Source organism: Qipengyuania pacifica (assembly GCF_019857205.1).
GTDB lineage: Bacteria > Pseudomonadota > Alphaproteobacteria > Sphingomonadales > Sphingomonadaceae > Qipengyuania > Qipengyuania pacifica.
The window spans coordinates 1-57,671 of sequence record NZ_JAHWXO010000007.1 but is presented as its reverse complement, the minus strand read 5'-3'; the positions used below and the strand labels follow the sequence as shown (position 1 = coordinate 57,671).

52 protein-coding genes and 1 tRNA gene (1 of these 53 running past the window's edge) are annotated in these 57,671 nt (G+C 59.5%); 18 read left to right on the top strand and 35 right to left on the bottom strand.

Going from position 1 to position 57,671, the window contains the following annotated elements:
- Positions 1-53, top strand: the 3' portion of a protein-coding gene (locus KYK83_RS12015; RefSeq protein WP_222828419.1) for a phytanoyl-CoA dioxygenase family protein. 991 nt of this gene lie to the left of the window's left edge; 53 of the gene's 1,044 nt are visible here — the last part of the coding sequence; its start codon lies beyond the left edge, outside the window; the stop codon is at positions 51-53.
- Here the strand turns inward: KYK83_RS12015 and KYK83_RS12010 are convergent.
- Positions 50-379 carry a hypothetical protein gene (locus KYK83_RS12010; RefSeq protein ID WP_248284437.1) on the bottom strand — a complete coding sequence of 110 codons (330 nt, stop codon included), beginning with the start codon at positions 377-379 and terminating at the stop codon, positions 50-52. The genes KYK83_RS12015 and KYK83_RS12010 overlap by 4 nt on opposite strands.
- Positions 380-404: 25 nt before the next feature.
- Positions 405-1,526, bottom strand: coding sequence for a polysaccharide biosynthesis/export family protein (locus KYK83_RS12005; RefSeq protein ID WP_222828418.1), 1,122 nt, complete (start codon positions 1,524-1,526; stop codon positions 405-407).
- 105 nt (positions 1,527-1,631) lie between these two features.
- On the opposite strand from KYK83_RS12005, the gene KYK83_RS12000 reads away from it, so the two are divergent.
- On the top strand, positions 1,632-3,410 hold the full coding sequence (locus KYK83_RS12000) for a glycosyltransferase family 2 protein (protein ID WP_222828417.1): 1,779 nt from the start codon (positions 1,632-1,634) through the stop codon (positions 3,408-3,410).
- Between the two features lie 12 nt (positions 3,411-3,422).
- Here KYK83_RS12000 and wecC read toward each other — a convergent pair whose 3' ends face one another.
- Both wecC and wecB read right to left on the bottom strand, forming a co-directional pair.
- A complete protein-coding gene (gene wecC, locus KYK83_RS11995) occupies positions 3,423-4,679 on the bottom strand; it encodes a UDP-N-acetyl-D-mannosamine dehydrogenase (RefSeq protein ID WP_222828416.1) in 1,257 nt (418 codons plus the stop codon).
- Between the two features lie 19 nt (positions 4,680-4,698).
- Entirely contained in the window at positions 4,699-5,802 is a 1,104-nt protein-coding gene (gene wecB, locus KYK83_RS11990) for a non-hydrolyzing UDP-N-acetylglucosamine 2-epimerase (RefSeq protein ID WP_346729468.1), read from the bottom strand.
- Between the two features lie 191 nt (positions 5,803-5,993).
- On the opposite strand from wecB, the gene KYK83_RS11985 reads away from it, so the two are divergent.
- The 4 genes from KYK83_RS11985 to KYK83_RS11970 all read left to right on the top strand — a co-directional run bounded on the left by KYK83_RS11985 (position 5,994) and on the right by KYK83_RS11970 (position 11,898).
- Positions 5,994-7,661 (top strand): glycosyltransferase family 4 protein, encoded by a 1,668-nt coding sequence (locus tag KYK83_RS11985; protein ID WP_222828414.1) that lies wholly within the window; start codon positions 5,994-5,996, stop codon positions 7,659-7,661.
- Between the two features lie 54 nt (positions 7,662-7,715).
- Positions 7,716-10,112, top strand: coding sequence for a glycosyltransferase family 4 protein (locus KYK83_RS11980; RefSeq protein ID WP_222828413.1), 2,397 nt, complete (start codon positions 7,716-7,718; stop codon positions 10,110-10,112).
- 45 nt (positions 10,113-10,157) lie between these two features.
- Complete coding sequence (locus KYK83_RS11975) at positions 10,158-10,796, top strand: hypothetical protein (protein WP_222828412.1); 639 nt, start codon at positions 10,158-10,160, stop codon at positions 10,794-10,796.
- A gap of 172 nt (positions 10,797-10,968) precedes the next feature.
- Positions 10,969-11,898, top strand: a complete 930-nt coding sequence (locus tag KYK83_RS11970; RefSeq protein WP_222828411.1) for a hypothetical protein — start codon at positions 10,969-10,971, stop codon at positions 11,896-11,898.
- Positions 11,899-11,917: 19 nt separating this feature from the next.
- On the opposite strand, the gene KYK83_RS11965 is transcribed toward KYK83_RS11970, so the two are convergent.
- The 11 genes from KYK83_RS11965 to rfbA all read right to left on the bottom strand — a co-directional run bounded on the left by KYK83_RS11965 (position 11,918) and on the right by rfbA (position 23,831).
- A complete protein-coding gene (locus KYK83_RS11965; protein WP_222828410.1) occupies positions 11,918-14,374 on the bottom strand; it encodes a glycosyltransferase in 2,457 nt (818 codons plus the stop codon).
- 284 nt (positions 14,375-14,658) lie between these two features.
- Positions 14,659-15,075 carry a hypothetical protein gene (locus KYK83_RS11960; RefSeq protein WP_222828409.1) on the bottom strand — a complete coding sequence of 139 codons (417 nt, stop codon included), beginning with the start codon at positions 15,073-15,075 and terminating at the stop codon, positions 14,659-14,661.
- A 72-nt stretch (positions 15,076-15,147) separates the two neighbouring features.
- On the bottom strand, positions 15,148-15,795 hold the full coding sequence (locus KYK83_RS11955) for an ABC transporter ATP-binding protein (protein ID WP_222828408.1): 648 nt from the start codon (positions 15,793-15,795) through the stop codon (positions 15,148-15,150).
- Positions 15,792-16,574, bottom strand: coding sequence for an ABC transporter permease (locus KYK83_RS11950; RefSeq protein ID WP_222828407.1), 783 nt, complete (start codon positions 16,572-16,574; stop codon positions 15,792-15,794). The genes KYK83_RS11955 and KYK83_RS11950 overlap by 4 nt, the downstream gene beginning before the upstream one ends.
- Before the next feature lie 3 nt (positions 16,575-16,577).
- Positions 16,578-17,741: a KpsE/RkpR family capsule polysaccharide export protein gene (locus tag KYK83_RS11945; RefSeq protein WP_222828406.1), complete on the bottom strand. Its 1,164-nt coding sequence runs from the start codon at positions 17,739-17,741 to the stop codon at positions 16,578-16,580.
- A gap of 239 nt (positions 17,742-17,980) precedes the next feature.
- Positions 17,981-18,781, bottom strand: coding sequence for a DUF5672 family protein (locus KYK83_RS11940; RefSeq protein ID WP_248284435.1), 801 nt, complete (start codon positions 18,779-18,781; stop codon positions 17,981-17,983).
- Between the two features lie 8 nt (positions 18,782-18,789).
- Positions 18,790-20,451, bottom strand: coding sequence for a glycosyltransferase family 2 protein (locus tag KYK83_RS11935; RefSeq protein WP_248284434.1), 1,662 nt, complete (start codon positions 20,449-20,451; stop codon positions 18,790-18,792).
- A gap of 51 nt (positions 20,452-20,502) precedes the next feature.
- On the bottom strand, positions 20,503-21,558 hold the full coding sequence (gene rfbB, locus KYK83_RS11930; RefSeq protein ID WP_222828405.1) for a dTDP-glucose 4,6-dehydratase: 1,056 nt from the start codon (positions 21,556-21,558) through the stop codon (positions 20,503-20,505).
- Positions 21,551-22,399 carry a dTDP-4-dehydrorhamnose reductase gene (gene rfbD / locus KYK83_RS11925; protein WP_222828404.1) on the bottom strand — a complete coding sequence of 283 codons (849 nt, stop codon included), beginning with the start codon at positions 22,397-22,399 and terminating at the stop codon, positions 21,551-21,553. The genes rfbB and rfbD overlap by 8 nt, the downstream gene beginning before the upstream one ends.
- Positions 22,396-22,941 carry a dTDP-4-dehydrorhamnose 3,5-epimerase gene (gene rfbC / locus KYK83_RS11920; RefSeq protein WP_222828403.1) on the bottom strand — a complete coding sequence of 182 codons (546 nt, stop codon included), beginning with the start codon at positions 22,939-22,941 and terminating at the stop codon, positions 22,396-22,398. Before rfbC ends, rfbD begins: the two co-directional genes overlap by 4 nt.
- Complete coding sequence (gene rfbA, locus KYK83_RS11915; RefSeq protein ID WP_248284433.1) at positions 22,941-23,831, bottom strand: glucose-1-phosphate thymidylyltransferase RfbA; 891 nt, start codon at positions 23,829-23,831, stop codon at positions 22,941-22,943. The genes rfbC and rfbA overlap by 1 nt, the downstream gene beginning before the upstream one ends.
- A 198-nt stretch (positions 23,832-24,029) precedes the next feature.
- Here rfbA and dut point away from each other — a divergent pair, with 198 nt between their 5' ends.
- Positions 24,030-24,515, top strand: a complete 486-nt coding sequence (gene dut / locus KYK83_RS11910) for a dUTP diphosphatase (protein WP_248284432.1) — start codon at positions 24,030-24,032, stop codon at positions 24,513-24,515.
- A gap of 128 nt (positions 24,516-24,643) precedes the next feature.
- Here dut and KYK83_RS11905 read toward each other — a convergent pair whose 3' ends face one another.
- From KYK83_RS11905 to secB, 4 genes are all read right to left on the bottom strand, one after another.
- Positions 24,644-25,336 (bottom strand): DUF4136 domain-containing protein, encoded by a 693-nt coding sequence (locus KYK83_RS11905; RefSeq protein ID WP_103024597.1) that lies wholly within the window; start codon positions 25,334-25,336, stop codon positions 24,644-24,646.
- Between the two features lie 166 nt (positions 25,337-25,502).
- Positions 25,503-26,516, bottom strand: a complete 1,014-nt coding sequence (gene trpS / locus KYK83_RS11900) for a tryptophan--tRNA ligase (protein ID WP_222828401.1) — start codon at positions 26,514-26,516, stop codon at positions 25,503-25,505.
- 10 nt (positions 26,517-26,526) lie between these two features.
- A complete protein-coding gene (murJ, locus tag KYK83_RS11895) occupies positions 26,527-28,137 on the bottom strand; it encodes a murein biosynthesis integral membrane protein MurJ (protein WP_222828400.1) in 1,611 nt (536 codons plus the stop codon).
- Between the two features lie 30 nt (positions 28,138-28,167).
- Positions 28,168-28,701, bottom strand: a complete 534-nt coding sequence (gene secB, locus KYK83_RS11890; protein ID WP_103024521.1) for a protein-export chaperone SecB — start codon at positions 28,699-28,701, stop codon at positions 28,168-28,170.
- A 253-nt stretch (positions 28,702-28,954) separates the two neighbouring features.
- Here secB and KYK83_RS11885 point away from each other — a divergent pair, with 253 nt between their 5' ends.
- From KYK83_RS11885 to KYK83_RS11875, 3 genes are read left to right on the top strand one after another with little or no spacing between them, the layout of a single operon-like run.
- Positions 28,955-29,608: a Tim44/TimA family putative adaptor protein gene (locus tag KYK83_RS11885; protein ID WP_103024522.1), complete on the top strand. Its 654-nt coding sequence runs from the start codon at positions 28,955-28,957 to the stop codon at positions 29,606-29,608.
- Positions 29,609-29,633: 25 nt separating this feature from the next.
- On the top strand, positions 29,634-30,827 hold the full coding sequence (gene mltA / locus KYK83_RS11880; protein ID WP_196847706.1) for a murein transglycosylase A: 1,194 nt from the start codon (positions 29,634-29,636) through the stop codon (positions 30,825-30,827).
- Positions 30,824-31,384: a Smr/MutS family protein gene (locus KYK83_RS11875; RefSeq protein WP_103024524.1), complete on the top strand. Its 561-nt coding sequence runs from the start codon at positions 30,824-30,826 to the stop codon at positions 31,382-31,384. The genes mltA and KYK83_RS11875 overlap by 4 nt, the downstream gene beginning before the upstream one ends.
- A gap of 99 nt (positions 31,385-31,483) precedes the next feature.
- Here the strand turns inward: KYK83_RS11875 and katG are convergent, their stop codons facing one another.
- The 4 genes from katG to aroC form a co-directional block, all read right to left on the bottom strand.
- Positions 31,484-33,676: a catalase/peroxidase HPI gene (katG, locus tag KYK83_RS11870; protein ID WP_222828399.1), complete on the bottom strand. Its 2,193-nt coding sequence runs from the start codon at positions 33,674-33,676 to the stop codon at positions 31,484-31,486.
- 195 nt (positions 33,677-33,871) lie between these two features.
- The gene (ahpF, locus tag KYK83_RS11865) at positions 33,872-35,461 is read right to left on the bottom strand and encodes an alkyl hydroperoxide reductase subunit F (RefSeq protein ID WP_222828398.1); all 1,590 of its coding nucleotides are present in this window, start codon (positions 35,459-35,461) and stop codon (positions 33,872-33,874) included.
- 168 nt (positions 35,462-35,629) lie between these two features.
- On the bottom strand, positions 35,630-36,196 hold the full coding sequence (gene ahpC / locus KYK83_RS11860; protein WP_103024527.1) for an alkyl hydroperoxide reductase subunit C: 567 nt from the start codon (positions 36,194-36,196) through the stop codon (positions 35,630-35,632).
- Between the two features lie 239 nt (positions 36,197-36,435).
- Positions 36,436-37,503: a chorismate synthase gene (aroC, locus tag KYK83_RS11855; RefSeq protein ID WP_222828397.1), complete on the bottom strand. Its 1,068-nt coding sequence runs from the start codon at positions 37,501-37,503 to the stop codon at positions 36,436-36,438.
- A gap of 295 nt (positions 37,504-37,798) precedes the next feature.
- Between aroC and ruvA the strand changes: the two genes are divergently transcribed.
- Genes ruvA through ruvB form a run of 3 tightly spaced genes read left to right on the top strand, consistent with a single transcriptional unit; the run spans position 37,799 to position 39,817 of the window.
- Positions 37,799-38,404 carry a Holliday junction branch migration protein RuvA gene (gene ruvA, locus KYK83_RS11850; RefSeq protein ID WP_103024529.1) on the top strand — a complete coding sequence of 202 codons (606 nt, stop codon included), beginning with the start codon at positions 37,799-37,801 and terminating at the stop codon, positions 38,402-38,404.
- Positions 38,401-38,799, top strand: a complete 399-nt coding sequence (locus KYK83_RS11845) for a GFA family protein (RefSeq protein ID WP_222828396.1) — start codon at positions 38,401-38,403, stop codon at positions 38,797-38,799. The genes ruvA and KYK83_RS11845 overlap by 4 nt, the downstream gene beginning before the upstream one ends.
- Complete coding sequence (gene ruvB / locus KYK83_RS11840) at positions 38,792-39,817, top strand: Holliday junction branch migration DNA helicase RuvB (protein WP_222828395.1); 1,026 nt, start codon at positions 38,792-38,794, stop codon at positions 39,815-39,817. The genes KYK83_RS11845 and ruvB overlap by 8 nt, the downstream gene beginning before the upstream one ends.
- A gap of 592 nt (positions 39,818-40,409) precedes the next feature.
- Here ruvB and KYK83_RS17270 read toward each other — a convergent pair.
- From KYK83_RS17270 to KYK83_RS11815, 5 genes are all read right to left on the bottom strand, one after another.
- Entirely contained in the window at positions 40,410-40,862 is a 453-nt protein-coding gene (locus KYK83_RS17270) for a hypothetical protein (RefSeq protein WP_248284453.1), read from the bottom strand.
- 112 nt (positions 40,863-40,974) lie between these two features.
- Positions 40,975-41,694, bottom strand: a complete 720-nt coding sequence (locus KYK83_RS11830) for a prolyl hydroxylase family protein (protein WP_222828393.1) — start codon at positions 41,692-41,694, stop codon at positions 40,975-40,977.
- 17 nt (positions 41,695-41,711) lie between these two features.
- Positions 41,712-42,131 (bottom strand): rhodanese-like domain-containing protein, encoded by a 420-nt coding sequence (locus tag KYK83_RS11825; protein WP_222828392.1) that lies wholly within the window; start codon positions 42,129-42,131, stop codon positions 41,712-41,714.
- A complete protein-coding gene (acnA, locus tag KYK83_RS11820; RefSeq protein ID WP_222828391.1) occupies positions 42,128-44,803 on the bottom strand; it encodes an aconitate hydratase AcnA in 2,676 nt (891 codons plus the stop codon). Before acnA ends, KYK83_RS11825 begins: the two co-directional genes overlap by 4 nt.
- Positions 44,804-45,185: 382 nt before the next feature.
- Entirely contained in the window at positions 45,186-46,079 is an 894-nt protein-coding gene (locus KYK83_RS11815; RefSeq protein WP_222828390.1) for a DMT family transporter, read from the bottom strand.
- 140 nt (positions 46,080-46,219) lie between these two features.
- Between KYK83_RS11815 and KYK83_RS11810 the strand changes: the two genes are divergently transcribed.
- Positions 46,220-47,647 (top strand): L,D-transpeptidase family protein, encoded by a 1,428-nt coding sequence (locus KYK83_RS11810; protein ID WP_222828389.1) that lies wholly within the window; start codon positions 46,220-46,222, stop codon positions 47,645-47,647.
- 6 nt (positions 47,648-47,653) lie between these two features.
- Here KYK83_RS11810 and KYK83_RS11805 read toward each other — a convergent pair whose 3' ends face one another.
- From KYK83_RS11805 to ispG, 3 genes are all read right to left on the bottom strand, one after another.
- Positions 47,654-48,361, bottom strand: coding sequence for a murein L,D-transpeptidase catalytic domain-containing protein (locus tag KYK83_RS11805; protein ID WP_196847721.1), 708 nt, complete (start codon positions 48,359-48,361; stop codon positions 47,654-47,656).
- A 61-nt stretch (positions 48,362-48,422) separates the two neighbouring features.
- A complete protein-coding gene (locus KYK83_RS11800) occupies positions 48,423-48,974 on the bottom strand; it encodes a retropepsin-like aspartic protease family protein (protein WP_222828388.1) in 552 nt (183 codons plus the stop codon).
- 44 nt (positions 48,975-49,018) lie between these two features.
- Positions 49,019-50,161, bottom strand: coding sequence for a flavodoxin-dependent (E)-4-hydroxy-3-methylbut-2-enyl-diphosphate synthase (gene ispG, locus KYK83_RS11795; RefSeq protein WP_196847723.1), 1,143 nt, complete (start codon positions 50,159-50,161; stop codon positions 49,019-49,021).
- A gap of 69 nt (positions 50,162-50,230) precedes the next feature.
- On the opposite strand from ispG, the gene KYK83_RS11790 reads away from it, so the two are divergent.
- Complete coding sequence (locus KYK83_RS11790) at positions 50,231-51,232, top strand: zinc transporter ZntB (RefSeq protein ID WP_222828387.1); 1,002 nt, start codon at positions 50,231-50,233, stop codon at positions 51,230-51,232.
- A 134-nt stretch (positions 51,233-51,366) separates the two neighbouring features.
- Here KYK83_RS11790 and KYK83_RS11785 read toward each other — a convergent pair whose 3' ends face one another.
- Positions 51,367-52,611, bottom strand: coding sequence for a mechanosensitive ion channel (locus KYK83_RS11785; RefSeq protein ID WP_103024539.1), 1,245 nt, complete (start codon positions 52,609-52,611; stop codon positions 51,367-51,369).
- Positions 52,612-52,719: 108 nt separating this feature from the next.
- Between KYK83_RS11785 and KYK83_RS11780 the strand changes: the two genes are divergently transcribed.
- Entirely contained in the window at positions 52,720-53,721 is a 1,002-nt protein-coding gene (locus KYK83_RS11780; protein WP_222828386.1) for an isoaspartyl peptidase/L-asparaginase family protein, read from the top strand.
- Between the two features lie 47 nt (positions 53,722-53,768).
- Here the strand turns inward: KYK83_RS11780 and KYK83_RS11775 are convergent, their stop codons facing one another.
- Positions 53,769-54,662 carry a prephenate dehydratase gene (locus tag KYK83_RS11775; RefSeq protein ID WP_222828501.1) on the bottom strand — a complete coding sequence of 298 codons (894 nt, stop codon included), beginning with the start codon at positions 54,660-54,662 and terminating at the stop codon, positions 53,769-53,771.
- A 136-nt stretch (positions 54,663-54,798) separates the two neighbouring features.
- Here KYK83_RS11775 and KYK83_RS11770 point away from each other — a divergent pair, with 136 nt between their 5' ends.
- Complete coding sequence (locus KYK83_RS11770) at positions 54,799-55,479, top strand: c-type cytochrome (RefSeq protein ID WP_103024541.1); 681 nt, start codon at positions 54,799-54,801, stop codon at positions 55,477-55,479.
- A gap of 59 nt (positions 55,480-55,538) precedes the next feature.
- On the opposite strand, the gene KYK83_RS11765 is transcribed toward KYK83_RS11770, so the two are convergent.
- Positions 55,539-56,198 carry an RlmE family RNA methyltransferase gene (locus tag KYK83_RS11765; protein ID WP_196847727.1) on the bottom strand — a complete coding sequence of 220 codons (660 nt, stop codon included), beginning with the start codon at positions 56,196-56,198 and terminating at the stop codon, positions 55,539-55,541.
- Complete coding sequence (locus KYK83_RS11760) at positions 56,191-57,408, bottom strand: Ppx/GppA phosphatase family protein (RefSeq protein WP_222828385.1); 1,218 nt, start codon at positions 57,406-57,408, stop codon at positions 56,191-56,193. Before KYK83_RS11760 ends, KYK83_RS11765 begins: the two co-directional genes overlap by 8 nt.
- Positions 57,409-57,597: 189 nt before the next feature.
- Between KYK83_RS11760 and KYK83_RS11755 the strand changes: the two genes are divergently transcribed.
- Positions 57,598-57,671, top strand: a tRNA-Gln gene (locus KYK83_RS11755).

The window sequence follows — 57,671 nt, the reverse complement described above, 5'->3', positions numbered from 1 at the left end:
CGTGGCAGGATGTTGGCATGCGTAGACCTGTGGACGATAGTCCAGCCGACTAAATGCATCTCGGCTGGGTGCGCGGGCGTCTTTTACGTCTTAGCATAACCCACGTCAGTGCCGACGTTGCAATGATCGGCCCTATAACATCGGCGAACTGGTCGGCTTTAGTCCAAACCTTGAGATCGAACGCTGCCCACCAAGGGGCGTTGGCTCGGAGGCCATGACCGAATTGCTCGATCCACCGATATTCTGCCTGCGCCAATTCCCGCCCAATGAAATAACCACACGCAAGCAACGCTCCCGCCCACCAGTTCCGGGTCAGGAGCCCGACGATGATTTGAATCGCGAGCGCCACCAATGCATGTTCGGCAAGTTCGATGCGCAACCCTCCTTGCGGTCCCGAATATCCCTTAATTATTCACGTTATTCGCGACCGCGGTCGCAGTGACAATCGGCGAGAACAGCTGACCGATCGTCTGGATAAGCTTGCGGGGTTGATTGCTTTCGGAATTACCGAAGTAAAGGACATCGTCATCACGCAACGCAAACCGTTGCGCTAGGAAGAAGGTCGGCGTCTGCATAAGATTGAAATGATAGACCGTCGGCTGGGTTTTATTGGGTCCGGTGTACCGAAAAAGGAAGATGGCCTTTGGATCTCCGGCGTTGCTGTTCGGCCCACCCGCAGCTGCGATCGCTTCGATGACATTCATACGCTCGCGCACAAAAGGAATTTGCTGAACCCTGCCTGTGGCACCGAGGACCGAAAAGATCAGCGGTTCGGCAAGTATGGTTACACGATCACCGGGATAAGCGCGCACACGATCATACGTGCCGGCCAAAACATCGGATAAGCGCAGACGAACCAGATCGTCGCCTCGTTCGATGAGCAGGGTTAGGTTCTTCGCTTCTCCGCGATATCCGCCCGCCAACGCAATGACATCGGAAAGCGTTTCGCGATTGGTCTGCAATACGAGACGTCCCGGTTGTGCGACTTCACCACCAATGATGATAGAATTACCGATCACTTCCTGACGAGTGACTGAAACCTGAGGGTCCTGCGAGAAAGTGCGAAGTCCTTCACGAATCTTTACCTGAACATCCGCTAGAGTATTACCAAGCACCTGAATCGTTCCGACATAGGGAATGTCTATCATCCCGTTGTCGTCGACGCGCCGTGGAGGGAGCGTGTGGGTTTTGACCGAAGGGTCAAAACCGCCCGCGGCTTCTGCTGAACTGCCGCCTCCAAACAAGGCGACACCCGCCTCGAATACGGTGACGGAGAGTACATCCCCGGGACCGATCATGTCGGATGGTGGGGGATCATAATCTGGCAACTGCCAGTCAATCGGTTCTGCGACCGGAGGGACGTCGGCGATCGAATTTACAGGCACGATATCGATGGCTGCTCCGTCGACCTGTGCCTCCAATGCTGTATCGGTTATCTGGCCTCCAGTCGGTCCGCTCGAAGGCAAGGTAGAGCAGGCACAAAGCGAACCAAGCGCAATGGTCGACAAAAGCAGTTTCAGTTTCATGATGAATTCGTATGAGATTTGCGTATGAAGGCCTCCCTAACCAATAAGACGGTTCAGGGATAGCCCGTCGCGATCCAATTCACACCGCCATCAGAAGATAATGCGTTGAAGAGTAGTTTTCTAAGGCAGTTGCGGGACATTTTGCTGTTGCTCGCTTGTCGACCCGACCGTTTGGCGCTCATCGGTTGGTGGCGATTGTCCGGAAAAAAGTTGCGAGCTCACCATCGACTCCAAAGTGCGATTGCAGCCTTACCCTTCGCCAACGAACGCTGGATGTCTGACGCTGGTTCAGAAGATATGTCAGCAATCGCCGCGGCGCGAATGTCCAAAAGCCTACATAGCTTCTCAGTCCACGTACATATGGCAAATGATGACGACTGCCGCGTCGCTCGCCGAGCAATAGAATCGGCACTTGGGCAAAGCGAAAAGCCGGTACGCATATTTGTCACCGCCCCTCGCGCCATGAATGGCCTGCCCGCAGCCTGCGACCTGGTTTGTATCCTTCAGGAGCCCTGTGATAGTCGTATTGCAGGCTTGGAGCTCGCATTGGCCGCGGCCGAAGAGATTGGCATAGATTATGTAGTTCCCCTTGCTGTTGGCGCAATGCTTCCGCGTCATTCTCTAGCTGGATACGCTGCATTCAACAGCGAGCAGCGGCGTGAGAGGCTGCCTATTTTGTTTGGGGATCAGCTTGAGGATCTCACACATTCGAACGCTGCGATCGGCTGGTTTAAACCTCTGTGGGATCAGCGGATGATGCTATCTCAGGATTACATCAGCTCGGCATGCGCATTGCCGGTCAGTGCTGCACATCGGTTTTTTGTTAAGGAGGACGTTCAAGCTCCAACCTGCATTTACGAACTGATCCTACTAATGTCCTTGCCGCCGGATACTGGCGTTTCCGTTGAAAAAGTGCAGCGGATAACTATGCGCACAGCGACGGGAGACTGGTGCGCAGACGGAGATGCAAGGTCCCAAGCCGTTCAAAATGCCGCGCCTGAGAACGCATTGGTGTCGGCGGGACCATTCGGCACGGTACAGTTGCGTTGGCCACTGCCACAACCGATCCCAAAAGTTAGCATAATAGTCGCAACTCGCGATAAATTGGAACTGCTTCAAACGTGTGTAGAGGGCGTGCTTTTTCAAACCGCCTATCCCGATATCGAATTGATCATCGCAGACAATGATAGTCGGGAAACGGAAACCCTCGAATATTTAGACGAGATATTAAAAGACCCGCGCGTTCGCGTCGTGCGTTGGCCGTATCCGTTCAACTATTCGGCTATCAACAATTTTGCCGCAGGGCACGCATTGGGCGAATATTTGTGTCTGCTCAACAATGACATCGAAGTTCTGGAACCGCAATGGCTCGAAGAAATGGTACGCGAGGCTGTGCAACCGGGTGTCGGCGCGGTCGGCGCGCGTCTGCTCTATCCTGACCGGACAATCCAGCATGCAGGCGTCGCGCTGGGGATCGGAAACGCGGCCGGCCATGCGCACCGAGGATTGCAGGAAGATGAAGCGGGTTACTTTGCACAAACGCACATCGTGCGGGGAACAAGCGCGGTCACAGCAGCCTGCATGCTGGTGGCAAAGCGACATTTCGATGCCGTTGGTGGGCTGGATGAAGATGAGCTTGCCGTGGCTTACAACGACGTGGACCTTTGTTTGAAGCTAAGGATGCGCGGACTGGTCAACATCTACACCCCGCTTGCCACACTCATTCACCACGAAAGCAAGTCGCGAGGGCTCGACTTCGCGCCAGAGCACCTTGAACGCTACATGCGCGAACTCGCGGTGTTCCAGCAGCGGTGGGGGGCCGCGGAGGTGGTAGATCCGTGGCACCATCCGCGGCTGAACAGACAAAGCGAAGTGTTCAACTGACGTGCGGCTCGTCTAGAGACCGACCACGTCGATGAAGCTGGCAGTGTCCGGCACCTTGCCAGCTAGGTCAGCAAAGTCGGAGTGGCGAACCAGCACGCAGATGACATCTGCCTGAGACAAGGCCTCATCGATAGTGGCCAAGGTTACAGGCTTGTCTGCCAGGCTCGCGGGCAGCGCATCGATATGTGGCTCAACGGCCAACACCTGACATCCAAGATGGGCAAACTTCTCAGTGATCTGCAGGGCCGGGCTTTCTCGCAAATCATCAATGTCTGGTTTGAAGGCGAGGCCCATGCAGGCGACCTTGATATCCGCCATGCTGCGCGAAGTATCCGCCGAAAGCGCGGCAAGCACTGCGTCCGTACCCTTCTGCAGCACCCAGTCGGGCTTGGCGTCGTTCACCTCGCGTGCGGTGCGGATCAGCCTGGCCTCTTCCGGTGCGGAGGAGACGATGAACCAAGGGTCCACCGCAATGCAATGTCCGCCGACCCCGGCTCCAGGTTGCAGGACGTTGACGCGTGGATGGCGATTGGCGAGCGAGATCAGCTCCCAAACGTCGATGCCAAAGCGATCGCAGATCGTGCTCAGTTCGTTCGCAAAGGCGATCTGCACGTCGCGTGAGCTGTTCTCGGTCAGCTTACACATCTCGGCCGTGCGTGCATCGGTGATCACGCAGTCGCCGCGCACCACCTTCTTGTACATCGCTACTGCCATTTCGCTGGCGCGTTCGGTCATGCCGCCGATGATGCGGTCGTTCGAGATCAATTCGCTCAGCACATGGCCTGGTAACACGCGCTCCGGGCAGTGCGCGATCTGGATATCGGCATCGTCGTCCGCTGCCTGCGGAAAGGTGAGATCAGGGCGGGCATCGGCGAGCCATATGGCTAGCTGTTCGGTGGCCCCAATGGGAGAGGTGCTCTCGAGCACGACGAGATTGCCTGGCACCAGCACCGGGGCGATCATGCGGGCTGCTGACTCGATATAGGAAAGATCGGGCTCGTAGTCTTCCCTAAACGGCGTGGGCACGGCGATGATGAAGGCATCTGCGGGTTCGGGCTCCAGCGTTGCGTGGAGGCTTCCTTCCGTGACGACCTTGTGGACGACACCATCAAGATCGGGTTCGACCAGATGGATCTTGCCGGCGTTGATCGTCTCGACCACATGCGCGGACACGTCGACCCCGATAACCTTGGTGCCATGTGCGGCAAACAGCGCTGCGGTCGGCAGGCCAATATAGCCTAGCCCGACCATCGAAATACGTTCAAACATCAGTGAGTTGCCCTTCTTTTCAGCCGGGGGTCAGGGAATCGGCGATGCGCGCCGAAGCCTTGCCATCACCGTAAGGATTGAGCGCGCGGGCCATGACGTCATAGGCCTCTTGATCGTTAAGCAGCGACAGCGCACCGGAGCGGATCTTTTCCGCATCAGTGCCGACCAGTCGCACGGTTCCTGCGCCGACCGCTTCGGGCCGTTCGGTAGTGTCGCGCATCACCAGTACCGGCTTGCCGAGCGAAGGTGCCTCTTCCTGAACGCCGCCGGAGTCCGTGATGATGAAGTGCGAGCGACGCATCAGCCAGACGAACGGCAGGTATTCCTGCGGTTCAATCAGGTGGACATCCTGTGTATCACCGAGAATGCGGTTTACCGGCGCCTGAACGTTGGGATTGAGATGCACCGGATAGACGATCTGCGCATTGCCCAGTTCGCTGATATCGCGCAGCGCGCGGCAGATGTTTTCGAACCCTTCGCCAAAGTTCTCTCGGCGATGGCCGGTAACCAGGATCATGCGACGATCAGAATCCAGGAAGGGAAAACGCGACTCTATCTGGCCGTCGAGCGCCGGGTCGTCATCCAGCCGTGCCACCACTTGGTGCAGTGCGTCGATCACGGTGTTGCCAGTGACAACGATATTTGCGTCGGCAACGTTTTCCTTCAGCAGGCTTTGCCGTGCAGTTTCTGTCGGGGCGAAATGCAGGTCGGCCAGACGACCCACGATCATGCGGTTGGCTTCCTCTGGCCAGGGTGCGTAGAGGTTGCCCGTCCTGAGACCCGCTTCGACATGGCCGACGGGAACCTGCGCATAGAAGGCCGCCAATGCACCGGCCATCGTCGTGGTAGTGTCGCCATGGACGAGCAAGCGGTCGTATGCTCCTTCTTTCAGGACATTGCGCAAGGCGAGAATTATGTTGGCGGTGATATCGGTCAGATCCTGACCCGGCTTCATGATGTCGAGATCGATATCCGGCACAATTTCGAACAGTGACAGAACCTGATCCAGCATTTCGCGGTGCTGTGCCGTCACGCAGACATGCACGTCCAGCCCCGATCTCTCCTTCAGCCGATGGACTACTGGAGCCATTTTAATTGCTTCGGGCCGGGTGCCGAATACCACCAGGATTTTCAAAGCAGTTCCTCTCGTGCGCAATGATCCGTGGGCGAGGCGCTTTGCGCAATTTAAAGTGAGATACAACCCTTGCAGGGTTTCGGAGGGCTAAAAACGAGAAGCTAGGCGCATGCTGTCCCCAATAAAAAGCTATTGTCGCAGCGCTGTGATTGGCGCAACTTTCGCACTATGGTCGCTGGATGATTACGGATCAGCTTAAACCGGCACCAAGCTTCACCCACAAAGACAATGCAATGGAAGACCAAGCGCGAACAAGTAATATCGCACGGGGGCTTGCAAAGGCTGCGAACCACCTTGCAGCCACCAATGAAACATCCGCTTTTGCGCTTATAGGAGAAGCCTTAGCTTTAGGCCCTGACAGTCTTGTATTGGCGACGAACTGCTTGCTGTCGCTACGATGTTTGGACGCCACTCGGCTGGAGAAGGCTGCGGATCTCGCACGAGCTCATATCTACGATTATCCAGAGTTGACTATAGTCCTTCGCGAGCTTGAAAAGGGTCCTCTTCGCTCGATTGCCCTTTCGCGCCGACTTGACAGCACACAGCATCTGCATAGTCCAGCCATTCCGGGGCGCATAGCATATGTCCTTCACAGCTCACTTCCTCATGCGAGTAATGGCTATGCCATGCGCAGCCATGGCATAGCCAAATCGCTCACTGAGCGGGGTGCCGATCTCTTCTGTCTGACTAAGCCTGGCTTTCCGTTCGATCTTAATCGGTATCAGGATGAATACGATAGGCTTGCGCGTATGGATATCGTGGAGGGTGTCGATTACCATCGTGTCGCGCAGCCCCGGCAGCGCGATTTTCCTCGTCACCCCTGCGACATTACTGCTCACGCGTCGATCCAGTATCTCGAGCGTGCCGTTGATGCCTTCGTGGACAAATTTACAGAGGTGCGTCCTTCCTGCGTGGTCGCTGCTTCTAATTTCGTCGTTGCATTGCCCGCGGCGATTGCAGCCCGCAATTTGGGTCTGCCGTTCGTATACGAAGTGCGCGGCTTTTGGGAGATTACGCGCGATTCCCGTGCGCCGGGCTATCTGCAGAGTTCTGCCGGGCAATTGGAGGTTTTTTTGGAAACTGCCGTGGCCAGGGCTGCGGATAAGGTCATAACCCTCACCAGGCCGATGCGCGATGAGCTAGTGGCACGAGGCGTTCGCGCCGAGCGCATTACCCTCGCGCCAAACGCCTGCAACGTTGAAGATTTCGTACCGGGTCCGCGAAACGAAGCCTTGCAGACGCGTCTCGGCCTCGATCCAACAGTGACGGTGATTGGCTACGCCGGATCGTTCACACCGTATGAGGGCTTGGATGACCTCGTGCTGGCGTGCGGGCGGATCAAATCTCGGGGGACGAAGTTTCGATTGTTGCTGGTGGGCAGCGAGCCGGCTGATGAACACGGAGGATTCCCCGTGACCGACCGCATCCGTGAGTTGGCGCGTCGCAACAATATCGAAGACTGGCTCATAATGCCTGGGCGGGTTCCATATAACGAGGTGGCGGAATGGTATTCACTGATCGATATCGCGCCTTTTCCACGCAAGTCCTTGGCGGTTACCGAACTGGTCTCCCCGCTCAAGCCGCTAGAGGCGCTGGCCATGGAGAAGGCCATCGTGGTTTCGTCGGTTGGCGGCATGCGTGAAATGGTGCGGGATGAAGAGACCGGGTTGGTCTTCGCGAAGGATGACGTTGGAGCGCTGAGCGACGCGCTGTCCCGACTGATAAAGGATGCGGCGTTGCGCAGAAAGCTGGGCGAGGCGGGCCGCGCGTGGGTCGCTCGGGAGCGCTCATGGGCGGGTACTGCAGACACTTTGGCCGCTGTGGCCTGTAGCCCGATTTCGAGATAGGCTGCTATTCAGATCTATTGCTACTACCCCTTCGGGCAACTAGGCATCGCTGAAATGATCGAGAAATTTGATAAATACACCCTGCAGGGTCTGCGCCGAGCTGCCCTTGTTCTTGGCAAGACAAAGCGCAGCAACTCTTCCCTACAACTGCTAGATGAAATTCTCCGGCACAAGAGAGATTTGAGCACGCTCAAGGCCTATTACTGGGCTGCGATGTCTGATTTTAATTTACTGGCTGCCGCAAAAACTTTGCAGGAAATTCGCGAAGTATCCGGGGGAGACAAAAAAAGTAAGCTTTGGCTCGCTAAGGCGTCCTCTGCACCATTGGAGGGTTTGACTTTAACAGAACGACTAGCGCCGACGGCAAAGCCAGAGCAGATAGCCCCTATACTAGGGCGCGTGCTTTATTTGTTACACAACTCCCTACCGTATTCATCGGGTGGCTATGCGACGCGGGCCCATGGCATGGCGAAAGCTTTGCGCAATGCTGGGGTTGACATCATCTGTTGCACTCGGCCGGGATATCCGCATGATATTCCGGGTGACCATGATGGGCATCAGCTCGACGACATAGATACAATAGATGGCATTCCCTATTACAGAATATGGTCTCCACTACGTGCCGGGATAATTGCAACAGATTATATGTCTCAAGCAGCTGATGCACTGAAGGATATGATCAGGCAGGTGCGGCCGGCTGTGGTCATTTCGGCCTCGAACCACGCCACGGCGCTGCCTGCGTGCATCGCGGCGCGCCACTTTGGCTTGCCATTCGTCTATGAAGTTCGCGGCTTCTGGGAGATCACCCGCATATCGCGTGAGCCGGAATTTCTGCGAAGCACTGGCTACAAGATGCAGGTTTTCTTTGAGAGTTCGGTGGCCAAGGCGGCGGATCATGTGCTGACCCTGACGGGACCCATGCGGGACGAGCTTATTGCGCGCGGGGTGGAGGCAGAGCAAGTTACTCTTGCCCCGAATTCGTGTGACCCATCGCATTTTTCACCGCGAGCGCGGGACGAAGCTCTGGCGGCTAGCTTGGGGATTCCTGCAGAGGTGCCGGTTATTGGCTATATCGGCTCGTTCGTCCAGTATGAAGGGCTTGAACATCTTGTTGAAGCGGCGGTCAATTTGCGGGACCGCGGGCATGACTTTCGGCTTATGCTCGTCGGCAACGAAAATGCCTCCGGCAGTGAGCGCGGACCTATTACGCAGGAAATACTCGACATCGCCAAGCGCGAGAACCTCGGAGATCGCCTAATAATGCCGGGGCGCGTCCCTCATGAGCAAGTTGATGCCTACTACTCTCTGATCGATATCGCCCCGTTCCCCCGTAAGCCCCAACCCGTGACTGAGATGGTTTCGCCGATGAAACCACTTGAAGCTTTTGCCATGGAAAAGGCGGTGGTGGTTTCGTCGGTCAAGGCGCTTAGCGAAATGGTGCAGCATGACGTGACCGGCCTGGTTTTCGAAAAGGGCAATGTTGGTGCCATGGCCGACACTCTGGCGCGTCTGATCGATGATCCTGCGCTTCGCAAGCGATTGGGAAAGGCAGGCCGGACTTGGGTGGAGCAAGAGCGTACTTGGAAGCGCACGGCTGAGAAGGCGCTTGCCGATCTTTCAGCGCGAAATGTTCCTGTTTATCAGGCCGGGACGCCTGCGATTGGAGCTGAATTTTCAGATGGCGAGGTGCCAACCGCGAAGAAAAACCAATCTTCCGACGCAAGTCCGCTGTATATTGATGCCGATGGCGTGCCCAACATGTCGGCTGGTCAGGCCAAGGTTTACGACCGCGTCAAGGCAAAGTTCGACGCTCGCGACAAGAAGGACGGAAAGGTTAAATTCTCACGGCACGACTGGTTGCGGACTAAGACGGCCTTTGCACTGTTTGGTAAGGCGCGCAATCCTATCGACATTGGGATAGGCCAGGGGCAACTGATCAATCTATTTTGCGAGATGCCTTATTCCACTTCAGTGGTCGGTGTGGACCGGGTCAAGAATACCAAGCTGATAGCACCCAGGTCTGAAAAATACGATTTTGTGAGCCTCGATATAACGCAGTCGTTTCCGCCTGATCTGATGCGCTCCGATATCACCATCGCAATGGAAATCTTCGAGCATTTAGATGCCGATAAGCTCTCCGGTGCCATCGCTCGATCGCGCGCGAGCAGCCGCTTCGGAATGCTCTTTGCTTCGGTGCCATATCAAGAGAAGCATCCGCTATACCATCACGATAAACCGTTCGGTCACAAGCAATCTTTTGACGATGCCAAGGTGTATGAATGCTTCGGCGATGAGGCTATTTGGACCAATTTCAATAATCTCTGGTATTTGATTTTCATGTCGGAGGGTTTGGAGACGCAAGGCAGCGTAAGCTTCGAGCATTTTGCCAACCTCACTAGGAAGACATTTGATGCGAGGATGGCATCTGAAAGTGAACGGGTCGGTGCGTAAGCCATATAGGTCGGTACTTCTTTTCCTCTCTTGCGGGGGACACACGTGAGTTCGGCACCCTACATGCCGGAAGCGGAGACTGCATTTCTTCGGATGTTATACCGCAAGGCCCGGGTTATCTTGGAATATGGGGCAGGAGGATCGACGCATCTTGCGGCGCAAATGCCCGACAAATTGGTCATGAGCGTTGAATCTGATCTCGAGTGGACCCGGTCGCTAAGGCGCGAACTGGCAGACGCGCAATCGACGGCCATCCTGCAACACGTGGATATTGGTGAGACCGGCCCTTGGGGTCGCCCGCTCAATGCAGCAAACTGGCGGAACTTTCATCGGTACCCCAATTCGGTATGGGACGAGCCTTGGTTCAGGCAACCGGACGTCGTCCTTATCGATGGTCGGTTCCGCACCGCTTGCCTCGCGACCGTTATCCTGCGTACCAAGAAAAGTGTGAGGGTGATGTTTGACGACTACGGTGTGCGAGATAAGTATCGGCTCGTGGAACGTGTCATCAAGCCGTGGCAGATGATTGGTCGGATGGCTGAATTTCGTGTGAAGCCAGATAACTACTCTCCCGATGATATCGGTTTTTTGATAGAGCAGTATTTTCAGGGAACGATACATGGGGAGGGTGAGAAGGCGTATCGCGTGCCAGAAATGCGCAAGAAAAAAGACCTTAGGACATAAGGGAGATAAACAGTGATGCCCTTTCTCCAGTTTTTGGCATTTGCGTGGATTTGCCGCTATAAATGTTCGAATAATTGCATGCCGAATTCGGCTTGAATGCAATAGTCGTTAAATAGAGAATAGCGAGCCAGTTCAGAATATGAGCACCCCTACGTCAAATAACGATAGCGAAATGCCACAAATCGCTGAGGAAACGAAAGATCGTCAGGTCGACCCACAGGCGAAAGACGAAAGAATTGGTGATGACCTTGAATTCGCGCGGAAAGAAATAGCAAAGTCGCGTGAATCCGAAGCGAGTGCATTTCGTAAACTGGATACACTTAAATCGAGAATGTTCGACGTGAGCAGCAGGCTGGCTGATCTCGAAGCTGAGTTGCAAAATGAGCGTGATGCCAATAAACTAAAAATTTCTAATCTAGAGAAAGCGCACGGCAATCTAGAGAAAGAGTGCGGCGATCTAAAGAAAGAGTGCGCCAATTTAGAGAAAGAACGCGACCAGTTCGTTTTGATGGCTTCCAACTTAACTGAGGAGCGAGAGAAATTCGAAGTTGCTCTGGCTGCCGAGCGCGAAGAGTTGCGCAATAAATCGACGCAACACGCCGACCTTGAAGATCGCTACCTGAACCGATTGGCGGACATCGCCGAACTTGGCCATGCCATTACGCGCAAAGAAGTCCAGTTGACTAGAGTGACGGCGCAGCATGAGTATGTTGCGCTGCGTAACCATATAATTAGCACACTGACGCCAACCAAGGAAAGGCTGCACCGGGCAATAACCAAGCCGTTCTATTCAAAGGCACGCAGACGCGCAGAGAAGGCAGTGGCCAGCGAGATCGCGATGGTTGCGCAAAGCGGCTTGTTCGAAGCCGGGTGGTATTGCGAAAACTATCCCGATGTCGCGCAAAGCGGCGGTGATCCATTGCGCCATTTCGTGTTGCATGGCGCATATGAGTTGCGAGACCCTGGCCCGGCTTTCAGCGCTTTCAAGTATCATCAGAAGTACCCCGATGTGACCGAAGCCGGAGCACCGGCTCTACTACACTATCTGCGTAATGGCCGATCCGAGGGTCGGCTTGCATTCAAGGTGGGCGAAGACTCGTAAACTTCCCTTCATTGCCGGCTCATGACAGCGCTTGCTCTTGGATTGCGCGGGCGCGCTGGCGGGCAGTTCGGCTCATCCTGTGCAATTGGCGCCTCGCCACATCTAGCGCCAGCACCACATCGGCAACGCTCGCCACGCAGTCAGCAGGGGCCACAATACCAGTCTCGCCGTCGATCACCAGAGAGGGGGGAGCACCTCGATCATAGCAGACAACGGGGCGGCCAGCTGCCATCGCCTCCACCACGGTCCGTCCGAAGCTTTCGGCGAAGTGCGATAGGCTTGCGATCACGTCCACCTGAGCCATCGCGTCCAACGGAGTGGCAGCGTAGTCGCAAATCTCAAGGTTGTGAGGCAGAGGCTTAAGGAACTGCAGATCTGGCGATTGTGGGCCGATCAGAAGGAACCGAACGGCAGGCCCCATGGTGGCAACCATCCGCGCCACTTCCGCGAAGTCGCCAATCCCCTTCTTGGTTATGTTGCTGCTGACCAGGCCAACCTTCAGTATTCTGGAAGGAGTAAACGGCAGATCGAACAGCCTTTCGTCTACCGCATTCGGGCGAACGGTGCTTCTTTCAGGGCACTGCAGCCAGTCGCTCACCACCTGTGACGGCATGATGAAGCGATCAGCCTGGTCCAGAAGGGTTTGCCGCAAGGTCTCTGGCCCGATGCTCAGGGTGCGACACAAGGCAAAGTCTTCTGCAGGCATTTCCCGCACATACATGACGCTCGGAAGGCCCTCGGCGCGCGCTGCAAGCAGTGGGGCCTCTTGCATGAGGGTGTTCACATGCATTTCGCATGGCCGGTGTTTGCGGATTAATCTCCGGATCGCTTCGACTGTTTCTTCGTCTGCCGGGTGAAGGCCGTGGCGCCAGCGTTGCGGCAGAACTTCTACGGCGTTCGATATCTCAAGCAGCTGCGCAAGGTACTCAGGGTTATTCAGCGAAGGCAGCACCACAACAGGGACGAAGCCATCACGAGCCACGCGTTCGACCATGTCTAGGAAGCTGCGCTCCGCCCCGAACAGGGTTTTCCCTGACGTATGGGCGAACAGCAATATGCGTCCGCGATGCCCGAAGCCTTCGGCGGGTCTGCCTTCGAAAGTCGGCAGAGCCGAGGCGCCGTTGTCTTGGCCCTGGCACAGGTAGTGCAGTAGAGGATTGTCATTCGGGCCAAGCGCGTGTGCCTTGCGATATGCGCTGGTGCTGAACAGCGGGCCGGGATCGCGATCCTCCGCAGCCCCGGCGGCAAGATAGTGGCGGCCAGCGCCAATACCTGCCTGCAAGACATCGGGATAGGCCAGCGCATACCAATCGTCGTTTAGCAGGGCAGACGTTCCGAGAAGGTCGAAGTCGGTAGCCGGTCCTTCCTGGTCTCCTAAGGCGATTTCCGAAGGGACACGGAACGGGCGCCGCGTGGGTTTCTGTTCGAGAAGCAGATCGGCAGGGCGCTTGGCCATGCTGTGCCAGTGATGCGCGGCTTCCATGTAATCGTTCCGCACGCCCCTGAACTGGGTTCGCAGATGCGTTGCGCTTGTACTCGTCAGAGATTCCGGCGTAGTTCGTCCGAACGCTAGCGGAATGCCAGGGCAAACCTCACGGATAGCGCGCGGGCCAAAAGCACTGAGAATGCGGTAATAGTATTCGGAGTCCGCGTTCACGCGGACACGATCCCAATAGCCGAGCTTTTCGCGCAGCTCGGCGCGGAGCATCAGCGAAGAAACGTTACGATGGGTCCAGCCGTCTTCGATGCGCCAGCGTGTGAACTCCAAGTTGTTGCTCGCGCGGGCCCAGTGCGAGACCGAAGCCTTGAGTGCCTCGTCTTCCAGCAGTGTACTTGCCTGCATCTCGATTTTTTGCGGATGAGACCAGTCGTCCGAGTCATGGACAGTTATGAAAGTCCCGCGCGCTTCGGCCATGCCTGCGTTACGGGCTGCATAGGCGCCCCGGTTGCGGCCGAGCTCTATCACCCTGACGCGTGCATCCTGAGTGGCAAGGGCCTGAGCCACTTCCAAACTGTTGTCAGTCGACCCGTCATTGACCAGCAGCACTTCCATGGACAACCAGCTTTGAGCCAGCAGTGAGTGGACGGCGGAGGGCAGCAAATCGGCAGCATTGAAGACCGGCACGATCACGCTGACCAGTTCTGAGCTTGTTGCAGGTTCAGGTGCTGTGTGCGATGTCAGCCGATCAAACACCGGAGCAGTTCCGGCGGCCAGACTTAACGGCATCAACCCGCTGTCTTGATAGACCTGCGCCAAGATTTCAGACAGCGTTTCGCGCGGCTGCTTTTCGAGGATTGCCAGCGAGAACCTTGCCAGAGCGAGGTCCGGACTGGTCCCGAAGAGCGTGCTCGCGAAGTCAATGAAAGTCTGCGCGTTCTTGATATCGCCTATGGCAAGGCACGCTTCGACCCCCAGAAGGTATGGTCCGGGATGCGCCAGTTCAGGAACACTTCGTTGAAGCTTGGAATAGGCCAATATCGCTTCGTAAGCACGATCCCAATGCTGCTGGCTGGCAAACCAGCGAGCCAGAACCCAAGCTGCTCCGGCCCTCTCCGCGGGGGACCCTTTGTGGAGTAGCTGCTGGAGACGGGGAAGAACGCGATCCGGCAAACCTCGCCATAGCCACCGGTCCAGCTCTAAGGCGTGAACTGCGGCCCCGGCTTTGTCACTGGATTGCAGCCAGGCGAATGCCTGAACTCGACTGTCTTCGCCTGATCTTGCGACTGAACTTGCGCTTGCCCTGGGCATCTCGAGTGACGTTAGGTCAGCGGACGACAATCTGCTTTCCCAATGTGGAGGTAATGAACCAGCGCCGGCCAGCCAGCTTTCGCGACATCGGGATTTGCAAGATAATAGGCCATGGTTTCGAAATCTGCACTCGGATCTAACCCATCAAAAGCCCCGGCTCGAACGTAATATTCTGCCGCGGCCATGCTATCCGGCAAGGTTAAAGAATATCTGTCTGCAAACCATCGCCAGTCGAACAACGGGCTGTCTGCCACCATGCGAACTTGGGATTTAATCGCGGGCTGGCTACTCCCTGGGTCCTGTAACTGCATCCGGTATGACGCGTGCACGAGCGCTATCTCAATGTCATGGCGGCGATGCAGATCCCTGATTTCGCGCCTCAGCAAGCGCTGAACGCTCAGGTCGAACCGATCGCTGTCACTGCTCATGGGCGCCCTCGCAGAGCGAACTGGGTCACTCGAAGTATGGGGCCAATCGGTCTCGGTAAGCGCGCAGACACTTTAAAGCGCCTCATACACCGCAATCGCTTCGTTCACATCTTCGTACATCTGCGCCACCCCGTTATCCAGCACGATGGCGCGGTTGCAATATTGCCGGACCGTCGGCAGACTATGAGATGCAAGCAAGAGCGCGCGATCGCGGCGACCTTCGAAGAAGTGCTTCTTGCACTTTTCGCGGAAATTCTTGTCGCCGACCATGATCACTTCGTCGATCAGGTAGCATTCAAACTCAATGGCAAGGGACAGCGCAAAGGCGAGCCGCGCACGCATGCCGGATGAGTATTGTTTCACGGGCATATGTAGGTTGACGCCGAGTTCGGTAAATTCTTCCACGAAAGCACGCATTTCGGAGTAGGGCTTGTCATAGATGCGAGCGATGAAACGGGCGTTGTCGTATCCCGTTAGGCTACCTTGGAAACCTCCTGAAAACCCCAGCGGCCACGAACAGCTCATCTTTCGGGTGATCTTGCCTGAGGTTGGCATCTCCACGCCCCCGATCAATCGGATCAACGTCGACTTCCCGGCACCATTGCGGCCCAAGAGGCCGATTCTTTCCCGGGGGTTGATGCTGAAATCGACGCCGCAAAGTACCGACTTCGTAACCTTTCCGACATGGTATTCTTTATAGATATCGCTGCAAATGATCATGATACGGTAATCATGCGCCTCACACGTCGGCACAAGGTAAGCCCGACCAGCAAGAGGACAAGTGAGACGCCAAAGGCCTTGGACAAATCATAATAGGGGGTAATCAAGTCGCCGAACACGCCATAGCGCATCAGTTCCATTCCCGACGCCATTGGTGACCACATCAGCACTTCGCGCATTGTCGGCGTCAACCATTCCGCCAAGTTGAACACTCCTGAGAACGGAATAGCAATGTAGACGCTGACCGGGACCAGTTTCTCTATCACTTCCGACATTTCCGACAAAGGAGCCAGCGCTGTCGAAATGGACATTACGAAGAATACATAGACAAACCAGCCCAAAATGAGCGAGCCTACATTCGCTGGAATTGGGAAACTTCCGAAGAAATACAGTACCGTGCCTGCGAAGATGTACGCAGTCATGGCCCCGATTGCTTCGATCGTTACGCGCACCAATATGAAATCAAGTATTTTGACCTGACGGTGATAAAGCAAGGCGCTGTTGCTCTGAAAGATTTTGGCCGACCGTCCAAAAGAATGTCGCAGAAAGGTCAATGGGATATATCCAGTCACAACGAAGGCAACCACGCTGATACCTCCCTTGTCGACACCGCGGATAAAGGTCCATACGAAGCCAACCAACCCGGCAAATAGTAGAGGTTCGGCCACGATCCATAAGAAACCGATATTGTCGCGTCCAAACCGGGTAACAAGCTCGCGGACAATTAAAGCCTTAATGACCTTAACCTGTACACGAAGGCCCTGAGAGAAGCTCTTCATTGCCTAACTTTCCGGCGCATGCTCGCGAATGCCAACGGCCAGCATCCAGCCCACCAGATAGACACACAGCGAGGCGAAGATTACCGCCAGAATGCTCTTCAGGCGGTTCGGAAGAATGGGAGCATCGGGAAGGTTCGGTTCGACAACGCGCTCCAGATAGTACTGTTGCTGCTCTGCTTCGACCCGCGCCTGCTCGAAAGAGGAGTTCGCTACGGTCAAAAGTTGCGTGGCAAACTCCTGCTCGACAAGCAGGTTTTCGTATTCGGAAAGTCTGGAGGCGAGGCCGTCGCTGGTGCCCACTGCGCGACTGGTCTGCGAATCGATCTGTTGCCGGGTCGCCGCGATGCGCTCCCGAATTGCGGGGATCGACGGGTGATTGGGAGCCGTGCGCTGTAACTGCGAGAGCTGCGCTCGCAAGGCGGTCTCCTGCGAAATTAACTCATTGGACGCCGCCATTACGCCCATGCCTTCCTGCTGTGGGTCAAGGATACGTGCGGTGTTACGATAGCCACTAAGACTGATGCGTGCATCGCGCACCCGCTTCTGCGCCTCGTCGACACGCTCTTCCGCGTCTGCAATCGCCTGCGCATTAACTCTCTCGTTGAGCTGATTGACCAGATCTTCGCTTAATTCAAGAAGCCCTAGGTTGATGGCCTGCGCCTCTTGCGGAGTAAAGGCCTCCACTTTCAACTGGGTGAGGCCGCTGGCCGGATCTGGCATGGCGCTAACTTTTCCTAAGTAGAACGCATATAGATCTTCGAACGATCCTGTCGCCCACAATCGAGGAAAACCGCTGAAAACATCGGCTTCTGCAGAGGAGAAGGCCTCGCGGACGTCCACCTTCTGGGAAAGGTCGGCAAGTGCATCGCGTGAGTGCAGGTAGCCGATGATTTCGCTCGATTGCTCTTGTCCGCTACCGAGACCAGTGCCCTGCAAAATACTGCCGATCGAGACGCTGCTCGCCGATTGCTTGTCAGGCGCCTTGATGACGAAGCTGGATACCGAGACGTAAATATCGGCAGCAACGAAGCCGAAATAAACCGTGCCGAGCAGGGAAGGCAGAACTACAAATGCGCCAAACCAGCGCCATCGCTTGAGAAGGGCACGGAGCTTGTTTTCCGTTGCAGTTTCGCCAGCTTGGCGTTGGAGGTCTGGATCATGGTGCATTGGTAATAATTCAACTCAATCACGGGTAGAGCGAAAAGCGCTTGTCCACTTCGGCTGGCTAAGCCCAAAAGAGGGATCGATAGCAATAGCTTGATGGATCTCTCACAAAGAATTCTGCGCTATAGCGGATGGGTGACTTCTGATTTTGCCATAGGCGCTTTAAACGACGCCGTTAACGCAATGCTCTATGAAAGACACGTGTTTTTGCAATCTCGGGCTTGCGTCAGTGGCGGAAGTCCTCACCGGGAAATATCGGATAACCGTTCAAAAAGCATCCGCAGCACGCGGGCTGCTCCACGGCTTCCTCCCTTCGCTTCGCGCAGCAACTGCCAAAAATCCGGTCGCAAGCTGCCCCGTTCATCCAGAGCACAATAGATCCGCCAGTATCGTTCCACGCCCAGCACCCGCGGCATTAGAAACACGCCATGATATCCAAAGCTATCTGCCGGATCTCCAGCGCGCTCCGCGGCGAACGCATCCGCCAGTTCGACAGGGGCAAAGCGCATGCCCTGTTGCTCCAACACCGCTCGGTTGGTTCGGCAGATCGCCACGTCTTCTGGGTGATGGGCCTGAAAGCGGTCCTGACGGCATGCCTCCATCAGGCGACGACTGCGTAACGAAAAGCCGCCATTGCCGACCTCGTGGCGATCGTCGAACTGCGGCCAGCTGGCACCGATATAGTCGTAGTAGAGGAACTCCGCCCGCCAGCGAGCGGAGTCGATCACGTGCCCGTCCCATTGCGCCACTAGGCAATGATCGGTGGCGATATGATCGACCAATTGCGTGAGCATGAAGTGCGAATAGGCTTTGGCCGAGGTCAGCCGCTCTATAGGAACGATTTGGATCGCATCGCCAACTTCCAGCGCGGTATCGGTCGCGTGGGTGCAGAGGACCGCCTCGGCAAAGTCCACATATTGCATGCTTGTACGCATGGCCTCGACAGTGGCGGCCACGTTGGTCGAACTGACCGCACATAATGTGACGCTCGGCAACTGCAGACGCTTGCGGGGAGGTGGAGGCATCAGTCCATCGTTGGCCATCAGCTTGCCTAGACTCTTAGCTCAAACTGTTCGCTGAACGGGCTGAGCGCGGGGTGGTGGAACGGGTCCGCCTGACAGCTGCGCCAGTCGTCGTCCGGGCTAGGCTCGTGCACGCTCCAACGGCTGCGCAGGGCTGCTAGCTCTCCGGCCTGACGCTTGGCTCCCGCCGGATCACGATCAAACCCCCGTGACACCGATTCATGGTGCACGAGCTGTGCCCGCGGTTCGTAAAGGCTTTGCCAGCCGCGCGCATTCAGCCTCAGGCATATGTCGACATCGTTGAAAGACACGGCGAAATTCTCCGCGTCGAACCCTCCTACAGCAAGGAAACTGCTCTTGCGCATCACCATGCAGGCAGCGGTTACAGCAGAGGCGAATTGTGGCAATGCATGGCGGCGGAAGTAACCCGCTTCATCGGGTTTGAGCAATCGATGCGCATGCGCTGCTCCCCCCCCAATACCGAGGACTACGCCGGCGTGCTGGATTCGTCCATCGGAATAGAGAAGTTGCGCGCCCACTGCGCCCACATCGGCGCGCATCGCCTGATGCGCCATCACCGTCAGCCATTGCGGGTCGGTGATCTCGATATCGTTGTTGAGAAAGCATAGGAGGTCGCCCGAGGCTTCAGTCACCGCGCTGTTATTGAGTGCGGCGAAGTTGAATGGCCCATGGTCAACGACAACGCGGGCGAAGTCCGGGTCAAGATCGGCGAGGTAGCGCAGGGTTTCTGGCTCATCGCTCCCGTTGTCGATCACAATGATTTCCTTGCGGCGCGGATAGTCGGTGGCTGCGATACCTTCGAGGCAGGGGCGCAACAGATCGACTCGGTTGCGGGTGGGCACGATGATGCTCACGCTTGGAAGGCTGCGGCGCTCTTCGGGTGTGAGTTTCAGAGGGCCGGGCCGCTGAGGCTTGGGCCGCCTGTGTCGGTGGTACAAGACCTCGCGCAAGTGCACCGGCTGACCCCTACATTCGGCTGCCTGCCGGGCAAGACTGGCGGGCCAGTCATCGGCGAGTGGGGCGGTGTTGTCGGCCTTTGACAGGTGTATCAGCGCGGTGCCTGAGAGATAGTCAAAATGGCGGTATAGTTCGGCGTTCCAGTCCGGCTTGAAGTGAGGATCGCGGCGCTGACCGTCTTTGCCCAGCAGGTCGTCGTCGGCATAGATGATCCGGGTGGTATCGGCCGTTTCAGCCAGAGCCTTGCGCACAGCCTCGCCTGCCCCGGTAGCGAGAATGTCGCCAGCGTAGATGGGAAGCACCCAGGTGCCCCGCGCCTGCCGCAACAGCGTTTGCAAGGTGGCATCCGCGCGGGCGGGGGCAAGCCAGGCCGCGATACCCTCTGCCGCGAGGCTGGCCAGCGTTGCCTCCTCTCCGGGGCCACTGCGAACCAGCGCGACGACTGGCGGCGCATCGCTTCGCGGGCGCGGCTCGATTCTGTTCGTTGTGGCTTCCTGCGCCATCCACAAGCGATAGGCGCGCGGTGAGGCGCCGAGCAAAGGCGCGATGGTCAGCCGCGCACGCAAGCGTTTGCCACACAGTTTCCACCATAACCCACGCAAATAGCGCGCCGGGTTCAACCGCAGAGCATCGAGGTGGACCGCCATCAGCAGGAACGCAGCGCTGCCACCTTGGGAAACTGCCTGGCGAGGGTGAGGCATTTCCTCCGTCATGATTGTCCTCGTGCCAATTCTGCCAGGCCATGGCAATCCAGCTTTGGCCGATCACCTCTTTAGCAGCGCCTGCCACCAATCTTCGTTGGCAAGATACCAGGTGAGCGTGGCGGCAAATCCTTCGGCAAATCTGTTGTGCGGGCGATAGCCTAGCTCGCGCTCAATCTTGTGGCAATCGATGGCATAGCGCCGGTCGTGCCCCGCGCGGTCGGTGACGAAGGTCTTGAGCGAACTGGTCGGTTTGCCCTGGGCAGCGGACGCGTCAGGATAGCGTTCGGCCAGCCCGTCGACATCGGAAAAAGCGCGGTCAACCGCCGCACAGATGGCGTCGATCACTACCATGTTCGGCAGTTCCTCGCCGCCACCTATGTTGTAGACCTCTCCCGGCTTGCCGTTCTCAAGCACCAGTTCGATGCCCCGGCAATGGTCTTCCACATGCAACCAGTCGCGCACATTCATACCGTCACCATAGATCGGCAGATCGCGACCATGCAAAGCGTTGAGAAGGAACAGCGGAATCAGCTTTTCAGGGAATTGATAGGGGCCATAGTTGTTCGAGCAATTGCTCGTCGTAGTCTCGAGGCCGAAGGTGTGGTGGTAGGCGCGCACGAGGTGGTCGCTGGCCGCCTTGCTCGCCGAATAGGGCGAGTTGGGCGCGTAGGGCGTGGTTTCGCTAAAGGCTGGGTCATTCGGCCCCAGCGAGCCATAGACCTCGTCGGTCGAGACGTGGTGGAACCTGTGCGGGCGGCCCTCGCCCTCGTCGAGCCACACGGTGCGCGCGGCCTTGAGCAGCGAATGGGTGCCATCGATGTTAGTGCTGACAAAGGCATCGGGGCCGCTGATCGAGCGGTCGACATGGCTTTCGGCGGCGAAATGCACCAGCCGGTCGATCCCGCGATCGCGCAGCAGGCGTTCGACCAGCGCTGTATCGCGGATGTCGCCCGCTACAAGTTCGACGCCGTCCAACCCGTCGAGATTGGCGGGATTGCCCGCATAGGTCAGGAGGTCGAGCACGCAAATGGCATCGTCCGAATGCGTCTTGCGCCAGTGATGTACGAAGTTCGCGCCGATAAAGCCGGCACCGCCGGTGACGAGGATTTCAGACATGCGCAGCTTCCTCTTGCAGCATGGTGCGAAGATTGGTGCGCCAGTGAGTATGCCCGTCGTCGAGCAGCGCGCGTGTCTTGCTGCAATCGAGCAGCGAGAAGGCGGGGCGCGCAGCGGGCGTGGAATAGGCGCTGGTGGGGACTGGAGCGATCGGAATGGCGTTGTCGAGCAGGCCGAGCGCCAAAGATTCTTCCTGAATGGCAACGGCGAAGTCATACCAACTCGCGACACCGGCATCGCTGTGATGGAAGGTTCCGTTGGCATCCTTCGCCACTAGCCTCCATAGGGTGCGCGCAAGGCCGGGCGCCCAAGTCGGCGCGCCGATCTGGTCGGCCACCACGTTTAGCGCAGGCTTTTCCGCCATCAGCCGCAGCATGGTGCGCACGAAATTGGCGCCGCCTGCGGTGTAGGCCCAGGCCGTGCGCACGAGCAGATCGCTGTCGCGCAAGCAGTCTTCGCCCTCGGCCTTGCTGCGGCCATAGACGGAAATCGGGTTGCGGCTGTCGTCGGGCCGGTAAGCTCGGCTGGACGTGCCATCGAACACAAAGTCGGTCGAGACATGAACCAGCTTGCCCCGATGTGCGGCAACGAGAGCGGCGACTGCTCCAGCATTGATCGCGCGGGCCGCGTCTTCGTCGCGCTCGGCCTTGTCCACGGCAGTATAGGCGGCGGCGTTGATCACCAGATCGGGGGCGACTTGCTGGATCAATGCGGCGATGGCGCTCGCATCGGCAAGGTCGCAGTCATCTCGGGTGACCGGATGCAGGTCGACCGTGGAGGGGGCAGTTGCGATCAGGCCGCGCCCCAACTGGCCCTTCGCACCGGTAATCAGGACCTTCACGCAAAGGCCTCCAGGTCGCTCAGGCGCGTGCCCTTGGCATCCTTGGCTGAAAGTTGCAGATCGATACCACCGAGCGGCCATTCGATGCCAACATCGGGATCGTCCCAGGCCAGCGAGTGTTCGTGCTGTGGCGCATAGGTGGCATCGCACTTGTAAAGGAAGTCGGTATCGTCCTCGAGCGTGAGGAAGCCGTGGGCAAAGCCCTGCGGCACCCAGAACATGCGCTTGTTTTCGGCGGAGAGTTCCACCCCGGTCCATTTACCGAAGGTGGGGGAGGAGCGCCTAAGGTCCACCGCTACGTCGAATACGGCGCCGCTGACCACCCGCACGAGTTTGCCCTGCGGGCCCGGATTCTGGAAATGCATCCCGCGCAGAACGCCCTTCTGCGAGCGCGAGTGATTGTCCTGCACGAAAGCTATGTCGAGCCCCTCCTCGGCGAACCTAGCAGCGTTCCAGCTTTCCATGAAGAAGCCGCGTTCGTCGCCAAACACCTTGGGTTCGATGATAAGTGGTCCGGGGATGTCGCATTCGGTAATGTTCATCACGCCCGCCCTTCATGCAGCAGCGCCATGAGGTATTCACCGTAGCCCGACTTTTTGAGCGGCGCGGCAATGGCCTCCAATCGCGTGTCGTCAATAAAGCCTTGCCGCCACGCGATTTCTTCGGGGCAGCAAATCTTGAGGCCCTGCCGTTCTTCCGTAATGCGAACATAGCTTGCTGCATCGAGAAGCGAGCCATGCGTTCCCGTATCGAGCCAGGCGAAGCCGCGGCCCATGATCTCCACCGACAGGGCTCCGTCGTCGAGGTAGAGGCGATTGAGATCGGTGATCTCCAACTCTCCGCGCGGCGAAGGCTTGAGGTCGCGGGCGCGCTCGACCACGGTGTTATCGTAGAAATACAGGCCCGTGACGGCATAGTTCGATTTCGGTTGCGCGGGCTTTTCCTCCAGCGATGAGGCGACGCCGTTCGCGTCGAAATCCACGACGCCATAGGCCTTGGGATCGTTGACACGGTATGCAAATACGCTTGCCCCGCTCGACCGCCGGGCAGCATTCTCGAGCAATTGCGGAAGGCCGTGGCCATAGAAAATGTTGTCGCCCAAGACCAGCGCGCTCGGGTGATTGCCTATAAAATCGGCGCCGATATGGAAGGCTTGGGCGAGACCGTCGGGGCTGGGCTGTACTGCGTAGCTCAGCGCCACGCCGAAATCCGAACCATCGCCCAGTACGCGGCGGAACTGATCCTGGTCTTCCGGGGTGGTGATAATCAGAATGTCGCGAATGCCCGCCATCATCAGCGTGGAGAGCGGATAGTAGATCATCGGCTTGTCATAGACTGGCATGAGCTGTTTCGAGACGCCACGGGTTAACGGATAGAGCCTGGTGCCCGACCCGCCTGCCAAGATAATTCCGCGTCGAGTGTTGTTACTCAAAGTCATGTCCTGATGCTGGAACTTGCGCCTTCGCCGCGACTTGCAGCCCATTGCTATTAGGTCAACTGCAATCCTTTCCGGCTTACACGCCACCTCGTTACGCGCTTATGCCGAAATGTTTTGGGGTCGTTCCTGCCTTGCCTGCTCGAAGCCGGCAGCCTAGCCCGCAGGAAACCGAGCTTAAGAAGGATCCATCGTTTGCCCACCAATAAAATCGAACTAAAAATACTCGATGATCGACTGCATGACTGGGGGCTGCCACGTTATCAGACGGAAATGTCCGCCGGCATCGATCTCTACGCTTGCCTGGACGAACCACTGGTTCTCGAACCGCAGGCGCCGGCCGTTCTGGTGCGATCCGGTATCGCGCTGTTAATGAACGACCCTCACATGGTCGGATTTTTGCTCGCTCGATCGGGGCTGGGTCATAAGAAGGGCCTGGTCCTCGGGCAATCGGTGGGCACAATCGATGCCGATTATACAAACGAAATTTTCATCAGCGCGTGGCTCCGAAACCCGCCGGGAAGTGACAGCTTGACGATTAACCCGGGAGACCGGATCGCGCAGCTGGTCTTCGTGCCGATCCTGCGACCGGCATTCGATGTCGTCTCCGAGTTTTCAGCGGATACCGGACGCGGCAAGGGCGGTTTCGGCTCTACCGGCGTCTCCGGCAAGGACAGCTAAGGGCGCGATGCAAAGTCAACCCATCAGCAGGGACTGGTCTTAATCTGGCTTGGATTTGGCCGAACATGAAAAAGGGCGGCCCGATCCGGAGCCGCCCTTCAACATCCTACCGCTCTAAAGCGCGTCGATTAATCGACGCGGCGTACCGTCGTTTTTTCCGGTGCGATCGAGATGCGAAGCGTTTCACCCGAATTACCAGGGAAATCGGTAAACATCGCCTCGACGAGATTGGGCACCAGATATTGCAGACGGTTCGAGGTGGAAATGGCCTGTGCCTTGCCTTCGAACAGTCGCTCTCCGGTTGCCGCGCGATCGATTTTCATGTCGATCCCGCTGGTATAAACCGTGTAGCTGCGAACGTCCGGACCGCCGAACCACGGATCGTAGAAACCGAAGCCCCAGCGACTACCGTAGAAAGGGCGTCCATAGCCAAAGCGCGACCGCCCCCAGCGCGATCCAAACCACGGATCGTAGAAGGGATCGCGGAAACCGGTGGTCCGTACCCGTTCGCGCCCAGTGCTGACGCCGTAATCGAAACGGACCAGCAGCGATGCGTTTTCAGCCGAGGCAGCTTGCGCATAGCCGAGGCGCGACATTTGTGCTTCCACGAGATCGGCATATTGCGCGAATTCGAGCCCACCAGCCAGGGCCGGATCGTCTGCGACGACGAAATAGCTTTCGCCCTGCGGTGCCGGAAGCTGCGTCTGGAAACGCGACACATCAGCGTTGAACGGTGTCGCGCAGGCAGCGAGGCTAGCTAGTACTATCGGTACGGAGGCGAGCTTAAGTTTGCGCCCCCAACCTTTTTTGCGGTCGGTCATGCTCAGTCCTTTTTCGAACATCGGTGTGCATATCATGCTTACACCGAATCATGCAGCCTACCGCCCCCCTGAGGCACACTGCCAGTTACTGTGCGCTTTTCTAGACGAACGGGGATGAACCCGGATTGAATATCCAGATTCACATTTGTTGCAAGTTCGGAAAGGGTTATCTGACGAAACCGAGCGCGGCGTAGGTGGCGTCGAGCGTAGGTCGGCCAAGTTCGCGCGCCCGCGAAGCACCGCGGGCAAGGATTGCGTCGAGTGCTTCGCGATCGGTCAGCAATTCATTGAAACGCGACGATATCGGTCGAAGCGTTTCGGCGAGCAATTCGGCCAATGCCGGCTTGAATTTGCCGAACCCTTCGCCGCCGTATTCGCGCAGCACGTCGTCGACGCTGATATCGGAAACGGCGGCGTAGATGGTGACGAGGTTCAGGGCTTCGGGTCGGCCTACCAGTCCGGCACTCTCGCTCGGGAGGGGTTCGGGGTCGGTCTTCGCCTTCTTGACCTTCTTCATTACCGTGTCTGCATCGTCGACCAGCTCGATCCGGCTCATTTCGGACGGATCCGATTTGCTCATCTTCTTCGATCCGTCGCGCAGGCTCATGATGCGCGCCGCCTGCGGCGGGCTGATCGGTTCGGGCAGGGTGAAGACGGGAGCGTCATCGGATGCGAAGTCGTTATTGAACTTCTGAGCGATATCGCGGGCAAGCTCTAGGTGCTGCTTCTGGTCTTCACCCACTGGCACATGCGTGGTCTGATACAGCAGCACGTCGGCAGCCTGAAGAACCGGGTAGGTAAACAGTCCCACGCTGGCGCCCTCGCGGTTTTTACCGCTCTTGTCCTTGAACTGCGTCATGCGGTTCAACCAGCCCATCCGCGCCGTGCCGTTGAGCAGCCATTGGAGCTCTGCGTGGTGGGGAACCTGTGCCTGATTGAACAGCACGCTTTTCTGCGCATCGATTCCGCAAGCGACCAGCGCCGCGGTCATTTCCAGCGTCGCCCGCTTTAGTTCGGCCGGATCGTGCGGCATGGAAATCGCATGGAGATCGGCAAGGAAAAACAGGCATTCCTGTCCCTCGGCCATCTCATCCTGCATGCGCACCCAGTTTCGGATCGCACCGAGATAATTACCGAGGTGAAGGTTGCCGGTGGGCTGAATGCCGGACACTACGCGCATGTTTACTCACTCATTCCGAAAGATTTGGCGGTCCGTCGCTCGCCGGCACCGCGCGTTTGCGCCGTAGCTGTGCAATGAGGTCCTTGTCGAGGGCGCCAACCAGATACGCCGTGGCGAAGAATACGCCCGCACCGGCAATAACGAGGGCTGCAAGCGACCAGATACGGTCGAATGCGCCGCCCCGCCAGTATGTTTCCAACGCTGGCGTCATCCACCACAGCAGAGCGCCCATGACCGCCGTTGCGATTATCTGGCGCACGATCCTTCCGGCCAGCTTGCCGGTCACATGAAACCAGCCACGGATTTGTAGAATGGCGTAAAGGGTCAGCACATTGAGCGTCGCGGTGATCGCTGTCGCTGCCGCCAGGCCCACGATGCCATAACGAGGCACGACATAGAAATTCAGCGCGATGTTGATCGCCAGTGCACCGGCCGCAACGAACACCGGAGTGCGAGTATCTTCACGGCTGAAAAATGCCGGTTGGAACACTTTCACAAGCACATAGGCGGGCAGGCCGCAAACCAGCGCAATTACGATATTGCCCATGATCGCGGTGTCTTCGGGCGCCATGCGTCCACCTTGGAATATACCGGCGGTGAATGCTTCTGCGCAGATCGAAAGTGCCACGGCACAGGGCAGGCAAAGCAGCATGGCTATCTCGACCGCATTGCCCTGCAGGCGCTGCGCTTCGCGGTGGTTGTCCGACTGGATATGGCGCGCCAGCATGGGCAGGATCGCGGTGCCCAGTGCAATCCCAAAGATGCCGAGCGGCATCTGGTTCAGGCGGTCGGCCAGCTTCAGCAGCGTGAGCGATCCTTGCGGCAGACTGGTGGCAAAGAAGGTGTCGACCAGCTGGCTGATCTGGTAAATTCCGGCTCCGAAGGTTGCCGGTAGCATCAGCATCATCAAGCGTTTTACGTCGGGCGTGATCTTCGGCATCTTGATCTGCAGCTTCACGCCGGCGCGCCGGGTTGCCCACCACATGTAGATCAATTGAGCCACGCCAGCGAGCGCCAGCGATATCGCCAGCGCCCAGGCCACGGGCAGGTCGTCTGCGCTATTTCCGCGCAAATACCATCCGGTCAGGATGCCGCCGATCATTACGATGTTGAGCAGCACAGGCACCACTGCGCCTGGAGCAAACTTCGAGCGGGCGTTGAGCACGCCCGACAGCATGGCCACCAGGCTTACCAGTGCGAGATAGGGGAAAGTCACCCGGCTGAGCATGACCGACAATTCGAACTTGCCCGGGACATCCTGGTACTCGCGCGCTAGGAGCCAGACGATCCCTGGCATGGCGATCATGCACAGCGCCGAAAAACCCAGCAGGACCCATACGAATACCGAGAGTACATCGCTGGCAAACCGGTCGGCGGCTTCGTCGCCGCCATCTTCCTCGGCATCCAGCCTCCGCGTGTACATCGGCACGAAGGCAACGCTGAATGCGCCTTCTGCGAACAGGCGGCGAAACGTGTTCGGCAGGGTAAAGGCCAATTGCCAGGCGTCGGCCGCCAGACCCGCGCCGAGGACGCGGGCCAGCAGCATGTCGCGAACGAAGCCGAACACGCGGCTGACTGCAGTCAGTCCGCCGATGGTGCCGACATTCTTGACCAGGCTCATCTGTCAGAGCCTTTGCTGCATATCGTTAACTCAGGCTTCGCCAGCGGGGGGCGAACCCTCGCCTTGCTGCCGTTCCTGAGCGCGGGCCGCCAGCTGTTGCTGGTAGAGAGCGCCGAAATCCATCGGGTCGAGCATCAGCGGAGGGAAGCCTGCATCGCGGCTGGCATCGGCGATTACGCGGCGCGCGAAGGGGAAGAGAATGCGCGGCGCTTCGGCGAACAGAAACGCGTGTGCGTGCTCGTCGGGCAGGTTGCGCATGCCCATCAGGCCGCAATAATCCAGATCAATGAGGTAGAGGCTGCCCTGGCTGGTCTTAGCGGCGCAGGTGACCTTCAGGGTTACTTCATGCACTTCGTCCGACACCTTCTCGGAAGCGATATTGACCTGCACGTCGAGCTGCGGCTGCTCGTTCCACTGGAAGCACTGCGGTGCGTTGGGATTCTCGACCGAGAGATCCTTGATGTATTGCGAAATCACACCGGCGCTCGGCAGATTGTCGGCGCCATTGGCTCCGGCTGCCGGATCGGGGTTGATGTCGGTGAGAACGTCGCCTTCGTCGGCCATGTGCAGTCGCTTTCCAAATTTCCGAATTCGATGGGCCTGCGCATTGTTGATGAAGCGCGGGACCAGTGCGGCGCGCGCCTAGCACTGTCGGGCACGCGTATCAATGCGCCGTGCATCGCGCCCGCGTCGTCGACATCGTTCATCGCAGGAACATTGTCGGTTTGTAATTCTTCCCTATCTAGGGCAGGACGCAGATTGGACTGTCGGGGCGGATTGCCCCTCTGCAAATCAAGTCGGGAAGCAGGTTATTTAAGTGATCACCGAGATCGTCATCCTTGCCATGATCGCAGCCTTTCTGGGGCTGCGCCTCTATTCTGTGCTCGGGCGTCGTTCGGAGCACGAGGAAGAAATCGTGCCGCGCCGTTTCGAACGTAGCGAGACACCGCCGCAGTCGGACAATGCACCGCAGGCTGTACGGCAGCCGGTGGTCCTGCGTTCGGGTGACGATCGCGCGCCCGCTAACGAAACCGGTATTCGCGCCATCGCTGCGGCGGACCAGGGCTTCGATCTGCTTGGCTTCCTCGAAGGGGCCAAGGGCGCGTATGCCATGGTTCTCGAAGCTTTCTGGAAAGGCGACCGGGAAACGTTGCGCGAATTGGCCGATGACGATGTGTATCAGAGCTTTGCAGGGGCGATCGACGCACGCGACAAAGCGGGCGAAACGCTTGAAAATCGTTTGATCCGGATCGAAGATGCGACCGTTCGTTCGGCGGAACTCGATGGACGGACCGCGCGCATCGCAGTGCTGTTTGTCGCCGATATCGCAGCGGTCACTCGCGATGCGGAAGGCAATGTCATTGCCGGATCGCTCGACGATGCGATCGAAAGCCGCGACGTGTGGACATTCACCCGTAATGTCGGTTCTTCCGATCCCAACTGGATACTCGACGAAACCGACGAAGGCTGACGCCTTTCGCATTCCGGGAGGGAATATGCGTTATCTGCTCGTGGTTGCGGCAACGATCGCTCTTGCCGCATGTGGCCGGGTCGTGCCCGATGCCCGCCCACCACAAAGCACGGTTCCCGTTCCTCCCCCCACCACGACCGTGCCGAGCGCCTCGTTGGCGCGGCTTTCGCGTGGGCCGGAAATCGGCTCGCTCGGGATCGGCGCCAATGATGCCACCACGGCGCTTGCATCATTTCGCGAATCCTGTCCTGCCATCCTGAAGCGCGAAGATCAGAGCGGGCTGACCCGTACCGATGATTGGCGCCCAGCATGTCAGGCCGTGACTTCCTGGCCCGTCTCAGACGCGCGGCGCTTTTTCACGAGCTATTTCGAAACGGCGCGGGTCGGCGATGGAGCGGCCTTCGCTACTGGCTACTTCGAGCCGGAAATCCGTGGTAGCCGCACGCGCGCACCGGGTTACGACGTTCCCGTTTATGCAATGCCTCCCGAACTCGTGCGCGACTGGCCGGACGACATGGCCCAGAGTGAACGCACGGGCCGTCCTCCGCTCGGGCGCCGTGACGCGAGCGGCAAATTCGTGATGTTTTACGAACGGGCGGAGATCGAACAGGGGGCGCTCGCCAATCGCGGACTGGAAATCGCCTGGGCGGCGGATCCGGTGGAATTCTTCTTCCTGCAGATTCAGGGGTCCGGCTTGCTCCGGCTACCAGACAATTCGCTGATGCGGATCGGTTATGCCGGGCAGAACGGGCGTGAATATGTCGGTATCGGCAGCGTCATGCGGGAACGCGGAATGATCGGTCCCGGTACCCCCTACGCCACTTCGATGCAGGGCATCATGGCATACATTCGCGATAATCCCGTTCAGGGACAGGAAGTGATGCGGCTCAACAAGAGCTGGATTTTCTTCCGCCCCCTCGACACCGACGGTCCGCTGGGGTCGCTCGGTGTACCGGTTCGCCGGGAATCCTCGGTCGCGGTCGATCCCAATTATGTACCCTACGGTGCGCCTGTCTATCTGGATCTCGAACATGATGTGGCAGATGGCCTGTGGATCGCGCAGGATACTGGCGGGGCAATCAAGGGGGCCAATCGGTTCGACACCTTCTGGGGCAATGGTGAGGATGCACGCCGGATCGCTGGAGGCATGAGTTCGCGCGGGTCGGCTCTCATTCTCGTCCCCAAGGGCACCGTCCAGCGTCACGAAACGGGCAGGTGAACGCGCCGCGGGGCCTGTCTGCCGATGAAGTCGAGGCATGGGACAAGCTCGCCGCAACGGTGAAGCGCCTGCACCCGCTCAAGCCTATCCAGCCGAAACCCGATCATCGACCCCAACCGCCGGTCCGTTCTTCACCAGCGAAAATCGCCACACCACCGCGCGTGCCGCGTGCCGCGAAGCCATCACCTCCCAAGGCCGTCCCCGTGCAGGATCGTGGGCTGGACTCGCATTGGGATCGCCGCCTCAAGGCAGGCCAGTTGCAGCCGGAGGTCACGCTTGATCTTCATGGCCACAATCTCGATGCAGCATACGACCGCCTGATGAGCGGCGTCGCGCAGGCACGCGCGATCGGGGCGCGAACCATCCTGGTGGTGACGGGCAAGCCGCGCCCTGTCGAAGCTGCCGATAGGGGGGCGAAGCGCGGCGCAATTCGTGCCAAGGTCTTGGACTGGCTGGCCGCCTCCAGTCATCATTCCGCGATCGCGGCAGTCCGGCGCGCGCATCAGCGCCATGGCGGTGACGGGGCCCTTTACATCGTCCTCAAACGCGAACGCTGACCCGGGTCGGATCGGCTTACGAGTGCTTCCTGAAACAGAAAAGCCCCCGACGCGGTGTCGGGGGCTCCTCGGTGGTCGATCAATCAGGCCGTCTAGGAATTAACTATGATATTTCCGGTAGGAAATGTCAAAACGGTCGGCATCCATCACCTTGGTCCAGGCTTTGACGAAATCCTTCTTGAATTTCTCTTCGCCGCCCTTCTGGGCATATACTTCGCCCACCGCACGGAGTTCGGCGTTTGAACCGAAGACCAGATCGGCACGGGTCGCGTGCCACTTTTCGCGGCCTTCAGCCCGGTCGGTTGCGACATATTCCTCGTCGCTGTCGTCGGTCGATTTCCAGACATTCGTCATGTCGTAGAGATGGACGAAGAAGTCGTTGGTAAGTTGACCGGAACGTTCGGTGAGGTGCCCATGGCCGCGTTCGCCGTGGTTGGCACCAAGTACGCGAAGCCCGCCGATCAATACCGTCATTTCGGGTACTGAAAGACCCAGCAGGCTGGCGCGATCGAGCATCATTTCCTCGGTTTTCACGCCCATCTTCTTCGGACGGTAATTGCGGAAGGCATCGGCTTCCGGCTCCATCCAGTCGAAGCTTTCGACGTCGGTCTGTTCCTGCGTTGCATCGCCGCGCCCGCCGGTGAAAGGCACATCCGTGGCGCCAGCTTTTTCCAGCGCAACCACACCGCCCAGAACGATCGCATCGGCAAGGCTCATGTCGCCGCGCAGTCCATCGAGCGTGCTGAGAACCTTTTGCAGGTTCGCAGGCTCGTTCACGTGCCAGTCCTTCTGCGGGCTGAGAGCGATCCGCGCGCCATTGGCGCCGCCGCGATGATCCGACTTGCGGTATGTGCTTGCAGACGCCCAGGCCGTCTTGATCAACTGGCTCACGGTCAGGCCGCTATCGGCGATCTTGGCCTTCACTTCGGAGATGAGGCTGTCCGATGGCATGGTGCCCTCGGGCACGGGATCCTGCCAGATCAGGTCTTCCTGCGGCACTTCCGGGCCGAGGTAGCGAATCTTGGGGCCCATATCGCGGTGGGTCAGCTTGAACCACGCGCGGGCAAAGGCATCCCGGAATGCTTCGTGATCGTTGCGGAACTTCTCGCTGATCTTGCGGAAGCCCGGATCGCGCTTCATCTGCATGTCGGCAGTGGTCATCATGGTGGGGACCTTCTTGGAAGAATCCCAGGCCGCGGGGGCCATGTCCTCTTCCTTCTGGTCGATCGGCTGCCACTGGTTCGCGCCGGCAGGCGATTGCACCAGCTCGTAATCGTAATCGAGCAGCAGGCGGAAGTAATTCTCGCTCCACCTGTCGGGAGTGTTCGTCCAGGCGCCCTCGATACCGCTGGTCACGGTATGCTCGCCGATGCCGCCGTGTTTCTCGCCCGAAACCCAGCCGAAGCCCTGCGCTGCAAGATCTCCGCCCGCTGGTGCCGCGCCCAGGGTCGATGCATCGCCATTGCCGTGGGCCTTGCCGAATGTGTGTCCGCCAGCAGTCAGGGCGACAATTTCCTCGTCGTTCATAGCCATGCGCTTGAAGGTTTCGCGCAGGTCGCGCGCAGCGCCTTCATCGTCATGCGGGTTGCCGCCCGGGCCTTCGGGATTGACGTAGATGAGACCCATCTGGATCGCGGCGAGCGGCCCTTCTATCTGTTCGTATCCGTGTTCAGGGGCAATGCGGGTCTGCACGCCTTCATTGACCCATTTGTCTTCGCTTCCCCAGTAGATGTCGCGTTCCGGTTCGAACACGTCGGCACGGCCACCGCCGAAACCAAAGATCGGCCCGCCCATGCTTTCAATCGCGACATTGCCTGCCATGATGAACAAATCGGCCCAGCTGATGTGCTGGCCGTACTTCTGCTTCACCGGCCACAACAGGCGGCGCGCCTTGTCGAGATTGCCGTTATCCGGCCAGCTGTCGAGCGGCGCGAAGCGCTGCTGCCCGCTATTGGCGCCGCCGCGTCCGTCGGCAGTGCGATAGGTGCCGGCCGCATGCCACGCCATGCGAATGAAGAACGGGCCGTAATGGCCGTAATCTGCCGGCCACCATGGCTGGCTGTCGGTCATCAGCGCGTGGAGATCCTCTTTCAGCGCCTTGTAATCGAGTGCATTGAAGGCCTCGGCATAATCGAAATCATCGCCCATCGGGTTCGATGGACCATTGGGGTTGAGGATTTCGGTTGCCAGCATTTCCGGCCACCAATCCTTGTTGGTACGTCCCAGAAGCGCCCGCATGCCGCCGTCGCCATGCATCGGGCAACCGCTCATTTCGCCTGTCTTCGCATCCATCGTTCGTCTCTCCACTCTACAAGACTCAGGGTGATATCGTGGAGAAAGGATGCGCTCTCGGTGCTGATGCGTCCAATCGATTAAATGCGTCGAATTGATAGCCTTAAACGATGAAGCGGCCAGTAGTGCTCCACATGCGAAAAGCGCCGCCATCCACGTGAAATGGCGACGCTTTCATGGCCGTTGGATGACGGGTCACGCGGCTTGTGCGATATCCTCGACCGGTTCGGTGCGGATGAGATAGTCGAATGCAGACAGGCCCGCTTTCGACCCTTCGCCCATGGCGACGACGATCTGCTTGTAAGGCACATCGGTCACATCGCCGGCGCCGAATACGCCCGGCAGGTTGGTGCGCCCTTCCTCGTCCGTTGCGATCTCGCCGAATTTGGTCAGTTCGAGGCCGGAATCCTTCAGCCATTCGGTGTTCGGGACCAGTCCGATCTGGATGAACACGCCTTCCAGCTCGACCCGGCGTTCTCCACCGCTCTTGCGGTCCTTCAGGACAAGGCCGTTCACCTTGCCGTCCTTGCCAGTGATTTCCGTGGTCTGCCCGCTGGTGACGATATCGACATTGCTCATGCTGCGAAGCTTTTTCTGCAGCACTTCGTCGGCACGCAGCTTGTCGTCATATTCGATCAGCGTGACGTGGCCGACGATCTTCGCCAGGTCGATCGCCGCTTCAACGCCGGAGTTACCGCCGCCGACAACCGCGATACGCTTGCCCTTGAACAATGGTCCGTCGCAGTGAGGGCAATAGGCAACCCCCTTGTTGCGGTATTCCGCTTCGCCCGGAACACCCAGATTGCGCCACCGCGCACCGGTCGCAAGGATCAGGCTGCGGGCTTTCAGGCTGGCACCATTGCCGAATTCGACCGTGTGCAGCCCGCCTTCTTCCTTCGCAGGAACGAGCTTCACCGCCTTGGCGAGATCCATCAGATCGATGTCGTATTCGCCGACATGACGCTTCAATTCGCCCGCAAGCTTCGGGCCTTCGGTGTAAGGAGTACCCGGAAGGTTTTCGATGCCGAGCGTGTCGTGCAGCTGCCCGCCGAACCGTTCCGCCGCGATACCCGTGCTGAAGCCCTTGCGTGCGGTGTAGATAGCCGTCGCCGCGCCCGCAGGGCCGCCGCCGACGACGAGAACTTCGAACGGCGCCTTGGCCGAAAGCTTCTCTGCCGCTTTCTCTTCGCTTCCGGTGTCGATCTTGGCGAGGATCTCGGCCAGTTCCATCTTGCCGTTGTAAAAGGGCTCGCCATTCAGGAACGTGGCAGGCACGGCCATCACCTCGCGCTCGTCGACCTCTTCCTGGAACGTGCCGCCTTCGATCAGCGTCGCCGTTATGCGCGGATTTTCCAGCGCCATCAGCGTCAGGGCCTGCACCACGTCCGGGCAGTTGTGGCAGCTGAGCGAGAAATACATCTCGAAATTGAAATCGCCTTCCAGCCCGCGGACCTGTTCGAGCAGATCGGCATCGACTTTCGGCGGATGTCCGCCGGCCCACAGCAGTGCAAGCACCAGGCTGGTGAATTCATGGCCCATCGGCAGACCGGCAAAGCGCACCCATTTTTCCGCATCGCTTGCGCGGCGGATCACGAAACTGGGCTTGCGTGCATCAGTCCCGTCGAAGCTGGCACTGACGAGGTCGTGCAGTTGCGCAATTTCCTCGAGCAGTTCGCGCGTCTGAACGCTCTTGGCGTCTTCGCCGAGCGAGGCGACCAGTTCGACCGGCTCGCGCAAATTGGCCAGATAGGTCTTGAGCTGCTGGGTCATCGTTGCATCGAGCATGGGCGGACTCCGGGTGTCGGATGGACAATGGATTTGAAAATTGGGGGGAATGAAAAGGCCCGGGGCGGGGGGGAGGGGGATGCCCCGGGCCTTCCAGCGACCCGAGTCAGGCTCGGGTTTTTGTACGGAAGGCCGCTAGGCCTTCCGATCTGTCTGGCGAATTAACGCTTAGATCTTGCCGACGAGGTCGAGCGAAGGAGCAAGCGTGTCGCTGCCTTCTTCCCACGCTGCCGGGCAGACCTGGCCAGGGTTGGCGCGGACATACTGTGCAGCCTTGATCTTGCGGGCCAGTTCGTTGGCGTTACGGCCAACGCCTTCGCAGGTCTGCTCCATGATCTGGATCACGCCATCGGGATCGACCACGAAGGTCGCACGGTCGGCAAGGCCCACGCCTTCACGCAGCACGTCGAAGTTGCGGGCAAGAACGTGGTTCTGGTCGCCCAGGAACGGGAAGTTGAGCTTGCCGATCTTTTCCGACGTATCGTGCCATGCCTTGTGGCTGAAATGCGTGTCGGTCGACACGGCATACACCTCGACGTCCATCTTCTGGAGCATGCTGTACTGCTCGCCAAGATTTTCGAGTTCGGTCGGGCAGACGAAGGTGAAGTCGGCAGGATAGAAGAAGAATACCGCCCATTTGCCCTTCACATCTTCGTCGGTGACGTCGTAGAAGTCTTCGCCGGCTTTGAACGCGGTGGCGGTGAACGGTTTAATCTGGCTTCCGATAATACCCATAGTATCTGATTCTCCGTGTGTTCGGGTTGAAACTCTCGAACCACAGATAGGGTGTGTTGCGATGCACAAAAGCGATATGTTGCGATTGCGAGCATCGGAATAATCGATCAATCCGATGGAACTTTCATAAAGCGCAAGCTTGTCGATACTCAGTTGCGTTTAGCGCAACCAAGCGCCCGGTTTCTGCGGTCTTTTATCGCGCTTTTACCGTCTTTCTCGCTTCATGGCTTAGGCGCCGGTCACCCGCATTGCGCGCGATGCAGGATTTTGTGATCCGCCAGTACCAGCGCCATCATGGCTTCCACCACTGGAGTACCCCGAATGCCGACACAGGGATCGTGCCGGCCCTTGGTTCGCACTTCGGTCGCCTCGCCCTCGCGCGTCACGCTCTCGACGGGCGCCAATATCGAACTTGTGGGCTTGAATGCTACGCGGCAGGTCACGGGCTGTCCGGTGGAAATCCCTCCTGCAATGCCGCCGGCATGATTGGCTTCGAACCGTGGCCCGTCGTTACCGGGCCGCATTGGGTCGGCATTCTGTTCGCCAGTCAGGCGCGCAGCGGCAAAGCCGTCGCCGATCTCCACGCCCTTGACGGCATTGATGCTCATCATGCCAGCAGCAAGATCGGCATCGAGCTTGGCATAGATCGGCGCGCCCCATCCCGCCGGGACACCCGTTGCCACGCATTCCACTACCGCGCCAAGCGATGACCCGGCCTTGCGCGCATTGTCGACCAGCGCTTCCCAGCGCTTGGCGGCGTCCGCATCCGGGCACCAGAAGGGATTGCGCTGGATTTCCTGCGCATCGAAATTGGCCGGATCGATCGCGTCGCCGCCGATCTCCGCGACATAGGCAATGATCGAAACTTCGCCGATGACCTTGCGCGCCACCGCGCCCGCCGCCACGCGCATTGCGGTTTCGCGCGCGCTGCTGCGTCCGCCGCCGCGATAGTCGCGAAAACCGTATTTCGCGTCATAGGCATAATCGGCATGGCCCGGGCGATAGGTGTTGGCGATCTCCGAATAGTCTTTCGACCGCTGATCGGTGTTCTCGATCATCAGGCTGATCGGTGTGCCCGTCGTCTGGCCTTCGAAGACGCCCGACAGGATTCTGACCGCATCGGGTTCCTGACGCTGGGTCGTGAACTTGTTCTGCCCGGGTTTGCGCGCATCGAGGAAGGGCTGGATGTCGCTTTCAGCCAGCGCGATGCCGGGGGGGCACCCGTCGACCACCGCTCCGATGGCGGGGCCGTGGCTTTCGCCCCAGGTGGTGAAGCGCAGCACGCGTCCGAAGGTGTTCCAGCTCATGCGGTTGTCTTAGCGCAAGTGTGGCCGCTGTCGAGCGGTGGAGCAGCGAAGATTTTCCTACATCCCGTCAACCTGGCATGATGCCGCCATGCCTTCTTCGTCGCATCATTCGTCCTTCGGTATCACCGCGAGAAGGAGCCTTCACGCCAGCGGAGTTTTTTCGTCTTGTACAGTGTAACACGTGGTCCATGTCTCGGCTCCACGTGCAGATATCTGAAAAATCGCCAGACACTATGCCGCGTACAAATGCGCGGCAGGGCTAGCCAAATTGGTGGCGATTCGGCAGGAACAAAACATGATTGCTAAGCTGAAGGGCCTGCTGGACGAAACCGGTGTCGACTGGGCGGTGATCGACGTCTCCGGCGTCGGCTATCTTGTCCATTGCTCGGCCAGGACCCTGAACGCACTCGGCAATGTGGGCGAAGCGTGCACGGTCTATACCGATCTTCAGGTGTCGGAAAACGACATGCGCTTGCTCGGCTTTGCCGAGGCGGCAGAGCGGGACTGGTTCCGCCTTCTCACGCAGGTGCAGGGGGTCGGCAGCAAAGTCGCGCTTGCGATCCTTTCCGCACTCTCCACGGGCGAGGTGCAGCAGGCTTGTGCCAATGGCGATGCTGCCATGGTCGCAAGGGCCCAGGGGGTTGGGCCCAAGCTGGCGGGCCGCATCGTGAACGAACTCAAGGACAAGGCAGGAGCCTTGCCCGGCGGCGGCATGGGAAGCGCCGCCCTGGCACCAACCCCTGCTGGCGGCGCCAGCGCCGACGCGGTGAGCGCGCTTGAAAACCTCGGCTTCAAACCGGCTGTAGCTGCCCGTGCAGTCGCCGCAGCTCAGGGCGAGCTGGGCGAGGGCGCTGGCGAGGGCGAATTGATCCGCGTCGCTTTGAAAAAGGCAGCCGGATGAGCGTCCGCACCGCCACTTGCATGTGTGGTCAGCTTACCGCGACCTGCGATGGTGAGCCGTTCCGCATTTCCGTATGCCATTGCCTCGATTGCCAGAAGCGCAGCGGATCGTCCTTTGCCGCTCAGGCCCGATTTCTGGCTGACAGGGTGAAGACGTCTGGCAAGGCTCAGATGTTCACCCGGAAAGCCGAAAGCGGTCGAACCAGCGAGCATCATTTCTGCCCGGTCTGCGGGTCGGAACTGTGGTATATCGCGCAGCCCTTTACTGACATGATGGCAATTCCGATCGGGCGCTTTGCCGATCCTTCATTTCCGCCGCCGGAATATTCCGTTTACGAAGAACGCAAGCACGGCTGGGTAGCGATCACCAGCGAGGGTACCGAACATTTTGACTGAACCCATCCCCCTGCATTCGCCCGAGCGGCAGCCGGAAGATCCGGACGCGGCGCTGCGGCCCAAGTCGCTCAGCGAGTTCGTTGGCCAGAAAGCGGCGCGCGAGAACCTTCGTGTCTTCATCGAGGCCGCCCGCGGGCGCGGCGAAGCGATGGACCATGTGCTCTTCTTCGGCCCGCCGGGACTGGGCAAGACCACGCTGGCGCAGATCGTCTCCAAGGAACTCGGCGTGGGCTTTCGCGCCACCAGCGGCCCGGTGATTGCCAAGGCGGGCGATCTTGCGGCTCTGCTGACCAATCTCGAACCCAACGATGTACTGTTCATCGACGAAATTCACCGGCTCAATCCGGTGGTCGAGGAGGTGCTCTATCCGGCGATGGAAGACCGCGCGCTCGATATCATCATCGGCGAAGGGCCGAGCGCGCGCAGCGTGCGGATCGACTTGCCGCCGTTCACGCTCGTGGGGGCGACCACGCGTCAGGGCTTGCTGACCACTCCCTTGCGCGACCGGTTCGGCATTCCCGTCAGGCTAAATTTTTATACTGAAGACGAACTGCTCAAGGTCGTCAGCCGCGGGGCAGGATTGCTGGGCATGGCTATCGATGAAGGCGGCGCCCGTGAAATCGCCCGCCGATCGCGCGGCACGCCGCGCGTGGCAGGCCGCCTGATGCGGCGCGTGCGTGACTTCGCATCGGTTCTTAAAGAGCCGGTCGTGACCACCAGAGTGGCTGACGAGGCACTGACCAGGCTCGAGGTCGACAGTCTCGGCCTCGACGCGATGGACCGGCGCTATCTCACCATGATCGCAACGACCTACAAGGGCGGGCCGGTCGGCGTCGAGACGTTGGCGGCGGGCCTCTCCGAACCGCGCGATACGGTGGAGGAGGTGATCGAGCCCTATCTCATCCAGCTTGGCCTCATTGCTCGCACCGCGCGGGGGCGCTGCCTCAACGATGGCGGATGGTTGCACCTGGGCCTCGCGGCACCATCGAAACCGCAGTCCGACATGTTCGACAAGTGAGCGCATCGGCGGTTTTAACCAAGGGGTGGATTCGGTCCCGAAACGGGACGGGTCGTCTTCAAGCCTCGCATTTGTCGAGAAAATTCACTTTCTGGGCGCAATAGCGATCAGTAATTATGCGTGAAGACCCGGGGGGATTCGCGAAAACACTATAGGATCGCGGCGGGGATGGGGGCTTCCCAAACATCCTGGCCCGGTCGTAAAAGGAATTCGAAGCGATGTCGGTCAAGTCAGCTCTTGCCAAACTATCGGCCACTGCAGCGGGCGGCGCCCTGCTTGCAGGCGGCGCGGTCCACGTTGCCGAGAAGCCGATTTCCGACAGTCCGCAATACAAGACCAAGTCGGTCAAGCAGGCCAAATATGTGAAACAGAAGCCACGCGCCGTCCCCCGGCCGACCGTGCCGCGCGCTCGCACCATTCCTCCGCGGCAGGCTGAATGCGTGCCCGCAGATTCTCCGCAGGCGGCCTACGATCCCAATAACATCTGTCCGCCCGTCTATCGTCAGGCGATGGTACCTGTACCGGTACCGCCGTTGCCTGCAGCGGCACCGATCGGCGGCGGCGGCTCCGCGCGCTCCATCCCGGGAGGTGGCTATGGTGGTGGCGGTTTCGGCGGCGGCTTTGGCGGCGGGTTCTTCGGCGGCTTCTTCAGCGGCTCCAGCGGCGGCGGCAGCGTCGTCGTGAACTCGACCACTACTACTGGCGGCGAGTTGCCACCAATTACGATTACCTCCACCACTTCCAGTGGCGGGACATCGACTTCCACATCCACTGGGGGCAGTTCCACTTCATCGTCTACCGGCGAAGTAAGCACGACAACGAGCAGCAGTAGTTCGGGTGATGTTTCAACTAGCACGTCTAGTTCAGGAAACGTGACCTCGAGCACCAGCTCCTCAAGCTCGACCAGCAGCTCAAGTTCGAGTTCTTCCAGCACGTCGTCTTCGACTAGCTCTTCGACCTCAACGAGTGGAGGCGACCAGCCGCCACCGCCACCGCCTCCACCGCCACCGCCTCCGCCACCGCCACCGCCAAGTTCGAGCGGCACCGATGTTCCGGCACCGCCGATGATGGCTCTTTTCGGTATGGCTGCAGTTGCCGTTCTCGGCCGTCGCAGATTCCGCATCAAGCGCGGGGTCTGAGCTCGCCCAGCGGCAGTGTCATCCGCGCTGTTGCATGCTCCATTCGCCCTGACGATACCACTGCGTCACCACATGCTTGCGTCCCGCCAGAACGGGCAGGGCGGCATGCCGCGTTGCAGGATTGGGCATGCCCTGACGGTCCATATTGTCCCATAACACCAGTAAGCCGGGCTCGGGTACGATCTTCAAATCCAGTTCGGAAAAGTCGGTTTCGCCACCTTCCTCGACTGCGTTGAGGTAGACCATGGCGGTCCATGTGCGCTGCCCACCGCGCCGCCGCTCGATCTGCCAATGCGGCTTATCGATCCGGAAGTGATCGCGATGATGGCGATACTCCTCGCCCACGCGATATCGCTGCCCCTGCAGCGGCTCGGCATGGTGCAAACCGATACCCGTTATCTCACTGATTTTGGCGGCAAGTGCCCTCGTTTCCGGCAGATCCTGCGAGAAGAAATGCGTGGAACTGGTGCGTCCCTTCGGCGCGACTGTTTCCGAAAAGAGAACCGACGGCTGGATGCGACTGTCGATGATTGCGATGAGTTTGCGGCACTGCCTGGGAGACAACAGCTTCGGAAGCAGGAACAGGTCGGCCTTATCGCCGCCTATGGCCTGGATTTTCGGATGGTCCTGCACTCTCTCGCGAACCTCGGTTCCGATCGCAGCAAGGATCGCCGGATCGGCCCTTTCATCGACAGGCTCGCGCCTCAATACCCGGGACAGGCGGCCAAGGATCGCCATGTCAGATTCTTGGCCGCTCAGTCACGCGTTACCGGCAGGTGGTTGCCTTCCCAGGCCCGGATGCCACCCTTCATATGCACGGCCGTATCGCCATTTGCCGCCAGCTTCTCTGCAGCAATACCGGAACGACGGTCGGACTGGCAGTAGAGGATGCGCTCGGCGCCTTGCGGATCGGGCAGGGTGGCTGGATCGAATTGATCGACCGGAATATTGATCGCACCTTCGATGTGGCCATCCGCAAACTCTTCCGGCGTGCGCACGTCGATAAGCTGGATGGCGTCGCCGGCATCAAGCCGCAGGGCGAGCGCCTTGGGCTCGATCAGGAGAACGCCGGCCTGGTCCTGGGTTGATCCGGCGTCTGCATCGGTTGGTGCGCCCGCAGAGCAGGCGGCGAGCAAGCCCGCCGCCGTTACTGCGAGGAGCGACCGTGCAATCAAGCCGCTGCCAGGTTGCGCAGGACGTACTGGAGGATACCGCCGTTGCGGTAATATTCCATCTCGTTCGCCGTATCGATGCGGCACAGCGCGGTGAAGGTGAATGTCGATCCGTCTTCACGGGTCACATCGACCTCGATATCCTGGCCCGGCTTCAGATCGGCCAGCCCCTTGATCGAGAAGCTGTCCGTCGCAGTCAGGCCCAGCGAAGCGCGGGTTTCGCCATCCTTGAACTGCACCGGAAGCACGCCCATGCCGACGAGGTTCGAACGGTGGATGCGCTCGAAACTTTCGACGATAACCGCGCGAACGCCCAGAAGAATGGTGCCCTTGGCCGCCCAGTCGCGGCTTGAGCCAGTGCCATATTCCTTGCCGGCGATAACCACCAGAGGCGTTCCATCGGCCTTGTGCTTCATGGCAGCGTCGTAGATCGCCATCTGCTCGCCATTGTAGGTGGTGTAACCACCTTCGACGCCCGGAACCATTTCGTTCTTGATACGGATGTTGGCAAAGGTGCCGCGCATCATCACGTCGTGATTGCCGCGACGCGAACCGTAGGAGTTGAAGTCCTGCTTCGAGACCTGATGGCTCTTTAGATATTCGCCGGCCGGGCTGTCTTCCTTGATCGAACCAGCTGGCGAGATGTGATCGGTCGTTACCGAATCCCCCAGAATCGCCAGCGGCTTCGCACCGGCGATATCCGTGACCGGCGCAGGCTCCATGCCCATGCCTTCGAAGTACGGCGGGCTCGCTACATAGGTGCTGGTCGGGTTCCAGCTGTAGGTATCCGACGCCTCGACATTGATCGCCTGCCAGTGCTCGTCGCCCTTGTAGACGTCGGCATAGCGGGTGACGAACATTTCGCGGTCGATATTGGCCGCGCGATGCTCGCGCACCTCTTCGTTGGTCGGCCAGATGTCGGCCAGCATCACGTCATTGCCGTTCTGATCCTGGCCGATCGGCGTGTTGGTGATGTCTTCCGTCACCGTGCCCTTGAGGGCGTAAGCGACCACGAGCGGCGGGCTGGCAAGGAAGTTCGCGCGCACGTCGGGCGATACGCGGCCTTCGAAATTGCGGTTGCCCGAAAGGACCGACGCCGCAACGATGTCGTTGCCGTTGATCGCCTTGGAGATCGGCGGAGCGAGCGGACCCGAATTGCCGATGCAGGTGGTGCAGCCATAACCGACGAGATCGAACCCGAGCGCGTCGAGATCGGTCTGCAGGCCGCTCTTCTCGAGATAGTCGGTGACGACCTGCGACCCGGGTGCCAGCGACGTCTTGACCCAGGGCTTCGGCTTCAGGCCCTTTTCATTGGCCTTCTTGGCCACGAGGCCGGCTGCGATGAGCACGTCGGGGTTCGACGTGTTGGTGCAGCTGGTGATGGCGGCAATGACGACGTCGCCGTCGCCGATGTCATGGTCCTTGCCGTCGACCTCGACACGCGCCGGCTTGTCCTTCTTGTATACGGTGGCGAGATCGCTGTTGAACAGCTCGTCCACCTGCGGCAGCGCGACGCGGTCCTGCGGGCGCTTGGGCCCGGCAAGGCTGGGCACGACCTTCGCGACGTCGAGTTCGAGCGTCTTGGTGAAGACCGGCTCGTTCTCGGGGGTGAACCACATGCCCTGTTCTTTCGAATAGGCTTCGACCAGCGCGATCGTTTCTTCGTCGCGCCCGGTCAGGCGCATGTATTCGAGGGTCTTCTCGTCGATGCCGAAGAAGCCGCAGGTTGCGCCGTATTCTGGCGCCATGTTGGCGATCGTCGCGCGATCGGCGAGCGTGAGGTTGGCGACGCCTTCGCCGTAGAATTCCACGAACCGGCCGACCACGCCGACTTCGCGCAGCATCTGAACGCAGGTCAGCACCAGGTCGGTGGCGGTCACGCCTTCCGCCATGGCGCCGGTCAGCTTGAAGCCGACGACTTCGGGGATGAGCATGGATACCGGCTGGCCGAGCATGCCGGCTTCGGCTTCGATACCGCCGACGCCCCAGCCCAGCACACCGAGACCGTTGATCATGGTGGTGTGGCTGTCGGTGCCGACGCAGGTGTCGGGATAGGCGACCAGCTTGCCATCATCGCCTTCGGACGACCACACGCCCTTGCCCAGATATTCCAGGTTCACCTGGTGGCAGATGCCGGTGCCCGGGGGCACTGCGGTAAAGTTCCGGAAGCTCTTCGAACCCCATTTGAGGAAGTCGTAGCGTTCCGCGTTACGGGCGTATTCGAGTTCGACGTTCTTTTCGAACGCCTTGGGGTGGCCGAATTCGTCGACCATGACCGAGTGGTCGATCACCAGATTGACCGGAACCTGCGGATTGATCTTGGACGTTTCGCCGCCCAGCTTGCTGATGGCGTCACGCATTGCGGCAAGGTCCACCACGCAGGGGACGCCGGTGAAATCCTGCAACAGCACGCGTGCCGGGCGATACTGGATTTCCTTGCCGGTGGCCGGGTTCTTCTGCCAGTCCGCGATCGCTTGCGCATCGTCGGTGGATACGGTGAAGCCGCCATCTTCGAAGCGGAGCATGTTTTCGAGCAGGACCTTCAGGCTGAAGGGCAGCTTCGACACGTCGCCGATTGTCTTCTCCGCCTTGGCGAAGGAGTAATAGGCGTAATCCTTGCCGTTCACGGTGAGGGTTGAGCGGGTTCCGAGCGTGTCCTTGCCGACCTGAGTCATGCGCGCGTCTGTCCTTTCAGTTGAGAGCCGTCATCTGACCAATGGACAGAGCGGCAGAATGTGCCGCGCACCTGCGCTGAACCTGCGCAAAAATCAAGTGCGCGGCAGGGTGGTGTGCGGCTTTGACGGAACTTCGCGCAGCTTTCTCTGGTTATTAAGGCTAAATCATGGCAATAAGGCCGTATTGGCCAAAAGGCTGAATGAGGGAGTTTCACATGTCTCCGCTATCGGATGCGGGCGAACGCTCACGTGGTCCGCTTCGTTTTGCAGTAATTGCTGCCGCGCTTGGCATTGTCGGTTGCTTTGCAGCTGCTTTCACTTTTGCAGACGGGCCCGCCCAGGCTGGCGAGACCGAGCGATCTACCGAACAGCGATCAGGCCGCTAGGGAACCTCCGGCACGATCGCGACGCGACGTTTCCGGGTCGCTACCCAACATGATGTGATGATGATGGCGGTGCCGATGGTCGTCGGCATGGTCAGCGGTTCGGCGAAGAACAGCCAACCGAACAGCGATGCCCATAAGAAGCCCGAATATTCTAGCGGCACCAGCACTTGTGCTTCGGCGCGCGCATAAGCCCAGGCAAGGCCCATCGCCCCGGCCACTGTCAGGAAGGCAGCCGCGGCCAGATCGCCCAGTATTTTCAGGTTTGGCATTTCGAACAGGAACGGCGCCGCCAGCCCCAGGATGATCACCGATACCCCGGAATGGAAGGTCGCGATTTCGGCGGGCCCGGCAACCTGCGATTGCCGCCGGATCAGTATGAAACTGTAGGCGTAGAGCAAAGCGGACGCCAGGATCGATGTGAGCCCCAGCGCCGTGTCGGCATCGAAATCCGCCTGGCCGATCTTGCCGCCGATAATGATCAGTGTGCCGATAAAGCCCAGTATGGAGGCATAGATTGCCTCTCTCCGGATCGCCTCGCCCAGCATTACCCGCGCAAGATAGAGCGCAATCAGCGGCGCCACGAAACTGATCGCAATCGCTTCGGCCAGCGGCAGTTTGGTGATCGCGTAAAAGAACGTCAGCGCCATGAATGTCGCTATGATCGAGCGCTGCAGATGAAGTTTGAGTACCTCGGGACGCGGCCAGCGGGCGCGGCCGCGCACGAGCCACAGCGGAAGCGCAATTCCGGTTGCAATGACCGAACGCAGCCATGCCGCCGTCAGCGCACCGACCGCCAGAGCGGCACTTTTCATGAAGGCGTCCATCAGGGACAGGCAGGCGACCGCGAACGCAGCCGCAAAGACTGGCAGCAAGGCATGGTCCCGGTTCATCGCCACGCCCTATGCGCCCTTTCTGCTATAGTCACCGACAATTCAGGCCTGCGAAAGAAGGGATATTGGATTAGCCCTGTGCATTGGGCTATTATCCGGCCAAACGCGCTGAACGGCGCGGGGCGCATCTGGTAGGACTTATGACACGTTTTCGTTTGATTTTCGGTACTGCAATGGGGGCGGCCCTTTGCGCGACTTCTGTCCTGGCTCAGGACAACGCGCCGGAAAACCTCGTCCCTCCCGAACCGGCCAAGGTGACGGAAAAGCTTCCCGATTACCGCAATAAAGCCCCGCAGCAGCCTGCTACGCCAAGCGTCGATGAAAGCTTCGACGATATCCGCACATCGTCGCGCGAAATCGTCCAGCAGCTTCCTGTCTATGTTCGCGAATGGTCCGTTCCACAGGCGAAAAAACTGCTCGCGTTCATCCCCACGGTGGAGGCCGAAGGACTGTCGCCCGCCGATTATCGTGCCGACGAGCTTTCCGCAGCGATTGCAAACGGTCCCGGCACCGCGCTCAATGAAACAGCCAGCGAGATTTTCGTATGGCTCGTGGAAGACCTGCGCGACGGACGCACACCTATGGACGCTCGCCGCCAGTGGTTTGTCGTGGATCCCGATCCCGACGTCCTGCCTTCGGACCGCTTGCTCCTGACGGCTGTTGAGACGGGGGACATTGCCGGGACGCTGACCGCACTCAACCCGGTATCTCCTGACTATGCGCGGCTGAAGGAAGAACTCGCCAAAACGACCGACCCGGCGAAGCGCAAGCTGATCCGCGCCAACATGGATCGCTGGCGCTGGCTGGGACGCGATCTAGGCAAGCAATATCTGCTGACCAACGTGCCCGAGTATCAGCTTCGCCTCACGGTGAATAACAAGATCATCAAGAACTACCGCGTGGTCGTGGGCAAGCCCGGACGTACCGCGACGCCTCAGCTGGCCGAAATGGTCGAGGCCGTGATCTTCAATCCCACCTGGACGGTTCCGCAGTCCATCGTGAAGGGTGAAGGTCTGGGGGCGAAGGTGCTCAACAATCCGGGATGGGCGCGTGCCAACGGATACAAAGCGACCAAGGGCGCCAATGGCTGGGTAACCGTCGTTCAGCAGCCGGGGCCGGGCAATTCGCTCGGTCTGATGAAGCTCGATATGCCCAACGAACATGCGATCTTCCTGCATGATACGCCGGCCAAGGCGTTGTTCAATCAGGACAGCCGCGCCCTCAGTCACGGCTGTATCCGGGTGCAGGGCGCTCGCGAACTGGCGATGACCATGTCGATGCTCGGTAATGCCGCCAATCGTGACGAATTGCCGGCAATTCAGCAGGAAGTGTCTGAAATCACCGCCGGCAGGGAATACACGCGCTATCCGATGGCGAAGCAGTGGCCGGTCTACATCACCTATTTCACCTACGGGGTGGACGTGAACGGAAACCTGACCAAGTTTGCCGACATATATGATCGTGACGCGCCGGTTCTCGCGGCACTGGACGCTCCGCGCCAGAGCGATCGTGCACGTCAGACAAGTGAAGAAGTGGTCGAAATCGTCGACGACCTGCAGACCAGCTGACGCCGCCTAGAACGCGCCGGGATTGGTCCGTTCGTAGGTTCCGCCATATTCGTTACGCAGCAGATCGTATTGTGCGATCGGCGGCGTAACGGTGGTGCCGTCTTCCGCCAGACCGTAACTACCACAAACCAGCAGGCGACCCCCGGCAAGATCGATCAACGCGCGGTCGAACTGGTCCGGCCCCATGGCGAAACATCCGTTTGACCGCCCAAGGCGGCCGTATCGTTCGACATGCTCAGGCGTCGCATAATTCGCCTTGTGCATGACGATCGCACGGGGGAGGGCGTTGGAGTTGGTCGGATCAAGGCCGTCCAGTCGTATCGACGTGCCATATCGGCCGACATACCAGCTGCGGGTCATGAAGGCGCCGCGGCTCGATGCTTCGCTGCCTTCGATGTTGGAATATCGTTTCAGCCAGCCGTCGTGTTCGCTATCCGAACCCGTGCCATGGCTGACATGATAGCTTGCCACCCGTTCGTTCTCGAGGTCTACGAAATGGAAGCGTCGCCGGGCCGAATGCAGTCCGAAATCTGCGATGGCGACGATATCCTTGCGCCAGATGTTTCCGCCGACCCTGACCAGTTCTTCGCGGGCGATGTCCATGAGCTTGGCATCGCGCGTGGCAGTGGGATTCCACTGTGCGAACAGTCGGCTCGGTAGGGCTACGGCTGCGCCGGCGGCCAGCGATCCTTTGAGAAGGTCCCGTCGTTTCATGTCGGTCACCCTATCAGCACGGTTCTGGCCGCGCCATGAACATTGCGCCGGAACGAAAGACCTATTCGCCTAGCACCATTTTGTCGTGTTCGATCCGAACCGGCTGAACGGTCGAAAGGTAACTTTGACCCAAGAGCGATGTGTCCAGGCCTTCGGGCACAATGATCGCACTGACGTTATTCGCCTCGTGCCCGTCCAGCGAAATATGATCGAGCGTGAGTGCGACCCCGAAAACCGGACCGGATGCGCCGCGTGCGATGGGCCGGACATCGGCAGCCGACCAGTGCAATCCTGCCGCGCGCGCATCGGCGCCAGTCAGTGCCACGACACTGGCCCCCGTATCGATCAGGAAACGGATCCGCGAATTGTTGACCATGGCATCGGCATAGAAATGTCCATCGCCTGCGCGGGCGAGTTCCGTCGTGCCTGCCACCCATGATGCGTAGTCGAGCGTTTCGGGCTTCGGTTGCTCACGCGCAAAATCCCTGGCCGTGGTTTTGTCAGTGGGTTCGGCGTTCGCGCTGTGCGTCGCCGCATCGAACGCACCTCCGGGAACGAAGGCACTGCCAACGAAAGCCAGTACTGCAACGGCAAGAAGGGCGGCCTCACGCATAAACGCAAGGATGGCCGATCAAGCTTAATTTCGGGTAAAGCGGGTTACTCCGCCGCTTCCTTGGCATGCGGATCGAAGGCTACGGCTTCGCCCGCCTCGATCTGGGCGGCTTTGGTTTCGACGAGGCGGACGATGTGGTCGAGCATGTCGTCGCTTTTCACATGATGATCGGTCACGCCCGACAGATAGACCATGTGCTTGCCATTGCCGCCGCCGGTAATGCCGATGTCGGTTTCCCGAGCCTCGCCCGGGCCGTTCACGACACAGCCGAGCACCGACAGGCTCATCGGCGTCTTGATATGTTCGAGCCGCTTCTCCAGCGTTTCGACCGTTCGGATCACATCGAAGCCCTGACGCGAACAACTTGGGCAGGAGACAACCCGCACGCCGCGGGTGCGCAGGCCCAGGCTCTTGAGGATTTCGTAGCCGACCTTCACTTCCTGCTCGGGCTCTGCCGAAAGCGAAACGCGAATTGTATCGCCGATACCGGCCCACAGGAGGCTGCCGATCCCGATGGAGCTTTTCACCGTCCCGCCGACGAGACCGCCCGCTTCGGTGATGCCCAGATGCAAGGGGCAATCCACCGCATCCGCGAGCCCGTGATAAGCCGCCACTGCCAGGAACACGTCGCTGGCTTTGACGGCCACCTTGAATTCGTGGAAATCGTGATCCTGCAACAGCTTGATATGGTCGAGCGCACTCTCGATCAGCGCTTCGGGGCACGGTTCGCCATATTTCTCGAGCAGGTCCTTCTCGAGACTGCCCGCATTGACGCCAATGCGGATCGCGCAGCCATTGGCCTTGGCTGCGCGGACGACTTCGGCGACGCGTTCGGACGAACCGATATTTCCGGGATTGATGCGCAGGCACGCTGCGCCCTTGTCCGCCGCTTCCAGCGCCCGTTTGTAATGGAAATGGATGTCGGCAACGATCGGAACGTTGGCCGCCTTGGTGATCTTGTCGAAATGTTCGGTCGCTTCCGCCGTCGGGCATGACACGCGGATGATGTCCGCGCCGGCATCCTCGCAGCGGCGGATCTGGTCGATCGTCGCGCCCACATCCTCGGTCGGCGTGTTGGTCATGGTCTGCACGGTGATCGGCGCATCGCCCCCCACGGGGACATTGCCGACCATGATCTGGCGGGACTGGCGGCGCATGATATCGCGCCATGGGCGTACGGAGGACATGACACGGATATAGTCGCCCGATCATTAAGGGGCAATGACAGCGGCGGCTCCTTGTTGCATGATGGGCCGATGAGTCAGGAAACCGATGCCGCCGACACCGATACTCCCCTGCTGTTCGGGCGTGTGCTCGATGGAACGGGCAGCGCACGGATGATCCACTGGGACGAGGTCCAAAGCTGGCAGCCGTCCACTCCCGACGAAGTGCTCTGGATCCACATTTGCCGCACTCGGGATGGCGTGAAGGACTGGCTCGAAGATCATCTCCGGATTCCCGAGCCCACCGCAGAACTGCTGACCAGCGACCAGACCCGGCCGCGCGCGTTCCGCGAAGGCACGAACCTGGTCGGCACGCTTAGGGGGATCAACTTCAATCCGGGCGCAGAGCCGGAAGACATGATCTCCATGCAGTTCTGGTGTGACGGAAGGCGGCTGGTGACGCTGCGCCGTCATCCCCTCCAGACACCGCGCGAAATCGTATCGTTGCTCGATCGCGGTGAAGGCCCGCCAGACGCGGGCGCCACCATCACGCTGCTCGCCGAACTGCTCATCACCCGCATGAGCCAGTCCATCGTCGATATGAACGAGGTTCTCGATCTTCTGGAAGACGATGATCCCGACGAGCACGCGGATCAGATGCTCACCAAGATCTCGAGCATTCGTCGCAATTCGCTCGCCCTCAAGCGGCACATGGCCCCGCAACACGAGGCACTCGAACAGATCAGCCGCGATGCACCGGCTTGGTTCGAGGATCACGATCGGCGCGAGATAGCCGAAAGCATCGCGCGTCTGCGTCGCTATCTGGACGATATCGATATCAGCAAGGAGAGCGCGGTTGTCCTGCAGGACGAACTGCGCGCGCGCAGCCTCGCCAGCAGCGAACACGCAACCTACATGCTGACGATCGTGGCGGGCATCTTCCTGCCATTGAGCTTCCTGACTGGCCTCCTTGGCATCAACGTGGGAGGCATGCCGGGCATGAACAATCCGGAGGCATTCTGGGCCGTCGTCGCTCTGTGCGCGCTGCTCTTCGTGGGGCTGCTCGTCGTCTTTCGACGCCTGCGCTGGCTCTGATGCATCGCGTTCGCGGGGGCGGCCCGCAACGCGGTGACGCCATACTGGCTATTTTCCGACGAGACTGAATAAGAAAAGGACGCGGAGTGGTTAGCTCCGCATCCTTCTCATTTGTGCCAGACCGGTCGGCTGGATCAGGCGCCCGGCGGCAAGGGATCGGTCGACTTCGACGCAGCCTTGCGACGCGGTGTCGGCGTTGGCGCAGAACCAGTCCCGCCCAGATCGTTATCCATCTGCTCCAGCTTCCGTGCGGCCCAGTCGCGACCGCCAAGGCCGAAGGCCAGAGCGCCTGCGACAGACACGCCGGCAATCAGGATCGTCAGCGCATTGGCCGGAATCATACCGCCAATGCCGGTGAACTGCAGGCCCATGAAGACGAACAGGATGATCGTTGCCCAACGCACGATGGTCGCCGCGGTCGTCCCTCCTGCATCGCCCGCGATAAGACGGGCAAGCAGATTGGCGATCAGGAAACCAAAAGCGATGACCACCGCTCCGAAGATGACCCTTCCGCCCAATTCGAGGAGCTGGTCGAGGATCGCCGTCAGTTCAGGAAAGCCGAGCAGCCTCGTCGCCGCGATGGCGAAGAACAGCAGGATCGCAACCTGGGCGACGCGGGCGATGATTGCCGATGCTGTGGTGCCCTCGGTGATAAGACCGCTTTCCGCCAATGCCCTATCGACGCCAAGCCCCGGAAGAACTTCCTTCAGGATCTGCACGACGAACTTGCTGATCAGATAACCGATGCCCAGCAGAACGGCGGCGCCGATGATGTTGGGAATGGCCGAGAAGATCATTTCGAGCATGCGTGATGCAGGGTTGCTGATCGATTCGATACCGAGCTGCTCAAGCGCTGCAATGGCCACGGGTATTGCAATCAGGACGTAGACGATCGTACCGATGGTTTTGCTGATGGCAGGGTTGCCGGTGACATTGTCGACCCCGCCGCGATTGGCCCACTTATCGAAATCGACGGTCTGCAAGGTCGTGACCACAAGGTCGCGCGCAATTCGTGCGACCATCATGCCGATGAAGAAGATGAGTCCTGCCCAAAGAAGGTTAGGCAGAAATGCCACGACATTCTGAAGCAGGCTGTCGATCGGTCCGGACACTCCGCCGAGATCGAGGATGTTGAGAATGACCAACAGCCCGAACAGCCAGATCAGGAGGCTGACGATTTTCCCAAGGGATTCTCCGAGCGACTGGCCGTTACCGGTTCCGCGTCTGAAGAAATCCACAGTGTCGACGAGCTTGGCGAAAGCCCATTTCGCCGCGCGTGCGGCAAGCCAGGTCACGACAAGCGCGATCAGGGCGAGAAGAATTTTCTCCCCCAGATCCATCGCCAACTGTTCGTTGAAACGATAACGGTCGAAAATCATCAAGCCTCTCCCCGTTGGTGCTCGGTCGGACGAGCGTATCATGCCGAGCCGCGTGAACAAAATCGGTCGGGGGGTTGAGTGGATAACTGCGGCTGCTATCCCATTCCCATGAGTGGATTTTTCGCCCCCCTGGCCCGTTTGCTGGCCGCATTTTCAATCGTCCTGTCCATGCCCGCAGCGGCACAGGAAAATGGGCGGTGGTCGATCGCCATCCACGGCGGTGCCGGGACCATCGCGCGCGATAACATGACGCCGGAACAGGATGCAGCCTATCGCGAAGCACTGCGCAAGGCACTCGACGCCGGAGCCAAGGTCCTGCGGAATGGCGGCACGGCGATGGATGCGATCCAGGCCGCAATTGAGCCTATGGAAGACGATCCGTTATTCAATGCCGGGCGCGGTGCGGTGTTCACCTGGGACGGCGATATCGAGCTGGACGCATCGATTATGGACGGGCGCACACGCGATGCAGGCGCGATCGCCGGGGTGCGCGGGATCAGGCATCCGATCCAGCTTGCGCGCAAGGTGATGACCAACAGCCCGCATGTCATGCTTTCCGGCGAAGGCGCGGAGACATTCGCGGCGGAGCAGGGGATCGAAAACATGCCCAGCGAATGGTTCGAAACCGAGCGCCGGCGGGAATCGCTCGAACGCATGAAGGCAGAAAAGCTTTCGGCGATCGACGTCGACGTCAAGTTCGGCACCGTCGGGGCAGTGGCTCTCGACCATGATGGCAATATGGCGGCAGGTACGTCGACCGGCGGAATGACCGGAAAGCGCTGGGGTCGCATCGGCGATGCACCCATTATCGGCGCAGGGACCTATGCCGACAATCGCAGCTGCGCAGTGTCTGCGACAGGTTGGGGTGAATTCTTCATACGCGCCGGCGTCGCCCGGATGATTTGCGCGCGTATCGACCTCGGGAATGAGGACGCGCAACTCGCGGCGGATACGGTCATCGCCGAAGTGGGAGAAATGGGCGGTGACGGCGGTGTCATCGTAGTGGATCGCAGCGGCGACGCGCTATTCTCGATGAATACTAGCGGCATGTATCGCGGTCGTGCGACCAGCGAAGGCTTGTCCGAAGTGGCGATCTACGCTGACGAATAGAGCTGGCGTGGTTCAGGCGGCGGATTAAAACCGGCTGAAATCAATCTCTACCCGCGTTTGCGGACTTGCGCATAGCTGCCAAGCAGTCTGACGCCATTGGTCTGGAAGGCCAGCTCTTCGAGCGCCGCATCTACCCGGGCTTCACCCGGTGCGCCCTCGATATCTGCGAAGAACTGCGTGGCCGCGAAGCTGGCGCCTTTCTGGTAACTTTCGAGCTTGGTCATGTTCACGCCATTGGTCGCGAAACAACCGAGCGCCTTGTAGAGCGCGGCGGGAATGTTCTTCACTTCGAAAATGAAGGTGGTCATCGCCTGGGCGCCGGCAAGGTTTGCCGGATCCAGTGCATCTTTGGCGAGAACGACAAAGCGGGTCGTGTTGTCGGGAGCATCTTCGACTTCCCGCTCCACGATATCGAGGCCGTAAAGGTCTGCTGCCAGTGACGGGGCGATCGCAGCGACATTGGCCTTTCCGCTTTCCGCAACGAAGGCAGCGGCACCTGCCGTGTCTGCATGGCTGAGGCCGACGATCCCGCGGTCTGACAGGAATTTATGAGACTGGCCGAGCGCTTGCGGATGGCTGTAGGCGGCCTCGAATGGTCCGTTTCCCAGCGCCATCAGGCAATGCGTTATGCGCATGAAATGTTCTGCCACTATCGACAGGCCACTTTCCGGAAGCAGGAAGTGAATATCGGCCACACGGCCATGCTGGCTGTTTTCGATCGGGATCATGGCGCAACCCGCTGCGCCATTTTCAACCGCTTCCAGCGCATCTTCGAAGCTGAAACAGGGCAGGGGCAGTGCATCGGGTGCAAATTGCATTGCCGCCTGATGCGAATTGGAACCTGGCGCCCCTCCGAAAGCAATCGCCTGCGCGGGCTGCTCCGCCGCAGCGGAGCGCATCGAATCGACAAGGGCGAGGGCAGGTTTGGCGAACTGACGCATGATGTCCGGCGCGTTAAGGCGGCCTTTCTCGCGCATCAAGCGCTATTGCTGCTTGCGCACTTGCGAAAGCCCGCCTTGCACACTAGAGCGGCGCGCAACCATCAGACCAACCGATTTTCGCCGGGTATTTTACGTAATGGATGATCGTTTCAACACCGCCGCGGGCTGGGTCCTCTTCGCAGGGATCGTTGCGCTCGGAGGTTCCATCGTTTCAGGCATGTATTTCACTGCGGATAAGCATGCGCATGTCGAAGAGCCGGGCTTTTTCATCGAGGGCGTAGCCGAAGATGGTGGCGCCGATGCCGGGCCCGATCTCGGCACCTTGCTCGCAAGTGCCGATGCGGCAGCCGGCGAAAAGGTTTTTGCCAAGTGCACGGCTTGCCACACCATTGAACAGGGCGGTGCCAATGGCATCGGTCCGAACCTTTACGGCGTCATGGGCGAAACGATCGGCACGGGGCACGGCGGGTTCGCCTTCTCCAGCGCGCTTAGCGATCATGGCGGAACTTGGACTTGGGAAAATATGGATGCCTGGCTGACCAGCCCTCGTGCATTCGCCAACGGCACCAAGATGAGCTTTGCTGGCCTGTCCAAGCCGGAAGATCGCGCCAACGTCATGGAATATCTGGCAGCCAACGGCGGTGCTCCGGCCAAGCCGGCCCCTGTAGCTCCCGAGGCCGACGAAGCTGACGATGCTGTGGACCTTGGCGGCGAAACGCCCACCGATGCCGAAGCCGCTGGCGCGATGGCAGCCGATGAACCGGTTGCGGCAGACAATGCCGCTACGGAGGCTGGCGGCGTTAAGCCGGGCGCATAAGCCGGAACAGTCTACGGTAAGTAAGGGCCCCGCTTCTGCGGGGCCTTTTCATTTGTGCTTCAGCCCTTGAACCCCTGTGCGATGACATACCATTCGCTGGAGCCTTTCCGGCTTGCCGGGGGCTTGGCATGCTTCACCGTCCTGAAGTGCTTCTTGAGCAGCGTCAGCAGATCGTTATCGGTACCGCCAGCCAGAACCTTGGCGAGGAATGTGCCGTTGGGCGCCAGGTTTTCGACCGCAAACCAGGCACCAGCTTCGACAAGGCCCATCGTTCGCAGGTGATCCGTCTGTTTGTGGCCAACCGTATTGGCGGCCATGTCGCTCATGACCAGATCGGCCTTTCCGCCCAGGGCTTCTTCGAGGACCGCCGGTGCAGTGTCATCCATGAAATCCATCTGGAAAATGGTAACGCCTTCGATTGGCTCGACCTCCAGCAGATCGATGCCGACCACATGCGCCTTGGGCTTTACCTTGCGCACGACCTGGCTCCATCCGCCAGGCGCAATGCCGAGGTCTACGACCCGTTCGATGCCCTTCAGCAAACCGAACTTCTCGTCCAGCTCGATCAGTTTGTAAGCGGCACGGCTGCGATAACCTTCGGCCTTGGCCTGTTTGACGTAAGGATCGTTGAGTTGCCGCTGCAGCCACCGGGTCGAACTCGCGGTGCGTTTTTTTGCAGTTCGCACGCGCGTTTCGCGGTCTTTTCCTGACCTAGACATCCTGTTCTCGCATTCTTTGCACAGTCGCGCGGCTGCGGTCGCCTTCTACATCGGCGGCAATCAGGCTGCGCAAGATACCCTCGCGAATTCCCCTGTCGGCAACGCCGAGTTGCTCTGCTGGCCAGATGTCGAGAATGGATTCGAGAATAGCACATCCGGCGATGACCAGATTCGCTCGGTCGTCGCCGATACAAGGCAAGCGTTTGCGGTCCGGGCCGCTCATGCGTGACAGGCGGTTGGAAATGTCGCGCATGGCGATCGACGGAACGATCAGGCCGTCGACCGCGCGGCGGTCATATTGGGGCAGTTCCAGATGCAGACTGGCAAGGGTGGTCACGGTGCCGCTCGTACCCAAAAGGCGGATCGGCTCGGTCGAACGCGTGTAATCGCGGATGCGTTCGGCGAATTCGGCGAAGCTGCGCCCCACGGTGCGGCGCATGTTCATGTAACGATCGAGCCGCAGGTCGTGCGTCTCGTCCGATCCGTCGACCGTGTCGGTAAGCGACACGACGCCCCATGGCACGCTCAGCCAGTCCAAGATGCGGGGCACCTTTTCGCCCGGTTGAACCAGTACCAGTTCCGTGGAGCCACCGCCGATATCGAAGATAATAGCCGGGCCGTTACCTTCTTCCAGCAGGACGTGGCATCCCAGAACCGCGAGCCGGGCCTCTTCCTGGGCTGAAATGATGTCGAGCATAATGCCGGTTTCGCGCTTCACGCGTCTGATGAATGCCGGCCCGTTTGATGCTCTACGGCAGGCCTCCGTCGCTACGGATCGCGCCAGACGAACATTGCGGCGGCGCAGCTTTTCCGCGCAAACGTGCAGCGCGGCCAGAGTGCGCTCCATTGCTTCATCGGAAAGCTTGCCACTTGCGGCGAGACCTTCGCCCAACCTTACGACGCGGCTGAAAGCGTCGATCACGGTGAAATTTTCGCCCGAAGGGCGCGCTATCAGGAGGCGGCAATTGTTGGTCCCAAGATCCAGTGCAGCATAGGCCTGTTTGCGCGGAAGCTGGCTTGGCTGATCGTGCAATTTGGACGTTGGCCGGGATACAAAACCGCCATCGCGGCGCGGCGCATTGCGCCTGTCGCCTTGCTTGGCTTCGGGCCGGGAGGGGCGCTTGTAGCGGAAATCGGCTACCTTGCCGGACTTGCCGCCCCGTTGTGTCCCGTGCCCTCTTGTCGTGTCCGGCGGAGAATGATCCGCCATTTCGAGAGCTTTCTTTTTTCCTCCCGCATAAACCACCGTACGCGGGGACTTGACCGAGATTCTAGCGGTGAACAGTTGGCAGGGCAAGGGCGCCCGTCTCGCACGGGGTTGACCTTGTTCCGCGACGAAACTAAATGCGCGGCCTCCCGTCCCGGAGCAGCATGCGATTCTTGCTGCCCCCGCGGTTGATGCCCCGTCGTCTAATGGTAAGACTACGGACTCTGACTCCGTCAATTGAGGTTCGAATCCTCACGGGGCATCCA

What these genes read in the sequence shown, in the direction of transcription:
- KYK83_RS11785 (WP_103024539.1), bottom strand. Translation starts at nt 52,611, where the DNA reads ATGATTTTCGACCGTTATCGTTTCAACGAACAGTTGGCGATGGATCTG.
- KYK83_RS11805 (WP_196847721.1), bottom strand. Translation starts at nt 48,361, where the DNA reads ATGAAACGACGGGACCTTCTCAAAGGATCGCTGGCCGCCGGCGCAGCC.
- KYK83_RS11830 (WP_222828393.1), bottom strand. Translation starts at nt 41,694, where the DNA reads ATGGCGATCCTTGGCCGCCTGTCCCGGGTATTGAGGCGCGAGCCTGTC.
- trpS (WP_222828401.1), bottom strand. Translation starts at nt 26,516, where the DNA reads ATGCGCGTAGTGTCCGGCATTCAGCCCACCGGCAACCTTCACCTCGGT.
- wecC (WP_222828416.1), bottom strand. Translation starts at nt 4,679, where the DNA reads ATGTTTGAACGTATTTCGATGGTCGGGCTAGGCTATATTGGCCTGCCG.
- KYK83_RS11800 (WP_222828388.1), bottom strand. Translation starts at nt 48,974, where the DNA reads ATGCGTGAGGCCGCCCTTCTTGCCGTTGCAGTACTGGCTTTCGTTGGC.
- KYK83_RS11770 (WP_103024541.1), top strand. Translation starts at nt 54,799, where the DNA reads ATGGATGATCGTTTCAACACCGCCGCGGGCTGGGTCCTCTTCGCAGGG.
- mltA (WP_196847706.1), top strand. Translation starts at nt 29,634, where the DNA reads ATGCGTTATCTGCTCGTGGTTGCGGCAACGATCGCTCTTGCCGCATGT.
- ruvA (WP_103024529.1), top strand. Translation starts at nt 37,799, where the DNA reads ATGATTGCTAAGCTGAAGGGCCTGCTGGACGAAACCGGTGTCGACTGG.
- KYK83_RS11960 (WP_222828409.1), bottom strand. Translation starts at nt 15,075, where the DNA reads ATGAGCAGTGACAGCGATCGGTTCGACCTGAGCGTTCAGCGCTTGCTG.
- ispG (WP_196847723.1), bottom strand. Translation starts at nt 50,161, where the DNA reads ATGTCCTCCGTACGCCCATGGCGCGATATCATGCGCCGCCAGTCCCGC.
- KYK83_RS11815 (WP_222828390.1), bottom strand. Translation starts at nt 46,079, where the DNA reads ATGAACCGGGACCATGCCTTGCTGCCAGTCTTTGCGGCTGCGTTCGCG.
- KYK83_RS11775 (WP_222828501.1), bottom strand. Translation starts at nt 54,662, where the DNA reads ATGCGTCAGTTCGCCAAACCTGCCCTCGCCCTTGTCGATTCGATGCGC.
- KYK83_RS11845 (WP_222828396.1), top strand. Translation starts at nt 38,401, where the DNA reads ATGAGCGTCCGCACCGCCACTTGCATGTGTGGTCAGCTTACCGCGACC.
- KYK83_RS11905 (WP_103024597.1), bottom strand. Translation starts at nt 25,336, where the DNA reads ATGACCGACCGCAAAAAAGGTTGGGGGCGCAAACTTAAGCTCGCCTCC.
- KYK83_RS11970 (WP_222828411.1), top strand. Translation starts at nt 10,969, where the DNA reads ATGCCACAAATCGCTGAGGAAACGAAAGATCGTCAGGTCGACCCACAG.
- KYK83_RS11760 (WP_222828385.1), bottom strand. Translation starts at nt 57,408, where the DNA reads ATGGCGGATCATTCTCCGCCGGACACGACAAGAGGGCACGGGACACAA.
- murJ (WP_222828400.1), bottom strand. Translation starts at nt 28,137, where the DNA reads ATGAGCCTGGTCAAGAATGTCGGCACCATCGGCGGACTGACTGCAGTC.
- KYK83_RS11950 (WP_222828407.1), bottom strand. Translation starts at nt 16,574, where the DNA reads ATGAAGAGCTTCTCTCAGGGCCTTCGTGTACAGGTTAAGGTCATTAAG.
- ahpF (WP_222828398.1), bottom strand. Translation starts at nt 35,461, where the DNA reads ATGCTCGATGCAACGATGACCCAGCAGCTCAAGACCTATCTGGCCAAT.
- rfbC (WP_222828403.1), bottom strand. Translation starts at nt 22,941, where the DNA reads ATGAACATTACCGAATGCGACATCCCCGGACCACTTATCATCGAACCC.
- aroC (WP_222828397.1), bottom strand. Translation starts at nt 37,503, where the DNA reads ATGAGCTGGAACACCTTCGGACGCGTGCTGCGCTTCACCACCTGGGGC.
- KYK83_RS11955 (WP_222828408.1), bottom strand. Translation starts at nt 15,795, where the DNA reads ATGATCATTTGCAGCGATATCTATAAAGAATACCATGTCGGAAAGGTT.
- KYK83_RS11790 (WP_222828387.1), top strand. Translation starts at nt 50,231, where the DNA reads ATGAGTCAGGAAACCGATGCCGCCGACACCGATACTCCCCTGCTGTTC.
- KYK83_RS11780 (WP_222828386.1), top strand. Translation starts at nt 52,720, where the DNA reads ATGAGTGGATTTTTCGCCCCCCTGGCCCGTTTGCTGGCCGCATTTTCA.
- KYK83_RS11765 (WP_196847727.1), bottom strand. Translation starts at nt 56,198, where the DNA reads ATGTCTAGGTCAGGAAAAGACCGCGAAACGCGCGTGCGAACTGCAAAA.
- acnA (WP_222828391.1), bottom strand. Translation starts at nt 44,803, where the DNA reads ATGACTCAGGTCGGCAAGGACACGCTCGGAACCCGCTCAACCCTCACC.
- ahpC (WP_103024527.1), bottom strand. Translation starts at nt 36,196, where the DNA reads ATGGGTATTATCGGAAGCCAGATTAAACCGTTCACCGCCACCGCGTTC.
- KYK83_RS11940 (WP_248284435.1), bottom strand. Translation starts at nt 18,781, where the DNA reads ATGGCCAACGATGGACTGATGCCTCCACCTCCCCGCAAGCGTCTGCAG.
- KYK83_RS12005 (WP_222828418.1), bottom strand. Translation starts at nt 1,526, where the DNA reads ATGAAACTGAAACTGCTTTTGTCGACCATTGCGCTTGGTTCGCTTTGT.
- secB (WP_103024521.1), bottom strand. Translation starts at nt 28,701, where the DNA reads ATGGCCGACGAAGGCGACGTTCTCACCGACATCAACCCCGATCCGGCA.
- katG (WP_222828399.1), bottom strand. Translation starts at nt 33,676, where the DNA reads ATGGATGCGAAGACAGGCGAAATGAGCGGTTGCCCGATGCATGGCGAC.
- KYK83_RS11935 (WP_248284434.1), bottom strand. Translation starts at nt 20,451, where the DNA reads ATGACGGAGGAAATGCCTCACCCTCGCCAGGCAGTTTCCCAAGGTGGC.
- KYK83_RS11985 (WP_222828414.1), top strand. Translation starts at nt 5,994, where the DNA reads ATGATTACGGATCAGCTTAAACCGGCACCAAGCTTCACCCACAAAGAC.
- KYK83_RS11945 (WP_222828406.1), bottom strand. Translation starts at nt 17,741, where the DNA reads ATGCACCATGATCCAGACCTCCAACGCCAAGCTGGCGAAACTGCAACG.
- KYK83_RS11980 (WP_222828413.1), top strand. Translation starts at nt 7,716, where the DNA reads ATGATCGAGAAATTTGATAAATACACCCTGCAGGGTCTGCGCCGAGCT.
- KYK83_RS11810 (WP_222828389.1), top strand. Translation starts at nt 46,220, where the DNA reads ATGACACGTTTTCGTTTGATTTTCGGTACTGCAATGGGGGCGGCCCTT.
- rfbB (WP_222828405.1), bottom strand. Translation starts at nt 21,558, where the DNA reads ATGTCTGAAATCCTCGTCACCGGCGGTGCCGGCTTTATCGGCGCGAAC.